At 30.2% G+C, this 57,671-nt stretch carries 60 protein-coding genes (1 of these 60 running past the window's edge); 55 read left to right on the top strand and 5 right to left on the bottom strand.

What is annotated here, in order from left to right:
- The 16 genes from CLVI_RS11020 to CLVI_RS10945 form a co-directional block, all read left to right on the top strand.
- Positions 1 to 469 carry the 3' portion of a hypothetical protein gene (locus CLVI_RS11020; RefSeq protein ID WP_106060188.1) on the top strand. 8 nt of this gene lie to the left of the window's left edge, so the window shows 469 of its 477 coding nt (coding positions 9–477); its start codon lies off the left edge, out of view; it ends in the stop codon at positions 467 to 469.
- 25 nt (positions 470 to 494) lie between these two features.
- Complete coding sequence (locus tag CLVI_RS11015) at positions 495 to 1,277, top strand: GNAT family N-acetyltransferase (protein WP_106060187.1); 783 nt, start codon at positions 495 to 497, stop codon at positions 1,275 to 1,277.
- 65 nt (positions 1,278 to 1,342) lie between these two features.
- Positions 1,343 to 1,687 (top strand): DUF6897 domain-containing protein, encoded by a 345-nt coding sequence (locus CLVI_RS11010; RefSeq protein ID WP_106060186.1) that lies wholly within the window; start codon positions 1,343 to 1,345, stop codon positions 1,685 to 1,687.
- 82 nt (positions 1,688 to 1,769) lie between these two features.
- Positions 1,770 to 2,312 carry a DUF7010 family protein gene (locus CLVI_RS11005; protein WP_106060185.1) on the top strand — a complete coding sequence of 181 codons (543 nt, stop codon included), beginning with the start codon at positions 1,770 to 1,772 and terminating at the stop codon, positions 2,310 to 2,312.
- A 97-nt stretch (positions 2,313 to 2,409) separates the two neighbouring features.
- A complete protein-coding gene (locus CLVI_RS11000) occupies positions 2,410 to 2,814 on the top strand; it encodes a hypothetical protein (RefSeq protein WP_106060184.1) in 405 nt (134 codons plus the stop codon).
- A gap of 122 nt (positions 2,815 to 2,936) precedes the next feature.
- A complete protein-coding gene (locus CLVI_RS10995) occupies positions 2,937 to 3,614 on the top strand; it encodes a hypothetical protein (RefSeq protein ID WP_106060183.1) in 678 nt (225 codons plus the stop codon).
- 115 nt (positions 3,615 to 3,729) lie between these two features.
- A complete protein-coding gene (locus CLVI_RS10990; RefSeq protein WP_106060182.1) occupies positions 3,730 to 3,921 on the top strand; it encodes a hypothetical protein in 192 nt (63 codons plus the stop codon).
- Between the two features lie 16 nt (positions 3,922 to 3,937).
- Entirely contained in the window at positions 3,938 to 4,426 is a 489-nt protein-coding gene (locus CLVI_RS10985) for a DUF1648 domain-containing protein (protein ID WP_170065649.1), read from the top strand.
- 18 nt (positions 4,427 to 4,444) lie between these two features.
- Positions 4,445 to 4,996: a TetR/AcrR family transcriptional regulator gene (locus CLVI_RS10980; RefSeq protein ID WP_106060180.1), complete on the top strand. Its 552-nt coding sequence runs from the start codon at positions 4,445 to 4,447 to the stop codon at positions 4,994 to 4,996.
- Positions 4,997 to 5,132: 136 nt separating this feature from the next.
- Entirely contained in the window at positions 5,133 to 6,827 is a 1,695-nt protein-coding gene (locus tag CLVI_RS10975; RefSeq protein ID WP_106060179.1) for an oleate hydratase, read from the top strand.
- 190 nt (positions 6,828 to 7,017) lie between these two features.
- On the top strand, positions 7,018 to 7,653 hold the full coding sequence (locus CLVI_RS10970; RefSeq protein ID WP_106060178.1) for an HAD family hydrolase: 636 nt from the start codon (positions 7,018 to 7,020) through the stop codon (positions 7,651 to 7,653).
- 52 nt (positions 7,654 to 7,705) lie between these two features.
- A complete protein-coding gene (locus tag CLVI_RS17485) occupies positions 7,706 to 7,903 on the top strand; it encodes a hypothetical protein (RefSeq protein WP_170065648.1) in 198 nt (65 codons plus the stop codon).
- Entirely contained in the window at positions 7,882 to 8,310 is a 429-nt protein-coding gene (locus CLVI_RS10960; protein WP_106060176.1) for an EFR1 family ferrodoxin, read from the top strand. The genes CLVI_RS17485 and CLVI_RS10960 overlap by 22 nt, the downstream gene beginning before the upstream one ends.
- Positions 8,311 to 8,365: 55 nt before the next feature.
- On the top strand, positions 8,366 to 8,668 hold the full coding sequence (locus CLVI_RS10955) for a chorismate mutase (protein WP_106060175.1): 303 nt from the start codon (positions 8,366 to 8,368) through the stop codon (positions 8,666 to 8,668).
- Positions 8,669 to 8,725: 57 nt separating this feature from the next.
- Positions 8,726 to 9,334, top strand: a complete 609-nt coding sequence (locus CLVI_RS10950; RefSeq protein ID WP_106060174.1) for a nucleotidyltransferase family protein — start codon at positions 8,726 to 8,728, stop codon at positions 9,332 to 9,334.
- A gap of 30 nt (positions 9,335 to 9,364) precedes the next feature.
- Complete coding sequence (locus CLVI_RS10945; protein ID WP_207655364.1) at positions 9,365 to 9,502, top strand: hypothetical protein; 138 nt, start codon at positions 9,365 to 9,367, stop codon at positions 9,500 to 9,502.
- An 84-nt stretch (positions 9,503 to 9,586) separates the two neighbouring features.
- On the opposite strand, the gene CLVI_RS10940 is transcribed toward CLVI_RS10945, so the two are convergent.
- Positions 9,587 to 10,156 (bottom strand): sigma-70 family RNA polymerase sigma factor, encoded by a 570-nt coding sequence (locus CLVI_RS10940; protein WP_106060173.1) that lies wholly within the window; start codon positions 10,154 to 10,156, stop codon positions 9,587 to 9,589.
- A 469-nt stretch (positions 10,157 to 10,625) separates the two neighbouring features.
- Here CLVI_RS10940 and CLVI_RS10935 point away from each other — a divergent pair, with 469 nt between their 5' ends.
- The 22 genes from CLVI_RS10935 (at position 10,626) to CLVI_RS10835 (ending at position 37,927) form a co-directional block, all read left to right on the top strand.
- Positions 10,626 to 12,032, top strand: coding sequence for an ethanolamine ammonia-lyase reactivating factor EutA (locus tag CLVI_RS10935; protein WP_242980665.1), 1,407 nt, complete (start codon positions 10,626 to 10,628; stop codon positions 12,030 to 12,032).
- A gap of 33 nt (positions 12,033 to 12,065) precedes the next feature.
- Complete coding sequence (gene eat / locus CLVI_RS10930; RefSeq protein WP_106060171.1) at positions 12,066 to 13,397, top strand: ethanolamine permease; 1,332 nt, start codon at positions 12,066 to 12,068, stop codon at positions 13,395 to 13,397.
- A 15-nt stretch (positions 13,398 to 13,412) separates the two neighbouring features.
- Positions 13,413 to 14,780 (top strand): ethanolamine ammonia-lyase subunit EutB, encoded by a 1,368-nt coding sequence (locus tag CLVI_RS10925; protein ID WP_106060170.1) that lies wholly within the window; start codon positions 13,413 to 13,415, stop codon positions 14,778 to 14,780.
- Between the two features lie 3 nt (positions 14,781 to 14,783).
- Positions 14,784 to 15,554, top strand: a complete 771-nt coding sequence (gene eutC / locus CLVI_RS10920; protein WP_106060169.1) for an ethanolamine ammonia-lyase subunit EutC — start codon at positions 14,784 to 14,786, stop codon at positions 15,552 to 15,554.
- Positions 15,555 to 15,846: 292 nt separating this feature from the next.
- The gene (locus CLVI_RS10915) at positions 15,847 to 16,503 is read left to right on the top strand and encodes a cysteine hydrolase family protein (RefSeq protein WP_106060168.1); all 657 of its coding nucleotides are present in this window, start codon (positions 15,847 to 15,849) and stop codon (positions 16,501 to 16,503) included.
- A 21-nt stretch (positions 16,504 to 16,524) separates the two neighbouring features.
- A complete protein-coding gene (locus CLVI_RS10910; RefSeq protein ID WP_106060167.1) occupies positions 16,525 to 18,009 on the top strand; it encodes a nicotinate phosphoribosyltransferase in 1,485 nt (494 codons plus the stop codon).
- Between the two features lie 89 nt (positions 18,010 to 18,098).
- Positions 18,099 to 18,911, top strand: a complete 813-nt coding sequence (locus CLVI_RS10905) for an alpha/beta fold hydrolase (protein ID WP_106060166.1) — start codon at positions 18,099 to 18,101, stop codon at positions 18,909 to 18,911.
- 275 nt (positions 18,912 to 19,186) lie between these two features.
- The gene (locus CLVI_RS10900) at positions 19,187 to 24,529 is read left to right on the top strand and encodes an ATP-binding protein (RefSeq protein ID WP_106060165.1); all 5,343 of its coding nucleotides are present in this window, start codon (positions 19,187 to 19,189) and stop codon (positions 24,527 to 24,529) included.
- A gap of 181 nt (positions 24,530 to 24,710) precedes the next feature.
- Complete coding sequence (locus tag CLVI_RS10895; RefSeq protein WP_106060164.1) at positions 24,711 to 26,237, top strand: DUF4118 domain-containing protein; 1,527 nt, start codon at positions 24,711 to 24,713, stop codon at positions 26,235 to 26,237.
- The gene (locus CLVI_RS10890) at positions 26,230 to 26,928 is read left to right on the top strand and encodes a response regulator (RefSeq protein WP_106060163.1); all 699 of its coding nucleotides are present in this window, start codon (positions 26,230 to 26,232) and stop codon (positions 26,926 to 26,928) included. Before CLVI_RS10895 ends, CLVI_RS10890 begins: the two co-directional genes overlap by 8 nt.
- Before the next feature lie 174 nt (positions 26,929 to 27,102).
- Positions 27,103 to 27,504 carry a hypothetical protein gene (locus CLVI_RS10885; RefSeq protein WP_106060162.1) on the top strand — a complete coding sequence of 134 codons (402 nt, stop codon included), beginning with the start codon at positions 27,103 to 27,105 and terminating at the stop codon, positions 27,502 to 27,504.
- Positions 27,501 to 27,941, top strand: coding sequence for a potassium channel family protein (locus CLVI_RS10880; RefSeq protein WP_106060161.1), 441 nt, complete (start codon positions 27,501 to 27,503; stop codon positions 27,939 to 27,941). The genes CLVI_RS10885 and CLVI_RS10880 overlap by 4 nt, the downstream gene beginning before the upstream one ends.
- Before the next feature lie 2 nt (positions 27,942 to 27,943).
- A complete protein-coding gene (locus tag CLVI_RS10875; RefSeq protein ID WP_242980663.1) occupies positions 27,944 to 28,468 on the top strand; it encodes a potassium channel family protein in 525 nt (174 codons plus the stop codon).
- Entirely contained in the window at positions 28,428 to 28,619 is a 192-nt protein-coding gene (locus CLVI_RS17875) for a TrkA C-terminal domain-containing protein (protein ID WP_341458753.1), read from the top strand. Before CLVI_RS10875 ends, CLVI_RS17875 begins: the two co-directional genes overlap by 41 nt.
- Positions 28,616 to 30,085, top strand: coding sequence for a TrkH family potassium uptake protein (locus CLVI_RS10870; protein ID WP_106060160.1), 1,470 nt, complete (start codon positions 28,616 to 28,618; stop codon positions 30,083 to 30,085). Before CLVI_RS17875 ends, CLVI_RS10870 begins: the two co-directional genes overlap by 4 nt.
- 512 nt (positions 30,086 to 30,597) lie before the next feature.
- The gene (locus CLVI_RS10865) at positions 30,598 to 31,518 is read left to right on the top strand and encodes a phosphodiester glycosidase family protein (RefSeq protein ID WP_242980660.1); all 921 of its coding nucleotides are present in this window, start codon (positions 30,598 to 30,600) and stop codon (positions 31,516 to 31,518) included.
- A 19-nt stretch (positions 31,519 to 31,537) separates the two neighbouring features.
- Positions 31,538 to 32,527: a bifunctional glycosyltransferase family 2/GtrA family protein gene (locus CLVI_RS10860; RefSeq protein ID WP_106060158.1), complete on the top strand. Its 990-nt coding sequence runs from the start codon at positions 31,538 to 31,540 to the stop codon at positions 32,525 to 32,527.
- A 227-nt stretch (positions 32,528 to 32,754) separates the two neighbouring features.
- Entirely contained in the window at positions 32,755 to 33,864 is a 1,110-nt protein-coding gene (locus tag CLVI_RS10855; protein ID WP_106060157.1) for a sensor histidine kinase, read from the top strand.
- The gene (locus CLVI_RS10850) at positions 33,861 to 34,481 is read left to right on the top strand and encodes a response regulator transcription factor (RefSeq protein WP_106060156.1); all 621 of its coding nucleotides are present in this window, start codon (positions 33,861 to 33,863) and stop codon (positions 34,479 to 34,481) included. Before CLVI_RS10855 ends, CLVI_RS10850 begins: the two co-directional genes overlap by 4 nt.
- Positions 34,482 to 34,722: 241 nt before the next feature.
- Positions 34,723 to 35,652, top strand: coding sequence for an ABC transporter ATP-binding protein (locus CLVI_RS10845; RefSeq protein WP_106060155.1), 930 nt, complete (start codon positions 34,723 to 34,725; stop codon positions 35,650 to 35,652).
- 12 nt (positions 35,653 to 35,664) lie between these two features.
- Positions 35,665 to 36,813, top strand: a complete 1,149-nt coding sequence (locus tag CLVI_RS10840; RefSeq protein ID WP_106060154.1) for an ABC transporter permease — start codon at positions 35,665 to 35,667, stop codon at positions 36,811 to 36,813.
- Complete coding sequence (locus CLVI_RS10835; protein ID WP_106060153.1) at positions 36,806 to 37,927, top strand: ABC transporter permease; 1,122 nt, start codon at positions 36,806 to 36,808, stop codon at positions 37,925 to 37,927. The genes CLVI_RS10840 and CLVI_RS10835 overlap by 8 nt, the downstream gene beginning before the upstream one ends.
- Before the next feature lie 129 nt (positions 37,928 to 38,056).
- On the opposite strand, the gene CLVI_RS10830 is transcribed toward CLVI_RS10835, so the two are convergent.
- The 3 genes from CLVI_RS10830 to CLVI_RS10820 all read right to left on the bottom strand — a co-directional run bounded on the left by CLVI_RS10830 (position 38,057) and on the right by CLVI_RS10820 (position 40,667).
- Complete coding sequence (locus CLVI_RS10830) at positions 38,057 to 38,953, bottom strand: Gfo/Idh/MocA family protein (RefSeq protein ID WP_106060152.1); 897 nt, start codon at positions 38,951 to 38,953, stop codon at positions 38,057 to 38,059.
- A gap of 126 nt (positions 38,954 to 39,079) precedes the next feature.
- Positions 39,080 to 40,243: a hypothetical protein gene (locus CLVI_RS10825; protein ID WP_106060151.1), complete on the bottom strand. Its 1,164-nt coding sequence runs from the start codon at positions 40,241 to 40,243 to the stop codon at positions 39,080 to 39,082.
- Positions 40,244 to 40,352: 109 nt separating this feature from the next.
- Positions 40,353 to 40,667: a hypothetical protein gene (locus CLVI_RS10820; RefSeq protein WP_106060150.1), complete on the bottom strand. Its 315-nt coding sequence runs from the start codon at positions 40,665 to 40,667 to the stop codon at positions 40,353 to 40,355.
- A 228-nt stretch (positions 40,668 to 40,895) separates the two neighbouring features.
- On the opposite strand from CLVI_RS10820, the gene CLVI_RS10815 reads away from it, so the two are divergent.
- The 17 genes from CLVI_RS10815 to cysK all read left to right on the top strand — a co-directional run bounded on the left by CLVI_RS10815 (position 40,896) and on the right by cysK (position 56,774).
- Complete coding sequence (locus CLVI_RS10815; protein WP_106060149.1) at positions 40,896 to 41,438, top strand: lysozyme inhibitor LprI family protein; 543 nt, start codon at positions 40,896 to 40,898, stop codon at positions 41,436 to 41,438.
- Positions 41,439 to 41,442: 4 nt separating this feature from the next.
- Positions 41,443 to 41,580: a lysozyme inhibitor LprI family protein gene (locus CLVI_RS18065; protein ID WP_341458754.1), complete on the top strand. Its 138-nt coding sequence runs from the start codon at positions 41,443 to 41,445 to the stop codon at positions 41,578 to 41,580.
- Between the two features lie 186 nt (positions 41,581 to 41,766).
- Positions 41,767 to 42,702, top strand: coding sequence for an N-acetylmuramoyl-L-alanine amidase family protein (locus CLVI_RS10810; RefSeq protein WP_106060148.1), 936 nt, complete (start codon positions 41,767 to 41,769; stop codon positions 42,700 to 42,702).
- 24 nt (positions 42,703 to 42,726) lie between these two features.
- A complete protein-coding gene (locus tag CLVI_RS10805) occupies positions 42,727 to 43,872 on the top strand; it encodes a sensor histidine kinase (RefSeq protein WP_106060147.1) in 1,146 nt (381 codons plus the stop codon).
- Positions 43,873 to 44,517 carry a response regulator transcription factor gene (locus CLVI_RS10800; RefSeq protein WP_106060146.1) on the top strand — a complete coding sequence of 215 codons (645 nt, stop codon included), beginning with the start codon at positions 43,873 to 43,875 and terminating at the stop codon, positions 44,515 to 44,517.
- An 88-nt stretch (positions 44,518 to 44,605) separates the two neighbouring features.
- A complete protein-coding gene (locus CLVI_RS10795) occupies positions 44,606 to 45,541 on the top strand; it encodes an ABC transporter ATP-binding protein (RefSeq protein ID WP_106060145.1) in 936 nt (311 codons plus the stop codon).
- An 11-nt stretch (positions 45,542 to 45,552) separates the two neighbouring features.
- On the top strand, positions 45,553 to 46,644 hold the full coding sequence (locus CLVI_RS10790) for an ABC transporter permease (protein ID WP_106060144.1): 1,092 nt from the start codon (positions 45,553 to 45,555) through the stop codon (positions 46,642 to 46,644).
- On the top strand, positions 46,635 to 47,699 hold the full coding sequence (locus CLVI_RS10785; RefSeq protein WP_106060143.1) for an ABC transporter permease: 1,065 nt from the start codon (positions 46,635 to 46,637) through the stop codon (positions 47,697 to 47,699). The genes CLVI_RS10790 and CLVI_RS10785 overlap by 10 nt, the downstream gene beginning before the upstream one ends.
- Before the next feature lie 139 nt (positions 47,700 to 47,838).
- On the top strand, positions 47,839 to 48,438 hold the full coding sequence (locus CLVI_RS10780; RefSeq protein WP_106060142.1) for a TetR/AcrR family transcriptional regulator: 600 nt from the start codon (positions 47,839 to 47,841) through the stop codon (positions 48,436 to 48,438).
- An 86-nt stretch (positions 48,439 to 48,524) separates the two neighbouring features.
- Positions 48,525 to 48,839: a hypothetical protein gene (locus CLVI_RS10775; RefSeq protein WP_106060141.1), complete on the top strand. Its 315-nt coding sequence runs from the start codon at positions 48,525 to 48,527 to the stop codon at positions 48,837 to 48,839.
- Positions 48,840 to 49,068: 229 nt separating this feature from the next.
- Positions 49,069 to 49,407: a PadR family transcriptional regulator gene (locus tag CLVI_RS10770; RefSeq protein ID WP_106060140.1), complete on the top strand. Its 339-nt coding sequence runs from the start codon at positions 49,069 to 49,071 to the stop codon at positions 49,405 to 49,407.
- A gap of 1 nt (position 49,408) precedes the next feature.
- Positions 49,409 to 50,101 (top strand): RNA-binding protein, encoded by a 693-nt coding sequence (locus CLVI_RS10765; RefSeq protein ID WP_106060139.1) that lies wholly within the window; start codon positions 49,409 to 49,411, stop codon positions 50,099 to 50,101.
- Positions 50,102 to 50,252: 151 nt separating this feature from the next.
- The gene (locus tag CLVI_RS10760) at positions 50,253 to 50,948 is read left to right on the top strand and encodes an ABC transporter ATP-binding protein (RefSeq protein ID WP_106060138.1); all 696 of its coding nucleotides are present in this window, start codon (positions 50,253 to 50,255) and stop codon (positions 50,946 to 50,948) included.
- Positions 50,948 to 53,176 (top strand): FtsX-like permease family protein, encoded by a 2,229-nt coding sequence (locus CLVI_RS10755; RefSeq protein WP_106060137.1) that lies wholly within the window; start codon positions 50,948 to 50,950, stop codon positions 53,174 to 53,176. The genes CLVI_RS10760 and CLVI_RS10755 overlap by 1 nt, the downstream gene beginning before the upstream one ends.
- A gap of 76 nt (positions 53,177 to 53,252) precedes the next feature.
- Positions 53,253 to 53,855, top strand: a complete 603-nt coding sequence (locus CLVI_RS10750) for a zinc dependent phospholipase C family protein (protein ID WP_106060136.1) — start codon at positions 53,253 to 53,255, stop codon at positions 53,853 to 53,855.
- 192 nt (positions 53,856 to 54,047) lie between these two features.
- Positions 54,048 to 55,487 carry a DEAD/DEAH box helicase gene (locus CLVI_RS10745; protein ID WP_106060135.1) on the top strand — a complete coding sequence of 480 codons (1,440 nt, stop codon included), beginning with the start codon at positions 54,048 to 54,050 and terminating at the stop codon, positions 55,485 to 55,487.
- 354 nt (positions 55,488 to 55,841) lie between these two features.
- On the top strand, positions 55,842 to 56,774 hold the full coding sequence (gene cysK / locus CLVI_RS10740; protein WP_106060134.1) for a cysteine synthase A: 933 nt from the start codon (positions 55,842 to 55,844) through the stop codon (positions 56,772 to 56,774).
- Between the two features lie 245 nt (positions 56,775 to 57,019).
- Here the strand turns inward: cysK and CLVI_RS10735 are convergent, their stop codons facing one another.
- Positions 57,020 to 57,304, bottom strand: a complete 285-nt coding sequence (locus CLVI_RS10735) for a hypothetical protein (RefSeq protein ID WP_106060133.1) — start codon at positions 57,302 to 57,304, stop codon at positions 57,020 to 57,022.
- Between the last annotated feature and the right edge of the window lie 367 nt (positions 57,305 to 57,671).

Here is a 57,671-nt window from a genome sequence, read left to right as displayed (position 1 = left end):
TATTAATATTATTATTCCATTATCTTTTATTGTAATTATTATAAAGCACATAATATATAGGAAAGCATTAATAATGCCAACAAGAAAAACTTATCCGGAAATTATTACTGCATTGTTTAGTGTGATTATTTTCATTTGTATTATATATTTCTATGCGAATACTTGGATTCATTATGTAACAGGTGTATTAGGTATTTTTATGTTTATTAGCATATTAATTAAACAAGGGATTAATTCAAAAGGTTTCAGATCAATGTATAGATATCAACCCATTATATTATGGAATGAAATTGAAAAAGTTGTGATAATTAAGTCAAAGGATATAAAGGTTACATTAGAAGGTGGCTTTATGGAGCAAACATTCCATTTTAAAAAAGATGATTACGATAAAGTTATTACTATTCTAAAAGAAAATTTGCCTAAACAAGCGCAAATAAAACCAATCTATAATGCAAAACATTGGTTTTGAAAATATAAAAGGGGAGAGTGTTCCAATGTACTGTTTATCTAAAGAAGATATGTATAGAATTAATCCGATTTTTGATAATTGGAATGAAACAATGATATGGTCATGTTTGCAAGGGTATATGGGAACTGCTTGGACTGATGATGTTAAGAATCCAAAGTCGGCACAGATTATTGTAGGTGATTTCTGCTTTTTTGATGGTATTCCAAGTTTAGATTTGGTGAAAAATATTCCCGATTACTACCGCGCACCGTGTATCTTAATGGTTCCTGGTAGTGATGAATGGGGAACTTTGATTGAACAGGAATATAAAGATAACTACCACAAATTTATGCGTTATGCATTTAAAAAGGAATCTAGAATATTTAACACAGAAAGATTACAGTCATATATTAAGAAACTTTCGGTAGAATATAAAATCCAAAGGGTAGATGAAAAAATATTTAATAATGTTAAAAGGGAACAATGGTCAAAGGATTTATGTTCTCAATTTTCAAGTTATAATGAATATAAAAAAATAGGACTTGGATTTGTTATAACACATAATTCAGATATTGTTTGTGGGGCGTCATCTTATACGGTATATAATGAAGGAATAGAAATTGAAATAGACACAAAAGAGGAATATCGCAGAAAAGGTCTCGCTCTTGCATGTGCTTCAAAACTAATTCTTGAATGTCTGAAGAAAAATATTTATCCTAGCTGGGATTCTGCAAATAAAGAATCTGCAGCTTTGGCTAAAAAATTAGGCTATAATTTTGAAAGTGAATATAGCACATATGAGATAACTAATTTTAGACAAGATCATTAATATTATGTGCTAATTAATGTATAATATACAAATAGAAGCTAATGAGAAATCGGAGGTGAGTACAAGTGAATCCAGCAATTTGGGTTTCTTTATTTATGCCACTGTTAATATATTATGTGGTATTCGGAGGAAAGAAAAAGGAATGGCAAAAATATATAATTAGAAAAATAAAAAATACGAAAGAAGGACGAATAGAAATGAATAAGATAATTAACAATTTTATTGGAAAAGAGTGTCTGATTTATACATTTCAAACTCAACTTACAGGAGTAATTGAATCTTTAGAAGATAACTGGATTAGTGTAAGAACAGAGGATTCTTGTGAAATAGTAAATATTGACTATATAAGCCGTATTCGTGAATTCCCTAAGAATAAAAAAGGAAAGAAAAAGTCATTTGTGCTTGATTAAATGTAGACCTTTAAAAGTTTTGTTAATAGAAATAAAGAGATGGAGAAAAAGATAGATATTATTTTGAACGGGGGAAAAAGAAATGAATTTAGATGAATTAAGAATTGATATTGCAAAAAGAGGAAAAAAGGGAATACATTTTATTATTGCATCTGTAATTATTTGGTGTGCAGTGCTTGTTATATCATTACTGCCAACAGAAGATATTCTAACGAAAAATTTATTAACATTTTGTTTTACAGCACCTCTTCCGCCGATTGCATATATGATTTCAAAGATAATAAAAGCAGAGTTTTCAACAAATGATAATCCTTTAAATAAGTTGGGAATTTTATTCTCCTGTAATCAATTTCTATATCTATTAATTGCTATGTGGATATATCCCACAGTGCCAGATAAAATGGTAATGGTTTTGGCAATTATCTTCGGAGCACACTTACTACCTTTCGGATGGTTATATAAATCAAAAGCATATTCGGTAATGTCTATACTTATATCTTTTACTGCAATAACTATTGGTATTATATTTAATGCTGTTGTAGTTTCAATAGTTATGGTAGTAATTGAAAGTATATTCTGTATATGGTTAATGCTTGAAAATAAATCATTAAATATGAAAGCATAAGTATAAAAAAGTTGAGTATGAATACACAATTATAAGGGAATGCAAAGTAAAAATTACTTATATTAGTCCGATAAAGGATTTAAGGAGAAGCGTTTTAATGGATAAGGGTTTATACAAAAAAATTATGTATATAAATGAGTTTTCATTTTTCTTCGGGTGGACAATAATATTTCTTTTAGGTGCAGATAAACCACCACCAATTGGGTTTCTTTGGCTTGTTCTTTTAACTGGTTTTCTTGATGGTATCCAATTTTTATATCTAAAAATATTTCTGCCCAAATTATTTTGTTCAGCTAATAAACTTTTTATAAAAAATTTAATGTTTTTTAGTTTTGGAGGCTTAGCTGTTGGATTATTAGTAATGATTATAAATTTTGAACAATCATTAACTTTAGGCTTATTAAACAACTCAATTTTGTTGATAGTCCTTACAATCGTAGGACTATTATACGGAATTTACTTTTATTGGTTTAATAGTATATTAATACGATGGATAAAATAAGCATAATGTGAAGTTGAGTTACTTCACAATCTTCTTAGATTGAGTAATACTAGCAGGGCGTTATAAATTTATGATTGTTACATATATGTTAATTTTCATATGAATTAAAGGGGATTAAAATAATGGTATCAAATACAACGTTGGAGCAATTGCAATTATTTGAACACATAGATAATAATGGTGCTATTTTGTTATCAAATAACAATTTAACAATGGATGGGAATGTTCATATTTTCATAACAAATGATAGTTTAAATAAATGGATGCTTGAACATAAAGATGAAATAGAAAATAAAAAAATCACTCATTATACTGATAGGTTAGGCAAAGCATTAGATTATGTTATTCAGAATGAAAATGTAAAAGGGCTTATTATTGATGGATTAGTCCCAATATCTTTATATATAACACATAAAGACTTACAACCATTAAAAGATTTGGTTGATAGTTTTTGTATTATGTATGCTTGTATATGTAATAAAATTGAGAAATATGAAACTTCAAAACTAATGGCTAATAAAGAAATATATTTTATCGGAAAGATGATAACATTTCAAAAAGGGGATTCCTTTGGAGTTGAAACTATAAAAAGAAAAGAAAATGATATAGAGTATGAGTCAATAAAGGTTTTTTTAACGGGTGAACACGCACAAAAATTTAATGGGAATAATAGAGATATAACAAAGTGTAGGCTATATGATTTGGCTTGGTTTTATCAAGGAATATTTCAAATTATTATAGAACCACATTGTAATTATTGGGTGGAGCTTAAACCAGAGGACATAATTAAAAAGTGTTAAGTATCAACCATTTGTTGTGGCAGGGCAAATATATATAATGATTATCCCGTAGTTAGTCACAATATTCATAAACTAAGTGGCAAAGGTAGATTATTATTTTTAAGGAGGAATAGTAATGAATGATAGAAGTAAAATTTTTAAAGTATCTGCAATCATAGCAAGTTTGCTTACTGTTCTGTGTTTGGTATTCAACATAATTATTAGTATTATAAAAGGTTTTACAATATATCCCTACCTAGTTTTGTTAATAGCCTTCATAAGTTGTGGAGGCCTATGGAAAATGTACGTAGATGCAAAGAATATATAAGGGGGAAATTTTTATAATGAAATTGAAATATACAAAGTTTCAAATTGCTTTAGAAATAATAGCTTTGCTACTTATAATATGGATGATTATTTTTATTTGTACCCAGTGGAATAAACTTCCTGATCAAATACCGGCACATTACAATGCCATGGGGGAACCTAATAGATGGGGCGATAAAATTGAAATCATTATAGCACCAATTATTTCTATTTTACTCTATGCAACCATTACTATTGCGTCTTTTTTTCCAAAGACTTGGAATGTACCTGTTAGAGTAACAGACTCAAACAAAGAAGTAGTATATAGATATACAAGGAACTTACTAATTCTTATAAAAGTTGAAGTTATAGGAATGTTTTTTTACACAACTTATTACACTGCAACTTCACAATCTTTGTCAGCTTATTCTATGCCTGTACTGCTGTTTATTATATTAGGTACACCAATATATTTTATTATACGAATTTGTAGAATAGAGAAAAAGAAATGGTATGATAATAGATAATAGATTTGAGGTGATTTTATGTCTAAATCCTGTGTTACTGAAAATGCTTTAGCTGCTTCTTTAAAGCTACTGATGAAACAAAATTCAATAAATAAAATATCTGTAAAGATGGTTACTGATACATGTGGAGTTACAAGACATACGTTTTATAATCATTTTCATGATATTTATGAATTACTTGGATGGATATTTGAAAATGAAGTTATTGATGAACATTGTAGCTTATCAAATTGGAAGAATGGGTTGTTTATTGCACTTCAATATACATTAGATAATAAAGCAATTTGTATTAATACCTATAAATCATTAGGACGTGAACATCTTGAAATATTTTTATGCAAAACATTTAATAAAGTACTAGAAGGTGTTATAACGGATATGACCCCAGAGATGAATGTTGATGAAAAAATAAAGAAGGAAGTCGCAGTATTTTTTTCATCAGCAATAACAGGAGAGTTTTTAGGTTGGATAAAGAATGGTTTAAAAGAAGAAAAAGAAGATATTGCCGATAGGATTGAGAGAATGTTGGATGGTACCATACTAAGGATTATGGAAGTTAATAATAAATAAATTACACACTTTATAGCATCTGTGAAAAATTTTCACAGATGCTTTTTTTTGTTCATTGAATAGTATTTTGATAAAAAGTAAAGTAAGTATAACAAACAACAACATATTATTTGTTTAAAGAAAGGAAGGGTATTTTATGAATAACTATCAAAGAATAAATCCAATTGCACTAAAGAATATTGATAAAAGAAAAGCGTATCTAATTGGAGGCGGAATAGGATCATTATCTGCTGCAGCATTTTCAATCAGGGATGCGCACATGTCTGGAAAGAATATTCATATAATCGAACAACTTGATATTCTTGGAGGATCAATGGATGGATCTGGAATGCCTGAAGACGGGTATACAGCAAGAGGAGGAAGAGAAATTGAGGAGCATTTTGAATGCTTTATGGAGCTGTATAGTTTCATTCCATCTTTGAATGATAAAAATAGAAGCGTATTAGATGAATTTCGTGAGCTTAACTTAGAAGAACCAATTGAATCCCATTGTAGATTAGTACAGAATCAAGGAGAAAAGGCTGATTTCTCAAGTTTTGGATTATCAAAGAAGAATGCAATGGAACTTGCAAAACTTCATATGTTAACAGAGGGCGCACTTGAAGCAACTACAATAGAACAATTTTTTGATCCTAGCTTCTTTGAAACAAACTTTTGGTATTTTTGGGCATCAATGTTTGCTTTTGAAAAATGGCATAGTGTAGTTGAAGTTAAACGTTATATGGAAAGATTCATGCATTTAATTGGTGGTATGAATAAATTAAAGGGTATACTTCATACTGAGTACAACCAATATGATTCGTTAATTCTCCCACTTATTACATGGCTTAAGGAACAAGATGTATGCTTCGATAACGGATGCAAGGTTTCAGATATTGATTTTGACTTTTCAAATAATGAAAAGAGAGCTACAGCAATTCACTATACTAAAGAGAGAAAAAATGAAATCATTAGTGTAAAGAAAGATGATATCGTATTATTTACAAATGGTTCTATGACAGAGAATACAACAAGAGGTGACATTGAGAATCCTGCTATTTTAAATAGGTCAGAGGATAAAGGATGCTTTAGCGTATGGGAAAAACTAGCTAAGAAATCCACAGACTTTGGTCATCCAGAAAAATTCTGTGGTGATATTGATAAGTCAAAATGGTTATCATTTACTGTGACATTAAAAGATGATGATATTGTTTTCCCTTATATTTATAATCTTACAGGTGATAAGCCTGGTATAGGTGGACTTGTTACTATAAAGGATTCAAGCTGGTTTATGAGTTGGGTTGTACCAAAACATCCGCATTTTATTAATCAGCCTGATAACGTAAAGGTACTTTGGGCATATGCATTAAAGCTGGATACTCCAGGTGATTATGTGGACAAGACATTATCAGATTGTACAGGTCGTGAGATGTTTGAGGAACTTCTTTATCATATGGGACTAAAGGACAAAATTTCTGAAATTCTTTCACATACAGTAAATGTAATTCCTAGCATGATGCCGTATATTACTTCACAATTTATGCCTCGTATAGCAGAGGACAGACCTAATGTGATTCCAAAAGGAAGTAAGAATTTTGGCTTTTTAGGACAATATACAGAAGTGCCTGAAGATTGCGTATTTACAGTAGAATATTCGGTAAGAACTGCAATGACGGCTGTATATGGATTAATGGATTTAGGAAAACAAGTAGATCCTGTATATCCAAGTCAGTATGATATCCGTGTTTTAACAAATGCAGCGAAGACATGTCTTGGGATTGATAAAATTTCATTAAAGGATATACAATTGGGTGAATTATTAAAAAATACAGAACTTCTAAAATTATTATAATATCTAGAAAACAATCAAATGTTTTATTTGATTGTTTTTTTATTATTTATAGTACCTGTGGAGGTAAAACAAATGAATATGCTATAATATTTGTAGTACTAATTTGTTATTTAAAAACATAACAATTCAGGTTGTAAAGGATTGCTTATTTAAGTAACTTATATTTCTTTTGATAGGAAAGGGAGGACTTATGATAATAGACAGTATTATTTTTGATTTAGATGGAACTATGTGGGACCCAACAGAGAGTATTATAGATTTATGGAATGAAACTATAAGTAAATATGATGAGGTGAAAAATAAATTAACAGTTGATGATATGAAAAGTATTATGGGGCTTGTAATGCAGGATGTTGCTTTAAAGTTTTTTCCATATCTAGAAGAAGAAAATAGACTTGAAATAATTGAAGATTGTTATGAAAATGAATGTAATTATTTAGAAAAATATGGCGCAATTCTATATGATAAGTTAGAGGATACTTTAAAGGAATTGGCTGAAAAATATAAGTTATTTATTGTTAGTAACTGCCAGTGTGGATATATAGAGGCATTTTATAAATCACATAGATTAGATGAATATTTTGTAGACTATGAAAGTTCAGGAAGAACAGGATTAACTAAAGGTGAAAATATAAACCTAATAATACAGAGAAATAATTTAATTAATCCAATATATGTTGGTGATACTGCAGGGGATTTAAAAGCAGCAAGATTTTCTGGCATACCTTTTATTTATGCAAGTTATGGTTTTGGAGAAGTTGAAGAATATGATTATAGTCTTAATAGTTTTGATGAGATTTTAAAGTTTGTGGCAGGAAAAGAGTAGCAAAATAATAATTCGCAAAAGATTAATAAATAAAAATGAGGGAAAAGTTTTTATGATATTTTATTTTTCAGCCACTGGTAATTCATTATATATATCAAAAAAGTTACATGAAGATCAAGGTAAAGAATTGATAAATATAGCACACGCTTTTAATAATAACAGATTTTGTTATGAATTAGAGAAAGATGAAAAGGTTGGATTTGTTTTCCTAGTATTTTTTCTGTTGTTATGCCTAATAATTATGTTTTAATGTCTGATATTCCAAGTGAGAGAAAACAGCAGAAACTTTTGAGTAACTCTAAAATAAAGGTTGAAGAAATAATTCAGCATTTAAAAAGAGCGGATAGGGGTAATTATTCCACTAATAAGGGCTTTTTGCCAAGTATCATGACACCATTAGTATATCCAATGTACAAATTAAGTTGTAAGACTAAAAAATTCTATGTTACAGATAAATGTATAGGATGTAGTTTATGTGAAAGGATCTGTCCATCTAAGGTTATTGAAATGAATGATGAAAAGCCAAAATGGACACAAGAAAAATGTGCCCACTGCCTAGCCGGCATTAGTAGATGCCCAGCGAAGGCTATTGAATATGGTAAATCAACTAAAAGGCGTGGACGTTATATAAATACTAAAGTTAACTTTATGATTTAATCTATTTAGGTAATTCATAAGAGTAGGAAATTAGGTAGTAATTAAGGGGGATAAAATGATTAATTGTAAAGATTTAAATGAGGTAAGAGAAAACATAGATAGAATTGACAATGAAATAGTAAAATTAATTTCTGAGAGAAGTTCCTATGTTAAACAAGCAGCTAATTTTAAAAAAGATGCTGAAGACGTAAAAGCACCACAACGTGTAGAAATGGTTATTGCCAAAGTACGTAAATTAGCAGAAGAATCTAATGTAAGCCCTGATATTGTAGAAGGAATCTATCGTGAAATGATAAGTTCTTTTATAAATATTGAATTGCAGGAACACGGTAATTTAGAATCGAAAGTTGTGAGATGATAGCAACGTCATATTAATATACTGCTAGGCAACTACACGATAATAGGAGGATATTTTATGAATCTATTGAGTGGTTATAATTTGGATTTAAACATACAACTAAAAGTATTAGAAGATATTATCCTTTCAAATAAAATTTTAAATGAAGTGCTGGTAAGAACCAACTCATTGAATATTGAAAACTACTACATAGGTGCTGGATGCATTGCACAAACTGTTTGGAATTATCTATCTAATAAGCCATTAGACTATGGGATTAGTGATATTGACTTTTTTTACTTTGATAATAGTAGCTTAGAATCTTCAGAAGAAGATAAAGTTATTAGAGCTGCGGAAGAACTTTATTCTGATCTAAAGATTAAAGTTGATGTAAAAAATCAAGCAAGAGTACATTTATGGTATGAAGGACATTTTGGATATCCAATAGATCCTTATATAAATCTAGAATCTGCTATTAATACATGGCCGACAACAGCTACAGCAATAGGCATTAGAATAGGTTTGAATAATGAGTTTAAGGTTTATGCACCATTTGGATTGAATGATTTATTTGGAAAAACAGTACGAGCAAATAAGACAAGAATAACGGAAGATATATATAATAAAAAGGTAGTAAAATGGCTTTCAAAATGGCCTGATTTAAAGATAATATCATGGAATAACTAATAATTGAATATGATTTAGAATATCCTTAGATTGAGCCACGCTGGTATAGTAACAACTAAAGCTGCAGAAGAATTGTTAGCAAATGGTAAAGCTGACCTTATTAGTGTAGGTAGGGCGATTTTTACTGATTCTAACTGGGCGAAAAATGCTATTGAAAGTTTAAGATAGTTTTCTATTAAACACCATAAAAATCACCTCCTATACATATTAAATATATGTATAGGAGGTGATTTTTATAGAACTATATATAATTTAACTTAAGAACATATTCTTCTTAAGTTTATTTAGAGCTAGGTTCTTCTTGTTAACTGCAGTTGAGTAGTTTATTTTTCTTGATTTTGCATAGTCCTTAATAGAATTTTTAGAGGCAATAACAAAATTTATTATATCCTTTTCTTCATTAGATAAAGAACTAATAGCAAACTCTAAATTTTCAGAGTTATCATTAGAAATTAAAGTATCGTCAATGCCTTTTATATTGCAAGTAAGGCTGTTTTCTAAAATATCTGTATAGATAAGAGTCTTAGCTCCATCAGTAGAGGCTTTTTTTAGAGATTTCCTTACCAGAAAATATACTGTATTCTTTATGGCATTAGTAGCATACGCAACAAATCTATGAGTGTCTTTATTATAGTATGTTAAACATTTAAATAAAGTTTCATAACATTCATTCCGTAAATCATCAAATTCATATCCATGAATAAAGGTTTTATTTGAAAGATTTATTATTAAGGGCATAAATTCCTTTACTAAATGTTCTTTTGCTATTTTACTTCCGTCTTTGGACCGCAAAACTAGATCTTCGATTTCATTATAATTCACAAAAACACCTCTTTCATATATTATATATGCAAAATTGACATATATAGTAAGTTTGGGTGAGAAATAAAAAATTTTTTTTAATTACACAGAAGGCAAATGCGATAGAAGCTGACAAATATAAAAAAATATTGAACAAATTTCCAAGAGGTTTCATATATATAAATTATCAATGGATGTTTTTTGGAAATTAATTTTCAAATCTTGACAAAATCTAAAAAAAGCATTATAGTTCGAATATAAGTTTAAACAAGGGTGTTTAAAGAATTTAATTCTTTAAACGCTTTTTTCGTTAATCTAGAGAAAATATAATATTTTTATAAATAGGAAATAATAAAGGACAATGGTGTCAAATATTAATTTGATTCATTGTCCTTTTTTTGTTTGTATGAAAGAGAAAAGCAGACAATATTTCCAAAGTAATAATTATATTGTAATGAGATGTTTAGTAAAAAAGAGGTGAGATTAAATATTGAAAAGTGAAGTATATAGCATAGGAGTTGATATTGGCACATCAACAACTGAAGTTATAGTTAGTAGACTAAGGATTAAAAACATTTTAAGTCTATCATTGGTTGAGGAAACAGTGATTGAAGATAAAGAAATAATATATAAAAGTCCTATTATATTTACTCCACTTCTAGATGATGTGACTATAAATTTTGTAAAGATTAAAGATATTGTTCTAGAAGCACTTAAACTTAGTAAAGTGAAAAAAAGTGATATATCTACAGGGGCAGTAATTATAACAGGAGAAACTGCAAGAAAAGAAAATGCTAGTGAAGTGTCTAAAAATCTTTCAGAGTATTTAGGAGATTTTGTTGTAGCAACTGCTGGACCTAAACTTGAATCATTACTTGCAGGATATGGTTCTGGTGCTTGTGATATGTCAAAGAAATTTAGTAGGAAGATAATAAATCTTGATATTGGAGGTGGGACAACTAATATTGCTATATTTAACTGTGGTGAATGTGAGCAAACTTTTGCGTTAGACATTGGAGGAAGGCTTATAAAGTTTGATCATGAGGGAAAGGTTGTTTATATTTCAAAAAGAATTGAATTTCTGATAGAAGATATGGATATCAACATTAAATTAGGTGAAAAGGTAGAATTAAAAGATTTAGAGCTTGTATGCAAAAGATTAGCGAAGAGTTTATTAGAAGTTTGTTGCTTAAAAGAATTATGTGAAGATACAAAAAGATTATTTATAAGCGAAGAATTTGAACCGTTTAAGGTCGATTACATAAGTTTTTCAGGTGGAATAGGAGAGTATATAGGTCAAACTACTGTAAATATGCAACTTAAAGATGTATTAAAACATGATGATATGGGACCACTTTTAGGAGAATGCATAAGTAAGGGATTTGAGAAGTATACGGAAATTTTATTAGTTCCAAAAGAGAAAATAAGAGCAACAGTAATTGGTGCTGGAAATCATTCGTTAACAATAAGTGGAAGCACAATAGCATTTGATAAATCCATATTACCACTTAAAAATATACCTATAATTAAACCCTTTGATAAAGAAGAAAATCTTAAAGAGATATATTCTCAAGCAAAAACAAAGCTTGATATCTATGAAGATGCTCTAGTTGCAATTTCACTTATTGGGCCAAAAAGTCCAAGTTATGATGAGGTAAAAATAATTGCAAGAGAGGTAATAAAACTTTTTGAAAAAATTAACGGACCAATAATTGTAGTTTTAGAAAATGATTTTGCAAAAGCATTAGGACAAGTGATTTCTTTAAATTTAAAAAAGAAAAGAGCAATTATATGTATAGACAAAATCTCTTCAAAAAATGGAGATTATATTGATATAGGATTGCCAATAGGTAATGCCATACCAGTAGTTATAAAAACTTTGATATATAACTGCTAAGTTGGCACATGAAAAAATAGAGGAGTGGGGAAAATGAATAATGAATTAAAAAAGACATTAAAACCAGTACAACTTTGGGGAATAATCGTAGGTATGGTTATATCAGGAATGTATTGTGGTTGGAATTATGCTTTAGAATTTACTAGCCCAGTGGGATTTATGGTAGCAATCGTAATAGTTACAGTTTTTTATACTACATTTATATTTAGTTATGCAGAACTTTCAACTGCTATACCACATGCAGGAGGACCTTCAGCATATGCTTCACGTGCGCTTGGAAAGTTTGGAGGCTTTTTTGCTGGATTTTCATGTTTAGTAGAATTTCTATTCGCAACTCCAGCGATAGCACTTGCAATAGGTGCATATATTAATTTTTTAGTACCATCAGTACCAACTGTAGTAGCAGCGTTGGTTGCATATGGAATATTTGTTGTTATAAATTGCTTAGGAATAGAAACAGCAGCTAAGGTTGAGCTTGTTGTTACTGTTGTTGCAATTGGTGGCTTACTTTTATTCATAGGTGTGGGAGCTCCACATGTTGAATTAAGTAATATCTTTGGTGGAGAAATTTTCAAAGGTGGACTTAGTGGAATATTTAGTGCAATACCTTTTGCAATTTGGTTTTATTTAGCTGTAGAAGGGGGAGCAATGTCAGCAGAAGAATGTGAAAATCCTAAGAAAGATATACCTAAAGGTTTTATATTAGGAATAGTTACTCTTGTTATATTAGCACTTGGAACATTTTTTGTAACAGCTGGAACTTCAGATGCTAGTATTTTAAGTGCAACAGATTCACCTTTGCCTACAGCATTAGAAGGAATATTTGGAGCAGGGTTATTATCTAGAGTAATGAGCTTTATTGGATTATTTGGACTTGTAGCAAGTTTACATGGAATAATAATTGGATATTCAAGACAAGGATTTGCAATGTCTAGGGCAGGATATTTACCTAAGTTTTTATCAAAGGTAAATTCTAAAGGAGCACCAGTATATTCTATAATTACAATGAGTTTAATCGGAATGATTTTTGTTCTATCAGGCCAGACTGCTATAATTATTGTTATATCATCATTTGGAGCTATAGCATTATATATAATAAGTATGATTTCTTTATTCATTTTAAGAAATAAAGAGCCAAATCTTAATAGACCATTTAAAGTATCATACCCATTAGTTCCAGCAGTAGCACTTGTAATAGCTTTAGTATTATTAGTTGCAGTTACCATATCAAATATTTCTACTGTGATTTGGGTAGTAGGGGCTTATACCTTGGCAACAATCTATTATTTTGTATATTCTAAAATTCAAGAATCAAGTAGTGAAGAAATTGAAGAATTCGAAGGGTTTGATAGTGAAATTGGTTAGAAGGAGTGACATATTATGATTTTAAGAACAACCCTTTTTGGGAATAGATATAATTTTGCAGATGTAAAGGAAGTTCTTGCAAAAGCAAATGAAGAAAAATCAGGAGATAGACTTGCAGGAGTTATAGCTAGCTCAACTGAACAAAGAGTAGCTGCAAAGGTGGTACTTTCAGAATTAACTATTGAGGCTTTAAGAAATAATCCAGTAGTAGATTATGACACGGATGAAGTTACTCGAGTAATTCAAGATGGAGTTAATGAGGAAATATATAATAAGATAAAGTCTATGACTATGGGAGACTTTAGAGAATTTATCTTATCATCAAGTGGAGAAGAGATAAAAGCAATAAGAGATGGATTAACTTCAGAAGTTATAGCTGGAGTAACTAAACTTATGAGCAATATGGATCTAATCTGTGCTGCAAAAAAGATAATAAATATAGTAACCTGTAATACAACTATTGGAAACCTTGGAACTCTTGCAGCAAGACTTCAACCTAACCATCCAACAGATAATATTGATGGAATAATGGCATCTGTTATGGAAGGTATTAGTTATGGCGTGGGAGATGCATTAATTGGACTTAATCCAGCATTGGATACAGTTGATAGTGTTTCTAATATATTAAAATCTTTGAAAAATTTTATGAATAAGTTTGAAATACCAACTCAAAATTGTGTTTTAGCACATGTTACAACTCAAATGGAAGCCATTAAAAGAGGGGCGCCTATGGATATAATGTTTCAAAGTATAGCAGGTTCTGAAATCTCAAATAGAGGATTTGGAATAGATGTAAAATTGTTAGATGAAGCTTATGCAACTATGAAAGAATTGAAATCATCTAAAGGAGATAACTTTATGTATTTTGAAACTGGACAAGGTTCTGAATTATCTTCAGAAGGACATAATGGAGCAGATCAGCTTACTATGGAGGCAAGATGTTATGGGCTTGCAAAGAAATATAATCCTTTTTTAGTTAATACAGTTGTAGGATTTATAGGGCCAGAATATCTTTATGATGGAGCACAAGTTATACGTGCAGGACTTGAGGATCATTTCATGGGAAAATTAACAGGTCTTTCTATGGGTGTTGATGCTTGTTATACAAATCATATGAAGGCAGATCAAAATGATTTAGAGAATTTAGCGGTATTACTTGCACAATGTAATTGTAATTATTTCATGGGTGTTCCTGGTGGAGATGATGTAATGTTAATGTATCAATCTACAAGTTATCATGATATTGCAGCTTTAAGGGAAGTAACTAACAAAAGACCAATTAAAGAATTTGAAATGAGACTTAATGAACTTGGGATAATGAAAAATGGAATATTGACAAATAGGGCAGGAGATCCATCAATATTTCTTAACAGGGGGATGTAATTTATGAAAGAAGCTATTTTAGAAGATATATCCACTATTGATTTAAGTAAGAAAGTTTCAGTGAAAGATCCAATTGATTATAACGGGTGTATGATGTTAAAAAAATCAACACCAGCAAGGATTTGTATTGGGCGTTCAGGTACAAGATATAGGACAAATGATTATTTAAGACTTCGAGCAGATCACGCAGTTGCAATAGATGCAGTTTGGTCATATGTAGATGAGAGTATAGTTGATGATTTAAGTTTTTTCAAAGTTCAAACATTAGCACAGGATAAAGAAGAATATATAACTAGACCAGATTTAGGAAGGAAATTCTCAAAGGAAGTTATAGATGATATAAAAGAAAAATGTATAGGTAACATAGACGTGCAAATTATTGCTGGAGATGGATTAAGCTCACCTGCAATAACTTCAAATTTAAAGGATATATATCCTATGATAGTTGAAGGGGTAAAAGCTAAAGGCTATACAATAGGGACTCCGATTTTTGTTAAATATGCTAGAGTTGCAACTATGGATAAAATAAGTGAAGCCTTAAACGCAAAAGTCACATTAATCTTAATAGGTGAAAGACCTGGACTTGCAACAAGCGAGAGTATGAGCTGTTATATGGCATATGAAGCAAGTACTAAAAAGCCAGAATCACAAAGAACAGTGATATCAAATATACACAAGAATGGAATGCCCCCAGTGGAGGCAGGCGCACAAATTGTGCAATTAATAGAAATATTAATGAAAGAAAAGAAAAGTGGAATAGATCTTAGACTTTAAGTTTATATAGAATATTATATGGTAGAAGATATTAGATACATTTACCATATATTAATCCACCAAGACTTTGAAGTCTTAAAAGAAGTGAATTCTTAGGGATTCGCTTTTTTGCGTGTAAGAAAGAGCATAACTGCGTATATTATCAACAATATTGGCAATTATGTTATAATTGGTATATAAATAATCTATACTCTAGTAAAGAATAAAATAATAAAAAGAAGCGAAAGTATGAAAATTTTATTCTTATATTATCTAAAATAGCCTAATTAAAAAATAGAAAGGGTGGATTTATATGAATATATTGATGATAAATAAAATATTGGATATGCAAAAAGAAATAAGTGGCAAGATACTTCAGCTAACAGACCTTCAAAAAGAAAAAACAGCAATAATTGTGGTAGATATGGTAAATGGGTTTGTTCATAAAGGTCAGTTAGCATCACCAAGAGTTATAGAAATAATAGATAATTTAGTAATTATTAATGAAAAGACACATGGGTATAAGAAAATATTCTTTTTAGATGAGCATGATGAAAATTCAATGGAGTTTAAATATTATGCTAAACATTGCCTGAAAGATACATCAGAGTCAGAGCTTATTTTAGAGCTTAGGGGAGAGGCGACCACCCTTCATAAAAATACTACCATGATACACAAAAATAGTACAAATGGATTTCATGCACCTGAATTTAAGTTATGGCTTGATCAAAATCAAGAGAAGATTGAGAACTATATAATTGTTGGCTGCGAGGTTGATATTTGTGTAAGTCATTTTGCTACAACACTAAAAACCTATTTCAATCAAAATAACCTGAGCAAAAGGATTATCGTTGCTTCAGATTGTGTTGAGACCTTTGATTTCGGAACACATGATGGTGATTTAATGAAGGTTATATCTCTATGGGAAATGCAAACAAATGGTATTGAAATAGTAGATAAAATAATTTGATAAACAATGGGAGCTATATAAATGAGTAAAATAACTAATAACTTTAATATTAAAGAAGAACGAAACCTTTCAATGTTAATGGATTTTTATGAATTAACAATGTCAAATGGATATTTTGTAAATGGTCTTGCAGATACAATTGTGTATTTTGATATGTTTTACAGAAAGAACCCTGATGGAGCAGGTTTTTCAATAGTTGCAGGTCTGGAGCAACTTATTGAATTTATTAACAATCTAAAATTTACAGAAGGCGATATTTCATATTTAAGATCCAAAGGAATTCTATCTGAGGAATTTTTACAATATCTTTTAACTTTTAAATTTTCCGGAGATATTTATGCAGTACCAGAAGGAACCCCAGTTTTTCCAAATGAAGCACTCATAACTATTAAAGCTAAGGTAATTGATGCACAGCTTATTGAAACTATGTTGTTATTAACAATAAATCATCAAAGTTTAATAGCTACTAAGGCTAACAGAATAGTTAGAGCAGCACAGGGAAGAACAGTTTTAGAACTTGGAGCAAGACGGGCACATGGAGCTGATGGGGCGATAATTGGAGCAAGAGCTTCTTATATAGGAGGGGTAACTGGGACTGCCACTACTATGGCAGAAATAAGGTTTGGAGTCCCGGCAACTGGTACGATGGCACATTCCTGGGTGCAATTATTCAAAGATGAGTATAAAGCATTTGAAACATATGCAAAAACTTATCCAGATACATGCACTTTGCTTGTTGATACCTATGATGTTATAAACAGCGGTATTCCAAATGCTATTAAAGTTTCTAAAAATGTGTTAGAACCCATTGGAAAGAGATTAAACGCAATTAGGCTAGATAGCGGAGATCTTGCATATCTTTCAAAAAAAGTAAGAGATATCCTTGATGATGCAGGGCTCACAGATTGTAAGATAGTTGCTTCAAATAGCTTAGACGAATATATTATAACCGAATTGTTAAATCAAGATGCTAAAATAGATATATTTGGTGTTGGTGAGAGAATGGTTACAGCAAAATCAGAGCCAGTATTCGGTGGGGTTTATAAATTAGTAGCAGTAGAGGAAGATGGGCAGATTGTTCCAAGAATTAAATTAAGTGAAAATGAGGAAAAAATCATCAATCCAGGATATAAAACGGTTTGGAGATTATACGATAAAATTTCACATAAGGCAATCGCTGATGTTATTACATTAGCCAATGAAATTATAGATGAAACAAAACCTTATACAATTTTTGATCCAGTCCTTACTTGGAAAAAGAAAAAAATAATAAATTTCTATGTAAAAAAACTTCAAATACCAGTTTTTATCAAGGGACAATGTGTATATGAGTTGCCAAGTATAGAAGAAATAAAGATGTATTGTAAAGACCAAATAGATGGCATGTGGGCGGAAGTTAAGAGATTTTCTAATCCACATAAATACTATGTGGATATATCTCAAGAGCTTTGGTCAGTTAAGCAGGATTTAATTAAGCGGTATAGAAATTCAGAAGATAATGAATAATATATTGTAATATTAGCCCTATTGTATCAAAAGTTTCTACACGCGAATAAGTTATTAATAAATAAAACTAATTTGTAAAGGGGTTCGAAATGGGATATTACGTTCGCGTAGAGCCGGATGTTAAAATTTATGTGGAAGACATAAATCCAACAGGAAAGAAAACAATTTTGTTTATACATGGTTGGCCATTAAGTCATATGGCATATGAATATCAGTTTGATAAACTTTCCCAAATGGGATATAGATGTATCGGAATTGATACAAGAGGATTCGGTAAGTCAGATAAACCTGAAAGTGGATACTCATATAATCGATTAGCAGATGATGTGCGAGCCGTAGTTGATATTCTTGAATTACAAGATATCACACTTGGAGGACATTCTATGGGAGGAGCAACTGCCATTAGGTACATGGCTCGTCACAACGGGTGTGGAGTATCAAAACTTGCTCTGTTTGGAGCTGCTGCTCCTAGTTTAACTATGCGTAAAGATTTTCCATATGGACTGCCTAAGGAAGATGTAACTACTCTTATTGAAGGAACATATAATGACCGACCTCAAATGTTAAGAAATTTTGGCGACCAACTTTTGTTTCAGCATGTTACTCAACCACTATCAGACTGGTTTTTTCAATTGGGATTAGAGGCAGCAGGGTGGGCGACTGCAGCTTGTGCAACTACTTTTAGGGATGAAAGTTTGTTTAAGGACTTAGAAAAAATAAATGTACCAACTTTAATTCTTCATGGTATTCATGATAAAGTTTGTCTATTCCCATTAGCTGAAGTCATGCAGCGAGAAATTAAAAACTCTAAGCTTGTACCGTTCGAATACAGTGGCCACGGATTGTTCTATGAAGAACAGGCTAAGTTTAATAAAGAATTAACAGAGTTTATTGAAGAATAAAATTTGAAATATCAAACAAAAAGAAAAGGAAGCCATTTTACAAATGTAAAATGGCTTCTTTTTGTATTAGTGTTAAACAATGCGAATAAGCTATAGATATATTATAAAAACATTGAAGTAAAATAGGTTAAGTGCTAGAATTATATTTAATTATGTTAAATTAAGGAGTAAAAGGTATAATATGAATATATATTAGCTTTGAAATACTATAGAGCTAAAAATTTGTACCAAAATTATTTTGGAGTTTTTACAACATCTTGCTGAGGGGGAAGGTCATGAGCGACTTTTATAATTATACTGTGTTATCCGTACTTTATGAAGAGGACAATTTTAAAATTGTACGAGTTTGCCAGTCAAATGGTGGTGAAAAAGAGATACTAAAAATTGCGAGAAAAAAAGGTAGTTCTATAAAATATTTATCAACGGTTAAACAAGAATTTGAATTACTTGAGGAGTTAAATAAACATTGCTGTAGGCACATTGTTAATGCAAAAAAGGTGCTTAATTTTGAAAAAGAAAGTTGCCTTGTACTGGAAGATGTGGCTGGAATGCCATTGATAGAAGTTTGCCATAAGATTAAAGAAACAGGTGACGATTATATAGAAAAATTACTAGACGTTGCGATAGATTTAGTAGAAGCAATAGAACATGTACATTGGGTAGGGATACTGCATAATGAGCTAAGGTCAGATAGAATATTGTTGGATGCTGAATCTCTAAATGTAGTTATAATTGATTTCTATTTTGCTTTACCAATAGATAATTATGGTATAGAAGCAGATGAAATTAGCAAACCAGAAGGATTATACCCATATATTTCTCCAGAGCGTACAGGGCGCACACGCTATAAAATTGATCAGCGCAGTGATTTATATTCATTAGGAATAATTTTATATGAAATTTTTAGTGGGCATCAACCTTTTATGACAAAGGATATTTTAGATTTAGTCCATTGTCATATTGCAGTAAATCCTCCTCGGCTAGTAGATTTAATTTTAGATTTTCCGGTGATGATTTCGTCTATTATTGAAAAGCTAATGATGAAAGAACTAACTGATAGATACCAGTCTGCAAATATCCTAAAGGCTGATTTGATTTATTGTCGTCAGATGTGGCATTCTAATAAAGATATTCCTGTATTTGAATTAGGTCGTAATGATTATTTTGGAACTATATATTTTCCAAAAAAGTTATATGGACGTGATAAAGAACTTTCATATATGAAAGAATGGCTTGGAAAATGTAAACATGAAAAAGCATCAATGCTTTTAGTTTCAGGATATTCAGGTGTTGGTAAGACTACTTTAGTAGAAAAAAGCTGTAAATATTATATTAATGAAGAATCATTTTTCGTAAAGGGTAAATTTGAAGAATCAAAAAAACAGATTCCATATTTTGCTTTAACACAACTTGCTGTAGCTCTTGTAAATAGGATAATGAAAGAAGAAAAAACAGTTTGTGAAGAGATTTCTAAAAGATGTATTGAAGCATTAGGAGAACAAACCGGAATATTATTACCGCTTATTCCAAACCTAGAGAAACTTTTAGGTAAACTTAAGGAAGTCTCTAAGGTAGATTCTAAACAAACAGAAAGTCGAATGTATTATGCACTAGAGAAGTTTCTAAAAACACTGACTTCACCAGAAAAACCTATTATTTTCTTTGTTGATGATATTCAATGGGCAGATAATTCATCTATGGATATGATTAACAACATTTTAGATATGGGATTAATAAATGCTTTCTTTATTTGTGCTTATAGAGAAAATGAGATTGAACACCAGTTTAAATTTAAAAAAACTATAGAAGGGTGGGAACAAAGAAAGAATGCAGATGTTCTGTATTTAAAATGTTTGGAAAAAGATTATATAGAGCAATTTGTGTCAGATTCTCTTCATATGAACTGTTCTGATGTTAAAGAATTAGCCTGCGTGATTCATGAAAAAACTCGTGGAAATATTTTCTTCGCTCGGCAATTTTTGATGCTTTTACAGAATAAGGGCGTGCTGTATTTACATTCGGGAAAAAACGAATCGTTTGGTTATAACTGGAAATGGAATATTGAGAATATACGTAGTCAATGTGTTACTGAAAATGTAATTGATATTGTTTTGGAAAACTTGAAATTAATACCAGAAGAAGATATGAATATTATAAAAATAGCGGCTTGTATAGGTAACTACTTTGATATGGATATTCTAACATCTGTTTGTGATGTTAAAGATAGTCGTATAAAGTCTATTTTATTTAATTTCTGGAAGGCTGGAATGATTACCTACGAAAAAAACGTATCATTTTTTTCTCATGATCGTATTCATCAGGCTATATATTCCATGGTATCTGATGAAAAATTACCAAGGATTCATTTAAAAATCGGTAAAGTTATGATTAAAGAGTTGTCAATTGATGTTCAAGAAGAAAAAATCTTTGATATAGTATTTCAATGGAATCAAGGAAGTTCAGAAATAAAAAATCCGGAAGATATTATAATGATGGCAAAACTTAATTTGCAAGCAACTCGAAAAGCTAAAGAAAATTCAGCTTATATAGAAGCAAAAAATTATGGAGAAAAAGCAGAGTTTTTTGTATCTGGGGCTACTGTACAACAAAATTATAAATTAGCATTGGAAATTTATGATGAAATGTCTGTGGTGAACTTTTTATTGGGAGAACACGCAGAGGCATATACATATACAGAAAAAGCTTTATTGACTACTGAAAGAGTTGAAGAGAAATTCAATGCATATCAGGTCAGGGTTAAGATAGAAATGGCAAGAAGTCACCTTAGAGAAGCAATACAGATTGCATTTGAATATCTTGAATTACTTGGCGAAAAAGTTGAAATAATTACTTCTCAAGATGAGATTAGTTTTGCTTTATCAAACATTAAAAATATGCTTGGAATTAATCCAGCAGAAAAATTAGCTAAACTTCCTCAAATAGTAAGTTATCATCATTTAATTGCCATTAAGATGTTGTCTTACATTATAACTTCTACATATATGACATCAAAAATATTGCATTTTCAAATAATCATAAAGGTAATTGAACTATCATTAAAATATGGAAATGCCACAGAATCAATTATTGCATGGGTTTGTTATGGAAGATTGTATGTATCAGAATATGGAGAAATGGAAGAAGGATACAAGATTGGTGATACAGCTATAAATATGAGAAGTAAATTTAAAAATCAAGAAATTAGATCGAAATTTACGTTCATTGTTTTGTTAGCACATATTAAGCATCCATTTAAAAGTATATTAAAGTCCTGTTTGGTATTATACGAAGAAGGATTAAAAAGTGGAGATTTAGAAGATAGTTGTCAGGGATTATTGCAGTATGGAAACTTCTCATTTCATGCAGGATGTGAACTTGCACAGTTAGAAAAAGAATTGATAGAGATGATTTGGATAGTTGAGGAGTGTAAGCAGAAGACTGTGTATAATCGTTTGGCAATAACTTTGCAGGTTATAATAAATTTACGTCAATCCAGTAAACCATATATTTTATGCGGAAGGATATTTGATGAGAGTAAAATGATCCCGATTTTCCAGACTCTTGAAGATAGAGCAGCAATTTTTATTTGGGCTTCACAAAAGATAATGCTATGCTGCTTGTATGGCAGATATGACGAAATAGATTATGCGGTTAAATTAGTCGAACAATATAAAGCGAATACTCCTGGACAAGTTTTTGAGTTTAACTACCATTATTATCTTGCTTTATGCAAACTTAGGAAGATAAAAATTATTGATAAAATGAACGAGGAAGATGTATTAGAAATTGTTAAAGAGAACATGGACAAAGTTGAAGACTGGATACAAAAATCAGAAACTAATTATATTCATAAGTGTCTTATTTTGAGAGCTGAATTCAATCGTGCTATTGGGAGAAAATTAGAGGCAATAGAATTGTATAATAATGCAATCGAAAATGCTTCTGAAAATGATTTTATACAGGATGCGGCTTTTGCTTTAGAGCTTTTGGGACTCTATCATTTAGAACTGAAAAATAAGGTCACAGCTGAAATGTATTTACAGAAAGCTAGTGAATATTATGAAAAATGGGGTGCTTTTACTAAAGTAGAAGATATAAAATCACAATATTTTTCTAAAAAAAAGGACAAGCTAGAATTTCAAGCTGCTATAGAAACAAATGAATCCGATATTGATTTACATTCTATTTTATTGGCAGCACAAACCTTGTCAGAAGAGATAGAGATTAACTCTTTAATAAAAAAGATGATGCACATTATTATGGTAAATTCAGGAGCTACAAAAGCTCTGTTTTTAGAATATAGGAAAGGGGTCTTAGTAGCTGGAAAAGGACATTTTGCTGAAGCAGATAGTGATTGGCAAGGTGGAGATTTTATTAAATTCATAAATTGTATGGATGAGAAAGTTCTCCCCTGGAGTATTGTGAATTATACTATAAAGCAGGAAGAGTTAATGATGTCAGATAATCCTATGGAAGATCCGGATTTTAACCAGGATTTATACATTCAACAGGAAAATCCAAAATCTGTAATTTATATTCCGCTACATAGAAAAGATAATTTGATAGGAGTTATATATTTAGAAAATAAGATATTTTCAGGTGCATTCACGTCAAAGCAAATAGAAGTGATAAAAATGATTTCAGCACAAATTGCTATATCATTAGAAAATGCAAGATTATATTCGAATTTAGAGGAAAGAGTAAGGGAAAGAACAGTTGCATTAAAGAATACTGTAATAAAATTAAAAAGCGAAATTAATGAAAGAAAGATTGCAGAAAAAGCTTTATATGAAAATGAGGAAAGACTCCGTGAGGTCAAGGCTTACGATAAATTAAAAACAGAGTTCTTTGCTAATATATCTCATGAACTTAAGACCCCATTAAATGTAATATACAGTGCTCTTCAAATGTGTAATATATTGATTAGTGATGACAGCAGTTATAAGGACAATGATATACACAAATATATGCAAATGATTAAACAAAATTGTTATAGATTAATTAGGTTAATAAATAACATAATAGATATAACAAAAATAGATTCAGGATATTTGAGCCTATATTTAAAAAATGAGGATATAGTAAGTACAGTTGAAAATATGGTTATGTCTGTAGTAAATTATGCTGAAACTAAGGGGATTAATATTATATTTGATACAGATATTGAAGAAAGAATTATGGCTTGTGATATTGACAAAATTGAGAGGGTAGTATTAAATCTTTTATCTAATGCCATAAAATTTACTGAAAGGAATGGTCATATATATGTAAATATATTTAATAAAGAAAAATCTATCATAATTTCTATTAAAGATACGGGTACAGGAATTCCTGAAGAAAAACTAGAAATGATTTTCGAAAGATTTATACAAGTAGATAAATCTATTTCTAGAAATCAGGAGGGAAGTGGTATAGGATTATCTTTAGTTAAGGAATTAGTAATTATGCATAACGGTAATATAAGCGTTAAAAGTATTATTGGAAAAGGTAGTGAATTTATAGTGGAGATACCTGTTTATACTACTACGGATAATGAGTCGAATATGAAAAAATGTGAAGATAAAGAAAATAGTAAAATCGAGAAAATAAATATTGAATTCTCAGATATCTACTTTTAAAGATTAGCTATGACAAACTGATGACTTCAAAACTTTGAAGCCTCACAAGTACAAGTAAGGGGGGGATCATCTTATCTGTCCAATAATATTCATCAAGGTTATGTTGTATTTTAAGTTTGAAAAATATATAATGTAAAAAATATAGATATACTATTATTCAGATGGAAGGTGAAGTGATACAATGAACCAAAAATCAAAATTAATACAAGATATAGTACATTCGGTGTTGTTAATAGCTGGGTTGATTAGTGTTGCTTCAGCAGTTGGCTATTTATTCCGAAATATGGGGTTTCCGGAAACTAATGTAGTTATAGTATATATTTTATTTGTATTGCTTTCAGCTCGACTAACACAAGGGTATATTTATGGTATTTTAGCGTCAATTACAGCAACATTTGCATTCAATTATTTTTTTACTGTTCCGCATTTTACTTTTTCAGTTGATGACCCAAATTATATTATTACATTTATAATAATGACGATGACTTCAATTGTAACAAGTGCACTTACTTCTAAAGTTAAGCAAGATGCTATAGAAGCTAAAGAAAGGGAAATAGAAACAAAAGCATTGTATCGATTGACAAATCATTTAACGGATGCATCTAATATGCATGAGATTGCTAGTATTTCAATCAGCATTATAAGTGATATAATTAGTTGTAAGGCAGCATGTCTTTGTATTGATGAAAATGGATTTCCGGAACAATCATTTATTCAACAAGTATCTCATAACAAACAAAGTTATATAAGTGTTGAAAATATTGTACAAATAAAGCATCGTATTGAAGACTTACGTATGGGTTATGATATTGGAGTAGAATTTTATGATTGGCCTATATATGGCCAAGAATCAATCTTGGGTGTAATGAGAATACCGAAAGAAAATGCTGAGATTTTGAAAGAATCACAAGCTAGGTTACTTCGTACTATGATTGAAAGTATAGCATTAGCAATGGATAGATTCAGGCAGGCAGAGCAACGTATGAAGTCCAAGGAAGAAATGGTACAGGAAAGATATCGTGGTAATTTGCTACGTGCAATTTCACATGATTTGAGGACTCCACTTTCTGGAATTATGGGAACATCTGAAATGCTTATGGATATGATAAAGAATGATGACCCAAGATATGAATTAGCAAAAGGTATTTATACGGACGCTGATTGGTTACGTTCATTAGTCGAGAATATTCTTAATTTAACTAGATTGCAAGAAGGAAGATTAGTACTTAATAAGCAAATGGAAGCTGTGGAAGAAATTATCGGAGGTGCAATAAATCACATCTATAGACGATCACCCGAATATGAGATTTCAGTAAATGTACCAGAAGAATTGTTGCTTATTCCCATGGATGCAAAATTGGTAGAGCAAGTTATTATTAATTTGCTTGATAATGCTATTAAGCATACGCTACCACAAAACGAAATTCTTATATTAGTTGAGGATGAAAAAGAACTAAATCAAGTTGCATTTTCCATAATAGATAGTGGAGAAGGATTTGTTACTGATGACTTGCCGAATATTTTTCAAATGTTTTATACATCAAATACAAGAAGAGCAGATGTGAAACATGGTATAGGATTAGGACTTACCATATGCGAAGCAATTGTGAAAGCACATGGTGGGAAAATAGAAGCATGTAACAGAACAGATACAGCCGGAGCTACAATTAAATTTATACTTCCTACTAAGGAGGAGAAGAATGAGTAATTACAATGAATGTATTCTAATTGTGGAGGATGATGCACAAATTAGAAATTTCATAAAATATTCATTAGAAAAAGACGGATATAAGAGTCTCATTGCTAGCAATGCACAAGTTGCTTTGAACTTGATTGTTTCAGAACAAATAGATTTAGTTTTGCTTGACCTCGGTTTGCCAGATTTTGATGGAATGGAAGTTATCAAAAAAGTAAGAGAATGGTCAGAAATACCAATTATTGTTATTTCAGCTCGTGACCAGGATAAAGAGAAAGTAGCAGCATTAGATGAAGGTGCAGATGATTATATTACGAAACCTTTTTCTGCCACTGAACTTTTAGCACGTATTAGAGTTGCTATTCGCCATTTATACAAACAGGGAATGAAAGATATACAGACCACTTTTTCTGTGGGCGATTTGAAATTAGATTATGATAAACATTTAGTGTATCTAGAAAATATGAAAATTCATATGACACCCATGCAATATAACTTGTTAGTGATATTGGCAAAAAATGCAGGTAAAGTAATCACAACGGGATTTATATTGAAAGAAATTTGGGGCGCTAATTATGGTTCGGATACGCAGGCATTACGGGCGTTGATGGCAGGAATGAGGCGAAAAATCGAGAAAATACCTTCTAAACCAAGATATATAATTACCGAAGTTGGTGTAGGTTACAGAATGGTAGATGAATAAAAATAGATGAACTGCTTTAGTTTAAAACTGGAGCAGTTTTTTTGTTTGCCAAATATGGATGAATTATTCTCACAGAATTCTCACATGGCTATGATAATTCTCACACTACGTTCACAAAATATAAATTACTATAATAATAGATAAATAAAGTTTGCTTTAAAGGAGGCAATAATCATGAAACAAGAACTTGTTAATAAAGAAAAAATGGAGGTAAGAAAGATTTGTAATGAAGTGAGAGAACTAGTTAAAGATGGAGATTATGAAGAATGTAATTTGCTTCTTAAAAGAACTATAGGAAAATACCCACATGCACCAGAACCTCATAACTTTTTTGGAATATTATTAGAAAAAGAAGGAAATCATCTTTTGGCAATGAAACATTTTCGAGTGGCATGGGCACTTGATGCAACATATTTGCCAGCTAGACATAATTTAGATTTATATGGGACTTTTTATGCTAAAGGCAATATTGCTTTTGATGAGTCTGATTGTCCTCAATTAGTGGAAGAAAATACATGCAAAATAGAATATGACAATAAAGGTGTAGGTCGTGTTGTAAGGAGGAATAAGAAATGAAACTACATGAAGAAAAAGAAGATATCTACATTTTAATAATTGGATGTGGTCGTTTAGGCGCTAGTATTGCAAATTCGTTATCAAACAGAAATATGAATGTAACTATAATTGATAGTAATAAAGATTCTTTTAGAAAACTATCACCATCATTTGGGGGTTTAGCTCTTGAGGGAGATGCAACAGATATAGATATATTAAAAGAAGCACAAATTGAAAAAAGTAGAGTTGTTGTTTGTGTAACCAATAATGACAGTAGCAATATAATGATAGCTCAAATGGCAAAGAAACTGTTTTCTATTGAAAGAGTTATAGCTAGATTATATGATCCGGAACGAGAATGTGTTTATAATGAATTTGGTATAAATACAATTTTCCCATCTATACTCTCTGCTAATGAAGTGGACAAATTATTGGCCATGGATGAAAGGATGAAATAATTATGAAAAAGAATGTATTATTGGTAGGTGGATTTCATAAAGCGAAATTGTTATCAATTTCATTAATAAAAAAAGGATATAATATAACAATAATAAATGAAGACTATAAAGATTGTCTTTCATTAGCAGAAAATAAAAGCATTACCGTGATTAATGGTGATGGAACTAAGCCATATGTATTAGAAGATGCCAGAGCTGAAGACAACGATATTGCAATTGCTTTGACACAGGATGATGGTGATAATTTAGTAATATGTGAATTGTGCAAGAAAAAATTTGGAGTAAAAAAGACAGTTTCACTTGTTAATGACCCAAAGAAAACAGAATTTTTCCACAAAATGGGTATAAATTCTGTGGTATGTGCAATTAATACCATTACAAGTATTATTGAACAACAAGCATTTTTAGACGAAATAACAACGTTAATACCCATAGTAGATAGTAATATAATCATAGCAAAAGTGCTAATTCCACAGAGTTCACCTGTTGTTGAGAAAAAAAATATGGGAAATCAGTTTACCGAATGAGGTAATTATTGGATGCATTTTAAGAGGTGAGCAAAGTATGATTCCACGTGGAGATACAAGGCTTTTGGCTGGCGATATTCTAGTTTTAATATTATCAAAAGAAAAGCAAATTGCAGCAATTCAAGAGTTAACGGGAAGGCGAATAAGATGAATAAAGATTTTTCGAATTGTAGTAGTTATGGTAAGTTAATGTTACTTGTTAGTATTTTAATTGCTACCCCAATTATAGTAATACCTTTCTACCCGGAAGAGATAAAATACATTAACGCTTTTTTATTTCCTTCAATAATAACATTTATAATTGGTACGGTAATATGCTTATGTACTAATAGGGAAAAAAACGATAATCCTGAAGCTTATACCATGAAAAGTGGAAGTACAACAGTTTTATTTATATGGTTATATGGCTTCTTTTTAGGTGCACTTCCATTTGTGATTTCAAGACAATTGAATTTTGTTCAGGCATTGTTTGAATCTGTAAGTGGTTGGACTACAACTGGGTTATCAGTTATGGATGTTACAATTACACCACATATATTTCTTTTTCATAGAGGGTTTATGCAGTTTTGCGGTGGACTGGGATTTATATTAGTAATGGTAATGTTTATACAAGGAAAACAAGCAATGAGTTTATATAGTGCTGAAGGGCATCCAGATAAGCTCACTCCAAATTTAGGGAAAACCGCAAGAATAATTTTTCTTATGTATATTACGTTTTTAGTGGTTGGGGTTACTCTATATATTCTATTTGGAATGGAACCATTTGATAGCTTATTACATACGATGTCTGCATTATCAACAGGGGGATTTTCGACAAAAGTTGATAGTATAGGATATTATCATAGCATTGCTATAGAAGCAATTACGATTATTCTAATGTTAATAGGAACCACTAATTTTGCGGTGCTTTTATTAGTTGCAAAAAGGAAAATTCTAAGACTTATAAAAGTAAGTGAAATTCGTTTTATGCTTGTACTAATTATACTTGCTGTTCCGATTATAGCATGTTCATTATTTTTCGGCTTATATTTAAATATGGGACAAAGCCTTAGATTATCTGTGTTTAATGTAGTATCAGCATTGTCTACAACAGGATATTCAACAATGTCATATTCTGATTGGCCAGTGTTTAGCATTGGAATTTTAATTTTACTTATGCTGATTGGTGGTGGTATTGGTTCAACAGCAGGTGGAATGAAAATGTCGCGAGTATATTTAATGTTGCGGGTTACGAAAGAAAATATAAAGAAAAGAATTTTATCCTCAAGATATGTTAGTAACCCGTACTATTACAGAGCACAGGGAAAAACTTATATAGATAAAGGCATTGAAATGGATACGTTTGGCTTTATTTCCTGCTATTTAATGATTTTTATTATAGGTACATTACTTATTACATTGACAGAGGGGTGCTCATTGAGCGATGCAATGTTTGAATTTGCGTCATCTCTTGGTACAGTTGGATTATCTATTGGTCTAACAGGTCCGTCAACAAATTCAGGGACCTTAATTATAGAAATCATAGGCATGATATTTGGAAGACTTGAAATTTTCATTGTAATTATTGGTATATACTCAGGGTTTACTAAAGTTAAGCAACGGTTTATAAAGAGATAGGATTCAAGAGTAAATCTCGTCTATATAAGTATAATAGCTATTTTTTCCTTGGCAGTATGCTGATTTTTATTTGGAAAAACGTATTAGTATAGAATCAAAATATAATCCATTTGAAAAATATGATTTTGATTAATGGCAACAATATCTTACCGACGATATAAAGATAAGATATGAATCTTTGCATAAGTATCTAATATATGGAGATGAAAAGCAAAATTTCAAAGAAGTTATTGAAACTTTTAAGGCAATAGGATCTTTATTTATTGAAATTGATGAATAGAAATTAAATAGAGCCTCTTATTATGTAGATGGTCTATATATTGTAGATCTACTTTTACTAATATATTTCTCAGGAAATATATTCCATATATTGTATTTAACTGGATATTCAAAATAATATCTCTAATTTAAAAGTCACATTTATGTGGCTTTTTTTGTTTTAAGTTTCATTAAAGGAAAAGGGAATAGAATCTAAATTAAGAAGTGAATTAATCCACAAGGGGGCTATTATTTTGGGAAAGAAAAAGATGGGTAAAAAAAAGAAAATCATAATTATTACTGCTAGTACGTTAGTAGTATCAATAGTTCTTTGTCTGTTAGCTTATAGATATTTAATTGAGAGAGTTGAAACAACTGTTGTTACTACAAATGAAAGTTCATCTGCTATAACAGCAGGTGATGTAACAAGTGATGATTGGAATTATTCAAGTGATACTACAGATATTAGTATAAAAGAAGTCACCCAGGGAACTGGGGATAATAAAATTACCTATTTTGTTGCAGATGTACAAATCACAGATGATACATCCTTAAAAACTGCCTTAGCAAAAAATCAGTTTGGACGGAATATTACAGAAACAACTTCAACTATTGCAGAAAACAATGATGCCATATTTGCTATTAATGGTGATTATTATGGGTTTCGCGAAGATGGAGTAATAATAAAAAATGGAGTGGTCTATAGAGATGATCCAGCTCGCATAGCACTTGGTTTATATGATAATGGAACTATTGCAGCATATGATGAAGAAGCAGTATCATCTGAGGAACTTGTATCCTCTGGAGTTACTGATACTTTATCCTTTGGACCTGTTTTAATTCAGGATGGAGCTATTACATCAGATTTTGAAAATGTTACGGTAGATTCTAATTTTGGGAATAGGTCTATTCAAAATTCAAATCCGCGTACAGGAATTGGGATGATTGATGCTAATCATTATATTTTTATAGTGGTTGATGGAAGAAGTAAGGGCTATAGCAAAGGAATGACATTGACTGAATTTGCAGAAGTTTTTGATGAGCTTGGTTGCACGGAGGCTTACAACTTAGATGGCGGAGGATCATCAACAATGTACTTTATGGGTCGAGTTGTTAATAATCCATTAGGAAAAGATGAAGAACGTGATATTAGTGACATTATATATATAAATTAAAATAAAGGAGATGTTTCATATGATTATAGTAATTCCAACTTATGAGCCAGATGAAAAATTAATTACATTAGTTAAAAATTTAAAGGATATGTGTGATTTTAATATACTTATTATTGATGATGGCAGTGGGGAAAATTATAATTGGATATTTCAAGAAACTAAAAAAATAGGATGTAAAGTTCTTTCATATGATCGCAACAAGGGTAAGGGAGAAGCTTTAAAGACTGCTTTTAGATATATAAATCTAACAAATAATGATGATGTAATTACTGCAGATTGTGATGGACAACATCTGCCTGAGGATATAGTTAAAATAGCTAATGAAATCACAGCAAACAAAATAATATTAGGAACTAGGCATTTTAAGGGAAAGGTCCCTTTAAGAAGTAGCTTAGGAAATAAACTAACTAGAGGAGTGTTTTCAATAGTTAGTGGTAAAAGCATTAAGGATACTCAAACAGGCCTTAGAGGATTTGAAAAAGATATACTTCCTTGGCTTTGCACAGTGGATGGAGAAAGTTATGATTATGAGATGAATGTGTTATTAGAAGCCCAGAAAGCTGGATATGATCTAAAGAAAATACCTATTAATACTGTTTATTTAGAAGATAATAAATCCTCTCATTTTAATCCACTAAAGGATTCAATTAAGATATATTTACCACTAGTTAAGTTTAGTGGATCCTCATTAATATGTGCCTTAGTCGATTTTCTTTTACTTATGATTTTATATAGAATGACCTCAAATTTACTATTTGGTGTTTTAGGTGCTAGGGCCTGCAGTGTAGCATTAAATTATTCCGTAAATAATAAATATGTATTTTCAAATAAAAGTAAAAGTGGTTTTCAAAGGTATATATTGTTAGCTGGAATTATTGTTACAACTAACTATTTATTAATACATTTATTTAGCACATTAGGAATGCCTTTGGTTATATCTAAACTTTTAACAGAAGGAACATTGTTTTTCTTTAGTTATGCTGCACAAAGAAAATTTGTTTTTAGATAATAGGTTATGATTAAAAAGAGTGTTGATAAAATAGAAATTTTAAAAGGAAGCCTAGAAAGGTTTCCTTTTATTTGTATTTTGAACATATTCCAAGAACATACTCATCAGTAAAATTTAAAAAAAGCCTGTCCTTATTTTAATTGATAAGGAGAGGCTTTTCAGTTATTATATAATTATAGAAAAAATAGTAATAATTGCATATATAAATCCTTTAAAGGAGGATAGAAATGAATAAGACGATAACTCAATTGATGCTTGTAATGGCAATGGTTGGAATATTAGATGTAACACTTTTAGGATACCAAGATACAGGTGTTGTTTTGAGAATAACCTGTATTGTTGTAATTTCTATTCTTGAATTGCTAAATAGTATTTTTAAGATTAATGGGAAAATTATAAATTGTATTCAACTTATAAGTACTCTAGCTCTTATGAGGTTTGGATTTCAGGGAATAGATTTTTTGCTACCTGTAATAATATTCAAGATAGTTAAGAATAAAATGAATGTTTTTTCTAGCATTGTTATAACTATAGGGATAACAGCGTATTTATCTCAAGAAAATTTCTTTTATATGGCTATATTTATCATAATTATTAATTTATATCTATATGAAGTAAAGAAGAAGTATGAAGAGAACCTGGAGACCACTGCTTTCAATAGGGGACAGCGGTATGAAAGTCACCTAATGGAAAATAAAGTTAGAAATTTAGATAGGTACCTTGAACAGAATACTATTGTTACAAGCCTTAAAGAAAGAAATTTTATGGCACAAAAACTTCACGATCATTTAGGACATAGAATAACAAGTTCTCTCATGCAACTAGAGGTAACCAAGGAAACCTTAGGCAAAAATGATGAACTGTCTAAAAAATATTTAACCTCTGCCATGGAGAATCTTAGAGAAGGAATGGATGAGATTAGAGAGGTTTTAAGATATGTAAAACCTAGAGATAAGGTTATGGGCATTGAGAATATAAAAGAACAATTAATAAAGTTTGAGTATAGTACAGGTATAAGGACAACTTTCAATATCGATGGAGATACCAATAAACTGATATTGAAATTATGGATGGTAATACAAGACAACCTTAATGAGGCTTTAACAAATGCTGCTAAATATTCAAATGCAGATAGAATTAAACTCTCAATTTTTATATACAATAAGATAGCTAGAATAGAATTTAGAGATAATGGCAATGGGTATAAAATATTGAATAAAGGGTTAGGACTTGAAGGTATTGATGAAAGAATAGAAATGGTTGGTGGAAGAGTGGAATATTATAATGATAAAGGTTTTGTAATTAATATGATTTTAAATTTGGAGGACAAGATATGAGCATTAAGATACTAATATGTGATGATGATAGCCTAATTAGAGAAAGTTTAAAAATACTTTTACCCCTTAAGGGAGATATTGAGGTAATTGGTGAAGCATCTAATGGACAAGAAGGAATTGATTTTTGCTTGGCAAATGAAACTGATGTAGCTTTAATTGATATTCGAATGCCTATTCTTAATGGGGTGGAGGCTGTTCGTGAAATTGTTGAAAAGACAAAAACTAAATGCTTAGTCTTAACTACCTTTGATGAAGAAGATTATATTAATCAAGCTCTTTCATATGGAGCTAAGGGATATATACTAAAGAATAATTCACCGGATGAAATAGCAAATTCAATAATTTCAGTCTACAATAATACAATTGTTATAAATGAGAATGTTCTAGATAAGTTTCATGGAAAGGAATCAGAGCCTGCAATAAGTAAATATAATTTTACAGATCGGGAAAAAGATATAATTAAAGCTCTAAGTGATGGGCTATGTAACAAAGAAATTAGCAAGAAACTCTTTATCTCTGAAGGAACAATAAGGAATTATATTACTGTAATACTAGATAAGACAGGGTTAGATCATAGAACGGCATTGGCTGTTAATTATTTAAAAGGCAACCTTTAAGTAGTTGAGAGGGGGAAGTTTAAAATTGAGAGTTAAGGAATAAAAGCTTTTAGGCTTTTAGAAAATATATGTTTAAGAAATTACGGAGTAATTTCATCCTCTAACTTTCAACTTTCCACTATCAATTCTCAATTAGAAAAAAGTTACAATTGTAATATATAAAAGGTGATTTTCCTAACTATTGGAAAATCATCTTTTTTCATATACTATTAGTATAAAGAAGAATTAGGAGGCAATTATTATGAAGATGTTAGAAATAAAAAAGCTTTATAAAGATTATGGAAATCAAGTGGCTGTTGATGGAATAAATTTAAAAATTGAAAAGGGACAGATATACGGACTCCTCGGCCCAAATGGTGCAGGTAAAAGTACAGTTATTGGGATGATATGTGGACTTATTAAAAAGACCTCAGGTGAGGTGATTTACGAAGAAGATACTAATAAAATAAGAAAATGGAAGGAAAATATAGGAATAGTTCCTCAAGACTTTGCAATATATTGGGATTTAACTGCTGAGGAAAACATTAGCTTCTTTTGTTCTTTATATGGATTTAAGGGACAAGAGCTTAAGGACAGAACAACTAAGACTTTAGAGTTTGTTGGACTTACAGATGTAAGGAAGAAAAGGGCGTCAGAGTTTTCAGGTGGTATGAAAAGAAGACTTAATATTGGATGTGCAATAGCTCATTCACCAAAGCTTATTATAATGGATGAACCAACAGTAGGTATTGATCCACAATCTAGAAATCATATTATAGAATCTGTATTAAAACTTAGAGATGAGGGTGCCACAATAATATATACATCCCACTATATGCAGGAGGTTGATGATATTTGTGATAGAATTGCAATAATTGATAAGGGACACATAATTGCAGAGGGAACAAGTGAGGAACTTAAAAATCTAGTAGAGGATAAGAATACCTTAAACTTGACTGTAACAAAAAAGATTGAAGGGTTAGAGGCTAAACTTAATGAAATTACAGGAGTTCAAAAAGTTACATTCCTAGATGATGAATATAAGATTTTAACATTAAGAAGCAGCAATTTAATATCAAATTTAGTATCTGTTGTTGCGCTAAATGGTGGAGATATAAAGAATATAGTTAATGAGGAACCTAGCCTTGAAACAGTGTTTTTAGCTTTAACTGGGAAAAAACTTAGAGAATAATGGGGGGATAATATGTTTTTAGTAATGTTAAAAAAGGAATTTAAGCAGCTTTTAAGAAACAAAAAAAACCTTATACTTATGTTTGTTTTCCCTATAATCTTAATTACTACCTTGAGTGCAGGGTTAAAAAGTATGATGACTTCACAAGATATATTTGGATCAGGGGATGAATATTCAAAGGTATATTACACCATAGAGGGTGAAACAAAATATGAAGCAGGTTTCTTAGATTTTAAACAAGGTCTTGAAGATGCTGTAAATATTAAACTTGAGGAAACATCTTCCTTAGATAATGTTAAAGAGGATGTTGATGAATATGATGCTTTAGTTCATATAAATGTAAAAGATGGTGGATTTGAACTTTATTCATCAAAAAACGGGGAAAAAATGAGAACAAAAATATTTAGAAGTATTTTTGAATCAGTTCTTAATGAATATGCAGCCTATGACACTATAGGTGAGTATAATCCAAAGGCCTTTACAAATTTAGTGCAGAATAAATATGATGAGTATGTGGTTAAAAAGGATGTAGATGGAGTTCGAGATATTACTTCATCAGAATATTACACCTTCGCAGAATTAGCTTTAATTATTTTTTATGTATCAGGTATAGTAGCTGAATCGGTTTATAAAGAAACACAACTTACAACAATTAATAGAATAAGACTATCAAGGATGAAAGAAAGTTTTTTAATAGGTGCTAAGGTTATTAGTGGAATTATAATAGCCATATTGCAAACTTTATTAGTTTATGTTTATTCTACTTTAGTTTTAGATGTAACCTGGGGAGATAATACCCTGAAATTTATGAGTATGTTTCTAGCTTTTGGAACTTTTGCTTCCGTAATAGGAGCTATTATTGGACTTGTTGCAAAAAATGATAGTACAGCTGCTGGAGTATTAAGTGCTGTAACGATAGTAATATGTTTCCTCGGAGGCTGTTATACTCCACTAAGTATAATTATTGGAATGTCACCAATAAATAAATTAATGTATTTTAGTCCTATTTACTGGATAAATACAGCTATAGGCAGTTTGTTATGCGGGATAGAATCTAATGCTTATGCAATTGCTTTAGCCGTTCCATTAGGATTATCAGCTTTATGCTTACTTTTCTACTTTGGAATTCTAAGAAATAAGGGAGGGCTTGCAAATGATTAGAATAATGAAAAATACAGCTAGAATACTATTAAAGAGAAAAAGTTTTTTAGTTACAACCTTCCTTCTTCCAATTATATTAATCTTTGCTTTCACAGGCATGGAAAGTAGTACTTCTACTTTAAAGGTGGCAGTTATAAATAAGGATAGTGGGGAATTTGGTGAAGAAATTGAACAAAAATTATCTGAGCTTGATGGAATAACCATAGTAGAACTTGAGGATGAAGATTATATACAAAAATTAGTATATCATCAATTCGAAATGGTAATTACAATAGATGAGAATTTCACAGATAGTATTCTTAAGGGCGAAAAAAATGAAATTACTTACGAAACAATAGCAAATACGGATACTGAATCTGTAATAAAAAGTGTCTTAGAAAGTGAGGTATCTGCCCTAGCTAAATTAAGCAATAATATTGATATTAAAGGGGCGGGAATAGATAAGGTTATAACAACCTTTAGAGAGTCACAACCTGAATACGAAGTTCTTAATGAAAAAGATGTAAAACCAAGTATAATGACTTCCCTAGGAATGATATTTTACCTATTATTTATTTCAGCAGGCTTTAGTTGTGGCTTCTTATTAGAGGATGAGAGGGAAGGTACAAAGGAAAGAGTTCTTATGGGAAAGGTTAGTGAAAAGAAATATTTTGCTGGACAATGTGCTATATTCTTTCTTTTCACTGCAGTACCAGCCATAGAGTATTATGCTATATGTAAAATATTTGATTATGAGTTTGGATTTGATAATACCATATTGCTATTACTTCTTGCACTTTTGATGTCTTTACTAGCAGTTGTATTTAGCATAATGGTAGCTTCAGTTGTAAAAAACAAGTCATCATTCACCGTTATAATTTCAGCATTAACTGTACCTATATTTATGTTAAGTGGTTCCTTCTGGCCTTATGAAATGATGAGTGAAGGATTACGAAAAGTAGGGGATGCACTTCCACCGAGATGGATATTCATGGCAATAGAAAAATTGCAAGCTGGAGAATCAGTAACATCAATACTTCCTATGGTAGGAGGAATGATTTTATTATCAGTTTTCTTCTTCTTATTAAGCGTATTTTTTACTAGAAATAAGATTACCTTAATTAAGGATAATTAGATATCTAGATGATACCTATGTAGTGGGACTAAAGTAGATGAAGAAGATGGTTGTGAAGAAAAATTAAAGAAGTGGGGAGCACAGCTCCCTACTTCTTTCTCTTTTTATTAGATAAAAACCTACTCCATTCTATAATAATTCTAAGATTTTCTCGCAAAGCTCATGACTTTTAATAGAATCTTCTAATGGTTCATAGAAAACATTACCAGAAGCTACTTCATTTATAAAACCTTCAATTGTAGGAGTAAATCCTCTTTTATAAAGGGTATTTTCCCAATCACCAAATTCTTTAATTGTAGCAATATTTTTTTCATATAATGTAGTTTGAGTAAGATTTTTAACTACAGCTTTTTTACCAGAGACCATCATCTCAATATTTTCTTCATTAGCTCCGTTGTCTCTATTCATAATTGCGATGGCTGTGGTAGTAGAGTTAGACAACTTAACCATAATATTTTTAAGTCCATTATCATCCTTTAATCCATTTACTGTTATATCTTTATAATCATCACCCATTAAAAACCTTACAGTATCTAAAACATGAATAAAATCATCATATAGAAAGATCCTTGGATCCATTGAAGATGATACTCTGTTTTTTTGCATAATTATAAGATCTGCAGTCCCCAGAGTCTTTAGTTTATTAACCATTGGAGCATTTCGTCTATTGAAACCAACCTTTAAAATTTTGTTGTTTCTTTTTGCAATTGAAGATAATTCAATAGTTTCATCTAAATTATAGCTTATAGGTTTATCCACATAAACGTGAATTCCATTTTCTAAAAGTGTCTTGCAAATAGAGTAGTGAGTTTCTGTTGAACTATGCACAAAGGCACAATCTATATTTTTTTTCAGAAGTTCTTCCACCGTAGTTACAGATTCATTAATTCTATATTTCTTGCTAATTTCTTTTCTAGTATTTTCATTACGAGTACATAAAACTATTTCTAAATCTTCCATAGCAGTTATAGCTGGTAAATATGCTTTTTTGCAAATATTACCTATTCCTATTATTCCAACTCTCATAATATCCTCCTAGTAGTTAATTATCCTATACTTATATAATAACAGATTTCTTAAAGCATCTATAAAAATATAAAAAATTGCTGTCTAAAATAATATTAGACAGCTTTTTAGTTGATTTCATAAAAATTATTTATTATTAGTTCTATGCCATTGACTGTTCATAATGGCATGATCTTCTTTAAAGGAAATTTCCCCTGTCCATTTATATGTACTAACCCAAAGCTTCCCTGGCATAGGTTGCCAAGCTTTTTTAGGGGTAAAAGTAATTTTAATTTTGTCAGCTTGTCTTTCAATTGAATAATTTCCGCTTAAAATCCCTACTTTATTATCTGCATTTAAATAAAAGTTACCATTAAGTTTTATTTCGTCTTTCAAGGCTTTAATATCAGGAAGGGCTGGATTAAAGTTTATACTCATAATTTTAGAGCCTACAATATTTTTAACACACCTAACTTCATAGTAATCTTCATTTTTATCAAGAAGATATGTACAATTATTAGCTAATACTTCAGAGCTTTCAATAGGTACAGGCTCTAACACTCCATTAAAATTATGATTCCATTCTCTAATTAAATTATTAAAAGAATATCGTAATAAATATACCCTTTCAAGATCACATAATAGAGGAAGCTTTTTTGGTTCAAGTTTTCTATTATCAATTCTAATAGAAATTTCAGTACCCTTTTGTTTTACCATATTAAAATCTTTCAAATAAACCATAGGAAAAAACTTAGGATCTTTAATACCACTTCCTACTGGAGCAATTAAACCAAAGTTATTAAGAATATTAGTATTTTCTTTTATATCATATTCAATGTGCCTTCCTAATTTATCTATAAAAGAAAGGGAAGCATTTAAACCTTTATATCCATACTTTAAATTTGCTTTCAGTGATTCACATGGATAAACGGCCAGAGAATTGAACATCTTACAGTAATCCTCGTTCACAATATTTGTTTCTGGAAGAGAATAAACATCAACATGAGAAAGATCTAAGTTAGATACAAGAGCTACATATTGAAGTTTATTATTTCTAAAAACTTGCTGAAGTTCTATACCAGAGTAGTGTTCATCACCTTTAAAATCAACTAAGCAAAGATTTTGCACATCAACTCCATGTGAGTCTTTAGAACTAAAATCTATTAAAGGATAAAGTATATCTCTTTCTTTATTTTCATAAATCGCTATAGGGAAATTCACTTTTTCTTTGTTAACAATATTTTGAGACAGACTATTTTTAGGTGTCATAGAAATGGGACAAATTTTTGATAATAATTGTTTTATAGTCATAGGGACCTCCTTAATATAATATCTATTTTTAACTAAAACAAAGCCCATATCTTAATTTACATTGTAATTAAAGATATAGGCTATATTATTGATAATGTTTTTATAGCATTTAGTTTTTACAAGGTCTTAATTGTACTATTTGAACTGGGAACCCTCGCCATGAACCTGTTCTTGGAAGCATTGAATATTTCTTCTTATCTACAAGAAATTTAGGATAACCTTCCCCCATTTCAATTATCTCACATTCTTTTCCTTGATCTTTTAATTTCTCATATACAGCATAAGCCATTTCATTTGTATTGGTAGACAATTCATCTAATTCAACAGTTATCCCCCTAAGATTATTATATCCTGTAGTAAATAAACCCAAGTAAAACATCATTCCGAGCAATAGTAGTATTACTACTACACCTATTATTCCCATGTGTTAACACTCCTTTATAATTAATAGTACTAAGTTATTATATGTTATAGTTGTTAACTATAATTAATTATACCAGATAATGGAGAAAATATTTCTTGTTTTTAGGTTAATTTTCATAATAAAAGAGAATTATGATTGATGAAAGGTTAGGCTTTTCATAGGATAATTAAGGGTAAACTTGAGAAATTAACAATATCATGGTATAACTTTAAGAAGGGAGGTGGCAAAATGAAGAGAACTTTATGTGTATTTTTAATAATGTTGGTATCGTTAACGTTGATTTCATGTGGAGATAGTGAAGATAAAAAAGCAGTAGATAAAAGTACAACAACAGAGGAAGAAGCTGTAACTTCAGACACTGAAGATGCGAAGGACACTACAGTAGATAATGAAAAGGTAGAAAACAGTGAGAAACAAATATACATAGATAAACTTGATAATATAAATGCTGGTTTAACGGATTTAGATATGTTATATAAAGGAAGTGCCACAGACATGAAAACAGCAGTAAATGAAGAATATACAAGGTGGGATAATGCCTTAAATGAAATATATGGTGTAGTAAGAACTAAATTGTCCACAATTGAGATGAGCAATTTAGAAAAGGAAGAGTTCCAATGGATAAAGGACAAGGAAGCGACAGCAAAAGAAGCGTCTTCGAAGTTTAAAGGTGGAACAGCAGAAATATTAATGTATACAGAATCCTTAGCTAACACTACTAAGGATAGAGGTTATGAACTAGTTCAAAAATACATGACAGAGTTGGCGTAATGAAATATACAGTGTACTTAAAACTCAATTATCTACAAATGACATGAGTAATTTAGAAAAGGAAGAGTCCCAATGGATAAAGGATAAGGACGCTAATGCAAAAAAGGCATCCTTAGAATTTGAGGGAGGAACAGCAGAATAATTAGCATATACATCATCATTAGCTGCGACTACTAAGGCTAGATGTTATGAGCTAGTTAATAAATATATGAAATAAAAAAAGTACATCAGCAGTAATGCTTTTGTACTTTTTTTATTGACAAATTTCCCTTTCAGTTTACACTTATATATAGAATATAATTTAGAAAAACAGTAGAGAGGAAGAACAATGAAGAGAGCAATGAAGAGAACTAAATCAACTAAAAGGAGAAATATAATTACCCTAGGAATAGTAGCAGTTATTTGTTTAATAATGATCTTCTACTTTAAAAATCCCAAAGTAGAAGATGAAACCTTTGTAGTAGCACAAAATGATGAAACTACATTAACATTGACTTTGGCTAAAACCTTGGGGGGCGCTTCAAATTCTATAGATAAAACAATAGTGGTTATCAAAGAGGAAGTTCAGACAACACAAGTAGAGACACAAACAGCTCAAAGGGATACAGTAGTTAAATCTGAAACTAAAGCGGCTAAGACAGGACGAGTTATAGTAATAGATGCAGGACATTCTCTAAATCCTGCTCAAGGGACAGAGGCACAAGCTCCAGGCTCAACAATTATGAAGGCAAAGGATGTAAGCGGTGCTTTCTCAACTAATGCTGGATATGGAGAATATCTATTAAATCAACAAATAGCAGATTTATTAAAGGTTGATTTAGAGAAACGTGGTTTTACAGTTATTATGACTAAGTCAAACATAAATCAAAGCATGGGAAATATTGCACGGGCAGAAGTTGGAAATAATGCTAACGCAGACCTTGTTATTAGAATACATGCAGATTCTTTTGATAACTCAAGTGCAAAGGGAGCTTCAATGTTAGTCCCTGCTGCAAATAATCAATACACAAGTGCTATTTCACAAACTAGCAGCAAATATGGACAAACTATTTTAAATTCTTATACTTCAGTTAATCCTCTAAATAATAGGGGCTTAGTAGTAAGTGATACCATGACAGGCTTTAACTGGTCAAAGGTGCCTGTGGTACTTTTAGAAATGGGTTTTCTATCTAATAGTGGAGATGAAGCATATTTGATTAATGCAAATAATCATGGGAAAATAGTAGATGGAATTAGCCAAGGAATAGTAAATTGTTTTGCATAAACAAGAAAAAGCAGGGAGAAAATTATGAATAAAAGTAGAGAATTATTAAGTATAAGATACATTTCTATAATAGTATTATTTATGGAAATATTCATAAATAATAATGATATAAAATATATTGCAGTTATATTTGTATTATTTCTTACATTAAATAATCATCTTAGAATTTATTATATAAAAAATGAGATGCTTATGATATTATCTTTAGTTCTAGAAATAATATCCATTGGAATAGTACACAGTTTCTTTGGGGGAAATATAATTTTTTATCTATTAGGAATAATCATAGATACTTATACAATAAGAGCTAAAATATTAAGGATGGGCCTTTTAGGGCTAGTTTTTATTGCGGTTGCAATTAATTCAGAAATAAGTGGAACTTCTTTAACAAATCTAGTGGTATTAACTTTAATTTATATATTTCTTTATTATATTGAAGAGCTTTATAAAAGTAAATTGGATGCTCAAAATTTATATGACAAGCTTAAGGTATCAGAGGAAAAACTAATAGACGTTAATGAAGAACTTGAGACTTACGCAGATTCTGTAGAACAGCTTACTCTTCTAAAAGAGAGAAATAGAATATCAAGAGATATACACGATAGCGTAGGACATGCACTATCAACTGCCATGATTCAGCTCTCAGCCATGGAATCCTTAGGAGATACACAAAGTAAAATCATGGGAGATATGGCTGGAAGTCTAAGGGGATTCATAAATGAAAGTTTTCAAGATGTTAAAAGAGCAGTTAATGAACTAAAACCTGACAAATATGAGAATTATCAAGGGCTTTTTAGACTTCAAGAAGCTTGTAAAAGTTTTGAAAAGTTATCTGGAATAAAGGTAAAGACTATAATTTCAAAGGGAGAATGGAACTTAAGTACTAAGCAATTGCAACATCTTTATAGAATAACTCAAGAGGTATTGTCTAATGCTTTAAGACATGGTAAAGCAACTAAAGTCAATGTTGTTATGAATTTTGTAGAAGATGAATTTGTAATTTCCTTGAAAGATAATGGTAATGGTGTAGATAAAATAGTTGAAAGTGGTTTAGGATTAAGAGGGATAAAAGAAAGAACTATGGAAATGGGTGGTTTTGTAGATATGAAATCTACTGTAAATGAGGGCTTTTTCATAAAGGTAGTTGTACCAAGGGAGAGGGAGATATAGATGGATAAGATAAAACTTTTAATTGTTGATGATGAAAAACTTATACGAGAAGGTATCAAAATAATGATGTCCACCTTTCTAGATATAGAGGTTGTAGCATTAGCAGAAGATGGGTATGAAGCACTAGAAATTTGTAAAAGAACTCCTGTAGATATAGTTCTTATGGATATTAGAATGAAAAAATGTGATGGAGTAATGGGAACAAGACTAATAAAAGAGCAGTTCTCAAAAATTAAAGTCTTAATTCTTACTACCTTTAAAGACAAGGAATATATTCAAGATGCTTTGAAATATGGTGCCTTTGGATATCTTCTAAAGGATAGCTCCTATGAAGTGATTTATGAAGGGGTTAAAAGTGCCTATATGGGTAACATGGTAATACATCCAGAGGTAGCAAAAGAATTTATAGTAGAAAATGGATCTAATTTTAAAAAGAAAAACATAGAAAAGTTCAATTTATCTGAAAAGGAAGTAAATATAATAGAAGCAATTGCTAAAGGATTTACTAATAAGGAGATAGCAGAAGAGTTATTTCTTTCAGAAGGGACAATAAAAAATAATATTACAAGTATTTTTGCAAAACTGGCACTTAGGGATAGAACTCAAGTAGCTATTTTTGCATTTAAAAATGGAATAGTGGCTTAAGTCATTCCTAGTAGTGACTCCAAGATATGTTAAAACCTCCTGGAATATCTTATTATAATAGTAAGATAATCTTTAGGGGGTTTTTAATATGTATGCAGTTGAAGTAAAAAATGTATCAAAAAGATTTAATGATAAACTTGTATTAGATAACGTTAGTTTTCAGGTTAAAGAGGGAGAAATCTTTGGCTTTATAGGACCAAATGGAGCAGGGAAGTCCACTTTAATTAATATAATAACAAATATTTTAGCACCAGATAGTGGTGAAATCAAGGTTTGTGGTATTGATGCCGTGAAAGATTCCTTAAAATCAAAGGCTTGTATAGGATTTGTACCCCAGGAACTAGCTTTAATTGAGGAACTAAATGCAAAGGATAACTTAGAATATTTTGGAGCTTTATATGGTCTTAAAGGGGCACTATTAAAAGAAAGAATGAAGGAAGCTTTAGAGGTAACAGGATTAGTTGATAAAAAGAAAGAAAAGGTAAAGAAATATTCAGGTGGTATGAAGAGAAGATTAAATTTAGCCTTAGCAATTATGCACCATCCCAAGGTTTTAATTTTAGATGAACCAACTGTTGGGGTAGATCCTCAGTCAAGGCAGCATATATTTGATTTTGTGAAAAGGATAGGCAAGGAATGGGGAACTACAGTAATGTATACCTCTCATTATATGGAGGAAGTAGAGGAACTTTGTGAAAGAGTTTTCATTATGGATTTAGGTAAGGAAGTAGCCTATGGAAATAGAAACGAGGTTAAAGCCTCTGTATTTCCTAATAATAAGGTTGTTATTGAAGCAAATTATATAAAGGCTGAAAGTTTATTAAAGCTTGAAAAGATTAAAGGTGTTATTAAGGTAACAGATACAAGGGATGCGATTACTTTAACTATAGATGATAATTTTAAGCTTGCTGGATGTTTAACTCTTTTGGAAGCCGAAGAAATAGATATTAAAAAAATAAGCTATGAAGAGCCAAAGCTTGAGGATGTATTCTTAAATCTAACAGGAAAAACTTTAAGGGATTAGGGGGAGACAATATGAAACTTTTTATGCATTTAAAAATAACATTTAAAGGAATGATTAAAAATGGAGTAGCTACAGTATCTATGTTTATTCTTTTCCCTGTAATATTAGCTGGCTTTATGGGGTTCTTAAATGATAGTATAGGCGAGAATCCATTAAAACTAAAGCAGCTTGATATTAAGGTAATGGATGAAGATAATAGTAGTTCTTCACTGGCTTTAATTGATTTTTTAAAAAGTGAAGATATTAATGAATTAATTAAAGTAACAGATGATGGAGATGCGGATTTAATAATTTCAAAAGGTTATGAAGAAAGTGTACTAGCCCAGGAGAACAATAAAATTAAAATAATCGAAAAAGAAGATGGCCATATGGTTATAAGTACTTTAAAGGTAATCCTTGATAATTATCATAAAAATGTTTATATGTCCATATCTGGAGGTAATTTAGAAGAATTAAATAAAATTAATTCAGCAAAGATCATAGAAAATACAATGATTGATTCTAAAGAAGATATGAATTCTTATGAAATAATGGCTTCAAGCATGAGTGCCTTTGTAATTAGTATGTTGATACTTACATTTATTCAGGGAAGTTATACGGATATCTCTAAAAACTTAGATAGGAGGATTAAAGCTACGCCTATAAGTCGAGTAAGGTATTTTATATATGATTATATAGCATTGTTTTGTTATTCATTTATAATAGTACTTTGCTATACCACGTTCTTTAGATTTGCTGGAATAGCCTTTAGGGGTAATCCTCTAAGTCTAATTGCAATAGTCACAACTGCTGCAGCTCTAATTAGTTCTTTAAGTAAATTTGTTTATTATTTGTTTGGAGAAGTATATGGAAAAGTAGTTGGAATGGCTTTGTTTATTTTGCCTGTTATAGGAATGGAAATGTTCACAGGAGAAGAAGTAAATGTAATAGCAAAGTTAGCTCCTACCCACTATATTTCTAAGGCTCTTGAGATGTTTAATTTAAATGGAAATATTGCAGAGGTAAAAACTGAGCTATTAATAATTATAGGAGTTTCATTACTACTATTTACAATAGTTGTGATAAAAGAAAGTTTAAGTAAGGGGGCAAAGAAATGCGCTTAATACAACTTACCATTATTCAAATGAAGCAATATTTAAAGAATCCAATGATTCTGATAATGGGATTTATATTCCCAACATTAATATTATTAGGTATATTTGGCTTTGAGCATGGATCAGATGAGAAAATTGGAGTTATTAATAATGATAACTCAGAGATTTCGATTAGCTTAATAGATAAACTTTCAGAAGAATATAATGTAAAAGAATATAAAGGGACTCTTGAAGATAATATGGGACCCATAAAAGATAATGAAGTAGGAGCAATGTATGTGATAAATGAAGATTTCTCACAACTACTTCAAGAAAGAAAAATTCCAAAGATAAGTTGCTACAAAAAAGAAGAGCAGGCAGGATCAATAAAAGCAGAAAGTATTATAGATACCTTTGTTAAAGGGGATTTAGAAGAAAAGACAGAGGTTGGGTTAAGTAATAGTTACATTGAAACTGTAATTGAAAAGGAAGAAGAGTCTGATAAAGAGAAGTTTCTAGCATCGTTACTTATGATATGTTATTTTATGCTTTTAGATTCTTCATTCATTATTGATAATATTTTAAAACTAAAGGCTGCTAAAGTTTTAAGAAGAAGCATAGTTACACCTAACTCAGATCGACAAATTCTTGGAGGAATATTTGTTGCAAGCTTTCTAATTCAATGGATTTTAAGTTCACTAGCTTTTATAATAGTAAATGCAGTTATATCCTTTAAAAATGTAAATATTCCTTTAAGCTTTTTGATTATAATGTTATGCAGTCTAATTTGTACATCTATAGTTATTGTAGCCACAAGGTGGCTGAAAAATCCTGCTATAGCAGGTTTTGCTGTAATTATGCTAGCCATTGTGTCAATAGGTCTTGCTATGATAGGATCAAATTTAATGGATATTTCAAATGCACCTGAAATACTTACTAAGGTAACTTTAATATCACCATTTTATTGGTTAATGCAAATTGCAGGTGGAGATCAAATTTTAGTTGGAATTGTAGTACTAATTCTAGCTTCAGCAGTACTCTTTACAGCGGGAACATTTAAACTTAGAGATTTTGTTAAAGAATAAAAATAAATAATAAAACTTGGTATATTGAAAAAAATTCATAGTATTATGCTATGAATCTTTTTGATTGTAAATTAATATTATTGTATAATACATATATGAACAAAAGATACTTTAGAGTTCTAAATATGGAGGCAGTTATATGGGAAAAGCGTTCACAGATAGAGAAAAAGAAATTATATATAGAAAGCTAATAGAAGTTGGATCGCTTAGTATAGCTAAGTCTGGATTCAAAAAAACATCTATTGAAGATATAGCTAAGGAAGTTGGAATCTCAAAGGGAGCGTTTTACACTTTTTTTCCATCTAAAGAGGTTTTCTTCTTCAAATTAATGGAAGTCTTAGAGAAGGAAGTAAAAAGTGAGTTCGCTTCTGTATTTCCAAAGGATAGAAGTAACTTTAAAGATGATATAGTAAATAATATTTATGAGTTTATCTGTAGTGATAAGATTGTAGAAATAATAGATATTATAAACTGTGGGGAATTAGATAATATAATGAAAAAATTACCTGATAATGAAATGGAAAAACATCTTAATAAGGATCGAGAAGATATAGTTGAATTTTTTGAGCCAGTTAAGGATATGATGAATCTTAATACTCTAGATATAGAATATATTATGGGAATGGTAAGGTTAATATTTTTTAGTCTTATTCATAAAAAGCAGATTGGAGTGTCAGTTATAGAAAAAGTTATCCGGACTCAAATTAAATCTATTGTAAATTATATAGTTAACATTTAGTCGACGTTAGACCCTGTAAAATAATGATGAAATTGTATAAATATCTAGGTTCAGAATCACTATAAACTAAGAGGGGTGGTGGTATTATGATTAATATATTTATACTATTAATAGGTATCGTCGGTTTGTGCATTATTCTTTATGCAATAACAAGAACAGAAACAAATTTCGATATGTATAAATATGCTTTAAAATCAAATAGTAAAATTGAAAATAAGAAGGGATTTATAACAGCTTACAAAATTAGTTCTTTAATAGTAGGATTTTTATTATTAATATTAAGTTCTTTAACTTATGCCCAGGTATTTTCTATTAAATATGCGGGTTTATATTTTCTTTTAGTAAATTTATTAAAATTTATAATGAGAATATTTATTCAATTTAAATATTCTAAAAAGTAAGGGACATTTGAATTTATTAATATATATAGTAACTTTTCTTATATGCTCAAAATTTCCAATATAACTAAAATCACAAAAGCTATTGACATATAATAGAAATGAATATATTATTTAAGTAGGTACTATGTAAAACATAGTACCTACTTAAAAATTAGACTATTATGTATTACAAAGTAGAGAGAAGTTTTTTTGAAATTACTACTATGTATTGCATAGTAAGGAGGACTATATGCAAAATAAATCACAGCTTTTAAAAGGAGTATTAGAAGGCTGCATTTTAAAAATTGTTAAACATAAAGAAGAGACTTATGGATATGAAGTAGTAACAGAAATGAGAAGCTTTGGATTTGGACAATGTACTGAAGGAACAATTTATCCAATATTAACTAGATTGGAAAAACGAAACAGTTTAAAGTCAGAAAAAAAAGAATCCCCCTTTGGACCCCAAAGGAAATATTATTCATTAACAGAAGAGGGTGAAAAAGAACTTATAGAATTTCATAGTACATGGTTAGAATTCAAAGACTTTGTTGATGGAGTTTTTAAGAATTATGAAGGAGGAAACTAAAATGAGTAAAATAAAAAATGAAATAAAAACTAATTATGAAAATATGATGAAGGTTGAAGAAAAATATCAGGATTTAGTAACTGATATTGTTTGCTACATTAGGGTTGAATTAAATGAAGAAGATGCAGAGGAAGCAATAAACGATATAAATGACATTCTTTTAAGCGCTCAAGATAGAGGAGAAGATTTATACGAGGTAATAGGAGACTATCAGGTTTTTTGTAAAGATATAATCGCTTCCTATAAAGATGGTGTTAAAGGATATGAGCTTAAAAATTTGAAAAGTTATATCCCTATAGTAATAGGTGGATTAATATTTTTTATCGCACTTGATATTGTCTCAAATTTCCCCTATGGGCAGATTAGTTCGTTGAAGGACATATTAGGGGTAAAATATAGCTTAACATTAGCGCCAATAATGACTTTTATAGTGGCCTTTGCTGTAGCTATAGGTGTTTTTAATTTTATTGCTAAAAGTTCATCTGGAAGAAAAAAGAGGAAAAGAGATAATGTTATATTTCTTTTAGGATATTTATTTATTATTGCTATTTTAGTTGTAGTAGGAATAGTAGCAAAAAATATAGAAATAATTACTTTGAATAGCTTTGGAATCGGATATATACTGGCAATTATTATTGTTATTTCTGGAATTGGCCATATGATTTATACTTCAATAAAAGCAACTCGGAAATAATGTAGGGAAAATTACAAAATCCTAAGGAGATAAAATCTCTTTAGGATTTTTTTTAATATCCAATTAGTATTTACAAAGTGGAAAATATAACCTATAATGAATCTATGACTTAATAAATTAATTAGTCATAGAGTGAATGGGGGGATTTGAAATGATAAATATAAAAGGATTAAATAAGCATTATGGTGAAGAAGCTGCACTTTTCTATGCATTGAAAGATATTGATTTAGAAATTAGCAAGGAAGAATTTGTAGTTATACTTGGTCCATCAGGTTCAGGAAAATCAACCCTTTTAAATATAATAGGGGGAATAGATAAGGCTGATAGCGGAGAAGTAAATATATATGGTAAAGATATTTCAAAAGTTAGTGATAAAGAATTAACTAAATATAGAGGAGCTAAAATAGGATTTGTATTTCAGTTTTATAACTTAATTCCTAATTTAACAGTTGAAGAAAATATAGAAGTGGTTTCAGACATTTCAGAAAAACCTTTTGAGATAGATTATGTTCTTAAAGCTGTAGGAGTATTAGATCAAAAAGGAAAATTTCCAAAACAACTTAGTGGAGGTCAACAACAAAGAATAGCAATTGCCAGAGCTTTAGTAAAAAATCCTGAAATATTACTTTGTGATGAACCTACAGGAGCATTAGACTATAAAAGTTCAAAGGAAATATTAACTCTTTTAAAGGAAGTTAATAAGAAATTCAAAACTACTGTTATAATCATTACCCATAATAATGCTATTGCTCAAATGGCAAATAGGATTATCAAATTAAAAAGTGGCAAAATAACTGAAAATAGGATTAATGATAATGTAATCTCTCCGGAAAGGATTGATTGGTAATGATATTAAATAGGAAGATAAAAAGAAATATCAAAATTCATAAAACTACCTATATAGTTGCAATTGCCCTTTTAATCTTATCTACAGGACTATTTACTATGTTTAATATTGGTGGGCCTGTAATTAAAGATAGTATCAAAAACTTTAAAGATGATTATAAAGTGGAGGATGCTTACTTTACAACTGCTTTACCAATTTCCGATATGCAGCCTCTAGAAAACATGTTTGATTTGAATATTGAGAAAATGGAATGGAAGGACGTTAAGGTATTAGATAAGGTTACTTTAAGAATATATAAAGAAAGAAAAAATATTAATCTTGTTCAAATAACAGAAGGGGAAGCACTTTCTAAATCAAAGGATATAGTAATAAACAATGATTTTTATTTAAAGAATAATAAAAACATTGGTGATTCCATTGATATAAATGGAGAAGAGTACAATTTGAATGGGAAGTCTGCTACTCCGGATTATATATATATGCTAGAAAATAATACATCTCTATTTTCAAATAAAGAAACCTTTGGGGTAGCTTTTATTTCTGAAGAAGATTTTAAGGAGATAGATAGTCCAAGCATAGGTTATTCTATAAGATTAAATAAAGATAATGAGAGTGAATTTAAGGAGTATATAAAGGAAAATTATTTTGCATTAAGCTGGGTTGAAAGAAAAAATAACACAAAGATTAATGCCATTGATGGAGATATAAATGGAATGTTTGCCTTGGGTCAGTATCTGCCAATTGTCGTAGTTGTACTAGTGAGCTTACTTATTTCTATAGTTATATGGAGACTTGTAAAGAATGAACTTACAGAGCTTGGAACTCTTTATGCCTTTGGATACACGAAAGCAACTCTTACAAAACATTACATGGTTTATCCAATTTTAGTATCATTAATAGGAGCCTTGCTAGGACAAATACCTGGAGTAATGCTAGCAAATTCAATAAAGGCAGCTTTATCAGTAGAATACAATCTGCCGATTATTATAGTTGATCCAGATATCAAGATAATAGTATTATCTATATTAATTCCAATAATAATTATAGCTCCAATAAACTTTATAGTAATATCAAGAGCGTTAAATCATTCCGCAGTGGATCTGATGAAAGGAAAATTGAAGGAGGAAGGGCCAAGTTTCTTAGAAAGAAAAATACCTCTAAAAGGTTTAAGTTTTTCAATGAAGTATAAAATTAAAGAGGTCTTAAGAAATTTATGGAGAACTGCATTAACAATTAGTGCTATTGTATTTTCAGCTATGTTATTATTCTTCGTTTTTGTTATGAATGATTCTATGGAGAGAATTGTTAAACAAGGATATGAAGATTCATATAAGTTTGATAATCTTTATATGCTCTCAAATATGAGTATTGAAAACAGAGGTGGAGAGAAATTTTGGAATTTGCCTGTTATGTCATCTAACAATAATGATGAGGAGATAAAATATACTTTAGAGGCAAGGGAAAAGGATAGCACTCTATTAGTATTAAAGGATGCAGAAGGAGAAGTTTTATCCTTTGATAAAAATATTGTTTCTAAATCCTTAGCTAAGAAATTAGGGGTAAAAGAAGGGGATACACTTAAGCTTAAAAGTGAACTTGAAGATTCAACTTTTGAAATTGAGATAGAGAAGATAGCTAATTCATTCCTAGGAGACAAGTTATATATATCGCTAGAAACGCTTTATAGGGAAACAGAAATCCCTAAAGATAGCTATATAGGAATAGTGTCTAAAGAGAAAATTGAATTTCAAGAAGGACAGCTTGCAAGTAGTACAAGTAAAACTGCAATGGTGGATGGAATTAAAAGTATGATAAGTCCTTTGAAATTTATAATGTGGATGATTGGAGTAATTGCAGCTCTCATTGGAATTGCATTAATATATGTAATAATAACTATGGTCATAGATGAGAACAGACTTAATATATCTATGTTTAAGATAATGGGATACGATGATAAAAGATTATCAAAAACAATATTAAATATTAATGATATTCTTATTGTTTTTGGATATTTAATTTCAATACCATTAAGTAAAGTAGCAATATCAGCCATGTTTGCAGAAGTTACAAAAGATATGGAGTTCTCATTACAAGCTATAATATCTCCATTATCAATGCTAATTGTATTAATAATACTAGAGACAATGTACACTTTAACAAAAGCAATTTCTAAAAGAAAGATATTAAGTATTCCAATGGATGAAGTTTTAAAAAATGGAAGAGAATAAACTATTAACCTAACCATAATTCGCTCTTAACTTGCTAGATGTAAAATAAAAGAAAAAGCCGGGGAGTGGATTAATTATGGATACTTTGCTTCATGGAAAACTAGGGTATGTTTTAGGAAAAGAACTTAAAGAAGATTATAAGGATATTAGCATAGGATATTTTATTTATGGGAATATACTACCTGATTTAAGTCCACAGCTTAGATTATCTATGCATACAAAAAAGAAAGACTGGAAATATGTGCTGAAGTTAATGGAAGAGTTACTTCTTAAAAGCCACAAATTAAGTATTAGATCTAAGTCCATTAAATTTGGAATTATGACTCACTATCTATGTGACTTCTTTACTTTTCCACACAATGATGGGTATACGGATTCAATTATTCAACATGAGATATATGAGCAACTTCAAAGAATAATATTTTGGAATAAACTTAAAGATATATGGAAAGAATTTGAGGAGGATACAAAGGTTAAGCTTAGAACTTTTCAAGATATAATAGTTTATATTGAAGATATGCATATCATTTATAATAACAATAAAAGTGATAAAAAGAGAGATTTACAATTTATTAGTATTTTAGTTAGGGTAGTATCCCATTCCTTATTAGCATTAATGAGGGGGGAGACTAAGGAGGAAAAAGTAGCTCCTATTTTATTGAATGCTAGTAGCTTATAGATATCAAATTAATTTATAGAAGGGTGTTGAGAAATGAGTTTTAAAATAATTCATGACAACAGCCTTTTTTAAATTATGAAGGTTTTTATAAATTTAGGAATAATATATAATACACCTCTGATAAAATATTAAAGACATTTATTATTATAAATTGTATAATAGAAAATAGACTAAAGATTAAGGAGAATAAGAATGAATAATTTTAACGAATTTAACTTACAAGAGGAAATAGTAAAAGCATTAGAAGCCTTAGAATATACAATTCCGACTAAAGTTCAGGAACAAGTAATTCCAAAGGCGTTATTAGGTAAGAACTTAACAGTACAAGCACAAACAGGTACGGGAAAGACCGCATCCTTTGTTATACCTTTATGCGAAAAGATAAGTTGGGAGGAAAATTCTCCTCAGGCATTAATTCTTGCACCAACTAGAGAACTTGCAATTCAAATTTGCGAGGATGTTAAGAATATTGGAAGGTTTAAGAGATTAAAAGCAACTGCTGTTTATGGAAAATCTCCATTTAGAGATCAAGCAAGGGAGCTTAAGAGCAAAACTCATATTGTTGTTGGAACTCCAGGAAGAGTACTTGACCATATAGACAAGGGGACTTTTGATACTAAGGACCTTAAATACTTAATTATTGATGAAGCTGATGAAATGCTTAATATGGGATTCATTAGTCAAGTTGAAGACGTAATTGAAAATATTCCTAAGAAAAGAACAACTATGGTATTCTCAGCAACTCTTCCAGATGAAGTAGCAATGCTTTGTTCAAAGTATATGGAGAAACCTGTGAATATTAAGATTGAAAGTGAAAGCTTAATAACTAATGAGATAGAGCATTTCGTATATAGATCTAGAGGTGATGATAAGCTAGAGTGTTTTAAAAAGCTTTTAATTAAAGAAAAGCCAGATACAGCAGTAGCTTTCTGTAAAACAAAAGAGAATGTAGAGTTAGCTTATCAATTTCTTAGAGCTTTAGGATATTCAGTAGGTAAAATTCACGGAGGTATGCTTCAAAAGCAAAGAATCGAAGCTATGGAAGGATTTAAAAGAGGTGACTTTAGAATATTAATAGCAACTGATGTAGCTGCAAGAGGTATTGATGTTGAAGGGATAACTCATGTAATAAATCTTGATATCCCTCTAGAGAAGGAAGCTTATGTACATAGAATAGGAAGAACCGGAAGAGCAGGTAAGAAGGGTAAGGCAATTACCTTTGTTACACAATTTGAAGATAGATTTTTAAAAGCAATTAATGAATATATTGGATTTGAAATTGAAGAGAGAGAAGTCTTTGAATTAAAAACAAATAAAGCTGAAGAAGAAGTTGCTGTTGCATTACTTAAAAAAAGTGGTGGCAAGAAAGTTGAAAAGGCTAAGAGCATTAATAAGGATATAACTAAGATTTATTTTAATGGTGGCAAAAAGAAAAAGCTAAGAGCTGTAGATTTTGTTGGAACCATTTCTAATATAGAAGGCGTTTCAGTTGATGATATTGGAATAATAGAGATTCAAGATGCTGGATCTTATGTTGAAATATTAAATGGCAAGGGAAAAATTGCTCTTAATGCTCTTAAAAAGATAACTATTAAAGGAAAAACATTAAAGATAGAAATCGCTAGAAAATAGGAAATATATTATGTTAAAAGCAGGATTAAAGTAAAATTTAGTCCTGTTTTTTTAGTGTGTTTAACATGGGCGTGCACTAAAGGAAAAATGAATTCAGACCCAATATCAAAAGACACATTAATTTTTAATGAACCAACCTGTACCGAACGGTATGAACAGTGGTATGAGAGGACGCTAAAAAAATATAATTATTTAGCTCATAGTCGATTTTAGTATACTAGTTTGATATAAATCAAGCATATATATATAGATGCAAAAAAAGAAATAAAAGGTGTTGACAAAAGATACTGGTAAGAATATACTAATACCATAGTAAACATATAAGAAAGAAAAAATTCTAAGGGGGAAATTAAAATGGCAAAGATTTATAAAAATATAACAGAACTTATAGGAAAGACACCACTCGTGGAATTATCTAATTATAACAAAAATAACAACTTAAAAGGAATTCTTATTGGAAAGTTAGAATCTTTTAATCCAGCAGGAAGTGTTAAAGATAGAATAGCTAAGGCTATAGTTGATGATGCTGAAGAAAAGGGATTATTAAAGAAGGGTTCAGTAATTATAGAAGCAACTAGTGGTAATACTGGAATTGGTTTAGCATCAGTTGCAGCAGCTAGAGGATACCGTGTAATATTAACTATGCCTGAGACAATGAGTGTTGAAAGAAGAAACTTATTAAAGGCATATGGTGCAGAGCTTGTGTTAACTGAAGGCGCAAAGGGAATGAAGGGAGCTATAGCAAAGGCTGAAGAGATTGCAGCAGAAACAAAGGATTCATTTATTGCACATCAATTTGAAAACGAAGCAAATCCAGCAGCTCACAGAGCTACAACAGGCCCTGAAATATATGAAGATACAGATGGAAAAGTTGATATCTTTGTAGCTGGTATTGGAACTGGTGGAACTATTACTGGAGTTGGAGAATATTTAAAATCTAAAAACCCAAATGTTAAAATAATTGCAGTTGAACCAGCTGGATCACAAGTGCTTGCTGGAGGAAATCCTGGACCTCATAAAATACAAGGTATAGGAGCTGGATTTGTTCCAAATACTTTAAATACTAAGATATATGATGAAATAATCGCAGTAGAAAATGAAGATGCTTTTGCTACAGGTAAGGCATTATCAAGAAGCGAAGGATTATTAGTTGGAATATCTGCAGGCGCTGCAGTATATGCTGCAACTGAACTTGCTAAAAGAGAAGAAAATGCTGGAAAGTTAATAGTAGTATTATTACCAGATACTGGTGAAAGATACCTATCAACTCCATTATTTGCTGAATAAATTCTTATTCTAAAATAATAAAAAACACCCTTACCTAGTTGGAAATTGATTATAACTCAATTTCACTAGGAGGGGTGTTTTTGTGTATATGGTTAAGTATTTTTATATGTATATGAGTTCCAAGTATTAGCAACACAGGATTAATTACGCAGAAACCATAGAATATTGATTATAGATAAAATTGTGGTAGAAGCCATTTGAGGTTTCCCTTATTGAATATTTAAAGAAAATTGCTAAGTAATGTTTTAATTCTTATCTTTAGAATTTTTAATAGCCATTACTAATGAATTAAATATATTACAAGGAATTACGCCAAGAAAAAGAGCAAAAGCACCGACTAATAAATTTAACTTTATTTCGTAATGCTGATTTACTGCAAGTATAGTAATTATAATAGAAAATACAACTATACTTATTGAATATATTCTAATCATTATTTTCTGAATACGTAATTCCAAGTAATGCTTACTTTTTAAAAAACTTATTGTATAAATGGTAATGAGTGCTAATAAATATAATATGTAAATCATATTCTATCTCCTTTTAAATACAGTTATGTTATAAATAATAACAGAAAGTTAGGATTATTTATACTATAAATAATTTTTAAGACTGACTGAAAGGTTGGTTTTTTGTTGTTTTACATGAACCTCTTATACTTCAAATTCATGGTATAAGTATACCATAAATTAGTAGCAGGAGCTGGTTACGTATTTTTAGGCTTAATGGATTTAATTGATAAAATGAGATTCACGGTATGTGTGTTTATTTGTAAGCGGTTAATAACTCGTCACGTTGACAGTCATTAACCGCTTATTTTCAATCCTTTTTATTTAAATAGCATTCAGCAGGAAGATTACTCCATGGAAATAGTGATTTAAATAAATCTGGATCATT

It is taken from the genome of Clostridium vincentii, from assembly GCF_002995745.1.
Lineage (GTDB): Bacteria > Bacillota > Clostridia > Clostridiales > Clostridiaceae > Clostridium > Clostridium vincentii.
The sequence above is the reverse complement of the archived record's forward strand: the minus strand, read 5'-3'. Positions and strand labels throughout refer to the sequence as shown.

Coding starts and splice junctions, on each gene's coding strand:
- CLVI_RS10770 (WP_106060140.1), top strand. CDS start 49,069: ATGCAAAATAAATCACAGCTTTTAAAAGGAGTATTAGAAGGCTGCATT.
- CLVI_RS10870 (WP_106060160.1), top strand. CDS start 28,616: ATGAATAAAGATTTTTCGAATTGTAGTAGTTATGGTAAGTTAATGTTA.
- CLVI_RS10855 (WP_106060157.1), top strand. CDS start 32,755: ATGAATAAGACGATAACTCAATTGATGCTTGTAATGGCAATGGTTGGA.
- CLVI_RS10795 (WP_106060145.1), top strand. CDS start 44,606: ATGTATGCAGTTGAAGTAAAAAATGTATCAAAAAGATTTAATGATAAA.
- CLVI_RS10880 (WP_106060161.1), top strand. CDS start 27,501: ATGAAACTACATGAAGAAAAAGAAGATATCTACATTTTAATAATTGGA.
- CLVI_RS10975 (WP_106060179.1), top strand. CDS start 5,133: ATGAATAACTATCAAAGAATAAATCCAATTGCACTAAAGAATATTGAT.
- CLVI_RS10805 (WP_106060147.1), top strand. CDS start 42,727: ATGAATAAAAGTAGAGAATTATTAAGTATAAGATACATTTCTATAATA.
- CLVI_RS10860 (WP_106060158.1), top strand. CDS start 31,538: ATGATTATAGTAATTCCAACTTATGAGCCAGATGAAAAATTAATTACA.
- CLVI_RS10835 (WP_106060153.1), top strand. CDS start 36,806: ATGATTAGAATAATGAAAAATACAGCTAGAATACTATTAAAGAGAAAA.
- CLVI_RS10810 (WP_106060148.1), top strand. CDS start 41,767: ATGAAGAGAGCAATGAAGAGAACTAAATCAACTAAAAGGAGAAATATA.
- CLVI_RS10755 (WP_106060137.1), top strand. CDS start 50,948: ATGATATTAAATAGGAAGATAAAAAGAAATATCAAAATTCATAAAACT.
- CLVI_RS11005 (WP_106060185.1), top strand. CDS start 1,770: ATGAATTTAGATGAATTAAGAATTGATATTGCAAAAAGAGGAAAAAAG.
- CLVI_RS10875 (WP_242980663.1), top strand. CDS start 27,944: ATGAAAAAGAATGTATTATTGGTAGGTGGATTTCATAAAGCGAAATTG.
- CLVI_RS10890 (WP_106060163.1), top strand. CDS start 26,230: ATGAGTAATTACAATGAATGTATTCTAATTGTGGAGGATGATGCACAA.
- CLVI_RS10800 (WP_106060146.1), top strand. CDS start 43,873: ATGGATAAGATAAAACTTTTAATTGTTGATGATGAAAAACTTATACGA.
- CLVI_RS10910 (WP_106060167.1), top strand. CDS start 16,525: ATGAGTAAAATAACTAATAACTTTAATATTAAAGAAGAACGAAACCTT.
- CLVI_RS10980 (WP_106060180.1), top strand. CDS start 4,445: ATGTCTAAATCCTGTGTTACTGAAAATGCTTTAGCTGCTTCTTTAAAG.
- CLVI_RS10845 (WP_106060155.1), top strand. CDS start 34,723: ATGAAGATGTTAGAAATAAAAAAGCTTTATAAAGATTATGGAAATCAA.
- CLVI_RS10825 (WP_106060151.1), bottom strand. CDS start 40,243: ATGACTATAAAACAATTATTATCAAAAATTTGTCCCATTTCTATGACA.
- CLVI_RS17485 (WP_170065648.1), top strand. CDS start 7,706: ATGATATTTTATTTTTCAGCCACTGGTAATTCATTATATATATCAAAA.
- CLVI_RS11015 (WP_106060187.1), top strand. CDS start 495: ATGTACTGTTTATCTAAAGAAGATATGTATAGAATTAATCCGATTTTT.
- CLVI_RS10815 (WP_106060149.1), top strand. CDS start 40,896: ATGAAGAGAACTTTATGTGTATTTTTAATAATGTTGGTATCGTTAACG.
- CLVI_RS10950 (WP_106060174.1), top strand. CDS start 8,726: ATGAATCTATTGAGTGGTTATAATTTGGATTTAAACATACAACTAAAA.
- CLVI_RS10990 (WP_106060182.1), top strand. CDS start 3,730: ATGAATGATAGAAGTAAAATTTTTAAAGTATCTGCAATCATAGCAAGT.
- CLVI_RS10995 (WP_106060183.1), top strand. CDS start 2,937: ATGGTATCAAATACAACGTTGGAGCAATTGCAATTATTTGAACACATA.
- CLVI_RS10840 (WP_106060154.1), top strand. CDS start 35,665: ATGTTTTTAGTAATGTTAAAAAAGGAATTTAAGCAGCTTTTAAGAAAC.
- CLVI_RS10760 (WP_106060138.1), top strand. CDS start 50,253: ATGATAAATATAAAAGGATTAAATAAGCATTATGGTGAAGAAGCTGCA.
- CLVI_RS10780 (WP_106060142.1), top strand. CDS start 47,839: ATGGGAAAAGCGTTCACAGATAGAGAAAAAGAAATTATATATAGAAAG.
- CLVI_RS10765 (WP_106060139.1), top strand. CDS start 49,409: ATGAGTAAAATAAAAAATGAAATAAAAACTAATTATGAAAATATGATG.
- CLVI_RS10830 (WP_106060152.1), bottom strand. CDS start 38,953: ATGAGAGTTGGAATAATAGGAATAGGTAATATTTGCAAAAAAGCATAT.
- CLVI_RS10915 (WP_106060168.1), top strand. CDS start 15,847: ATGAATATATTGATGATAAATAAAATATTGGATATGCAAAAAGAAATA.
- CLVI_RS10905 (WP_106060166.1), top strand. CDS start 18,099: ATGGGATATTACGTTCGCGTAGAGCCGGATGTTAAAATTTATGTGGAA.
- eat (WP_106060171.1), top strand. CDS start 12,066: ATGAATAATGAATTAAAAAAGACATTAAAACCAGTACAACTTTGGGGA.
- CLVI_RS10850 (WP_106060156.1), top strand. CDS start 33,861: ATGAGCATTAAGATACTAATATGTGATGATGATAGCCTAATTAGAGAA.
- CLVI_RS10735 (WP_106060133.1), bottom strand. CDS start 57,304: ATGATTTACATATTATATTTATTAGCACTCATTACCATTTATACAATA.
- CLVI_RS10775 (WP_106060141.1), top strand. CDS start 48,525: ATGATTAATATATTTATACTATTAATAGGTATCGTCGGTTTGTGCATT.
- eutC (WP_106060169.1), top strand. CDS start 14,784: ATGAAAGAAGCTATTTTAGAAGATATATCCACTATTGATTTAAGTAAG.
- CLVI_RS10895 (WP_106060164.1), top strand. CDS start 24,711: ATGAACCAAAAATCAAAATTAATACAAGATATAGTACATTCGGTGTTG.
- cysK (WP_106060134.1), top strand. CDS start 55,842: ATGGCAAAGATTTATAAAAATATAACAGAACTTATAGGAAAGACACCA.
- CLVI_RS10960 (WP_106060176.1), top strand. CDS start 7,882: ATGCCTAATAATTATGTTTTAATGTCTGATATTCCAAGTGAGAGAAAA.
- CLVI_RS10900 (WP_106060165.1), top strand. CDS start 19,187: ATGAGCGACTTTTATAATTATACTGTGTTATCCGTACTTTATGAAGAG.
- CLVI_RS10745 (WP_106060135.1), top strand. CDS start 54,048: ATGAATAATTTTAACGAATTTAACTTACAAGAGGAAATAGTAAAAGCA.
- CLVI_RS10955 (WP_106060175.1), top strand. CDS start 8,366: ATGATTAATTGTAAAGATTTAAATGAGGTAAGAGAAAACATAGATAGA.
- CLVI_RS10925 (WP_106060170.1), top strand. CDS start 13,413: ATGATTTTAAGAACAACCCTTTTTGGGAATAGATATAATTTTGCAGAT.
- CLVI_RS10985 (WP_170065649.1), top strand. CDS start 3,938: ATGAAATTGAAATATACAAAGTTTCAAATTGCTTTAGAAATAATAGCT.
- CLVI_RS10750 (WP_106060136.1), top strand. CDS start 53,253: ATGGATACTTTGCTTCATGGAAAACTAGGGTATGTTTTAGGAAAAGAA.
- CLVI_RS10820 (WP_106060150.1), bottom strand. CDS start 40,667: ATGGGAATAATAGGTGTAGTAGTAATACTACTATTGCTCGGAATGATG.
- CLVI_RS10790 (WP_106060144.1), top strand. CDS start 45,553: ATGAAACTTTTTATGCATTTAAAAATAACATTTAAAGGAATGATTAAA.
- CLVI_RS10885 (WP_106060162.1), top strand. CDS start 27,103: ATGAAACAAGAACTTGTTAATAAAGAAAAAATGGAGGTAAGAAAGATT.
- CLVI_RS10785 (WP_106060143.1), top strand. CDS start 46,635: ATGCGCTTAATACAACTTACCATTATTCAAATGAAGCAATATTTAAAG.
- CLVI_RS11000 (WP_106060184.1), top strand. CDS start 2,410: ATGGATAAGGGTTTATACAAAAAAATTATGTATATAAATGAGTTTTCA.
- CLVI_RS10970 (WP_106060178.1), top strand. CDS start 7,018: ATGATAATAGACAGTATTATTTTTGATTTAGATGGAACTATGTGGGAC.